This window comes from Leisingera sp. ANG-S5 (assembly GCF_000813925.1).
GTDB lineage: Bacteria > Pseudomonadota > Alphaproteobacteria > Rhodobacterales > Rhodobacteraceae > Leisingera.
This window is the reverse complement of the sequence record NZ_JWLH01000027.1, coordinates 1-55120: the sequence shown is the minus strand read 5'-3', so window position 1 is coordinate 55120 and position 55120 is coordinate 1. Positions and strand designations below refer to the sequence as shown.

Annotated in this window: 62 protein-coding genes (1 of these 62 cut by a window edge); 30 read left to right on the top strand and 32 right to left on the bottom strand. The window is 62.7% G+C overall.

Annotated features, from left to right (window positions below):
- The 5 genes from RA25_RS21465 to RA25_RS21445 form a co-directional block, all read right to left on the bottom strand.
- Positions 1 to 47: the start of a Tm-1-like ATP-binding domain-containing protein gene (locus tag RA25_RS21465; RefSeq protein WP_039174916.1), read on the bottom strand. Its footprint begins 1186 nt before the window's first position; the window shows 47 of its 1233 coding nt (coding positions 1–47); the start codon lies at positions 45 to 47; its stop codon lies beyond the left edge, outside the window.
- A gap of 118 nt (positions 48 to 165) precedes the next feature.
- Positions 166 to 1608: an aldehyde dehydrogenase gene (locus tag RA25_RS21460; protein ID WP_082023127.1), complete on the bottom strand. Its 1443-nt coding sequence runs from the start codon at positions 1606 to 1608 to the stop codon at positions 166 to 168.
- Complete coding sequence (locus RA25_RS21455) at positions 1515 to 3134, bottom strand: tripartite tricarboxylate transporter permease (RefSeq protein ID WP_039174887.1); 1620 nt, start codon at positions 3132 to 3134, stop codon at positions 1515 to 1517. Before RA25_RS21455 ends, RA25_RS21460 begins: the two co-directional genes overlap by 94 nt.
- Positions 3135 to 3143: 9 nt before the next feature.
- Positions 3144 to 3674, bottom strand: a complete 531-nt coding sequence (locus RA25_RS21450; RefSeq protein ID WP_039174885.1) for a tripartite tricarboxylate transporter TctB family protein — start codon at positions 3672 to 3674, stop codon at positions 3144 to 3146.
- Between the two features lie 71 nt (positions 3675 to 3745).
- Entirely contained in the window at positions 3746 to 4693 is a 948-nt protein-coding gene (locus tag RA25_RS21445) for a tripartite tricarboxylate transporter substrate-binding protein (RefSeq protein WP_039174883.1), read from the bottom strand.
- A gap of 161 nt (positions 4694 to 4854) precedes the next feature.
- On the opposite strand from RA25_RS21445, the gene RA25_RS21440 reads away from it, so the two are divergent.
- Positions 4855 to 5634 carry an IclR family transcriptional regulator gene (locus RA25_RS21440; protein ID WP_039174881.1) on the top strand — a complete coding sequence of 260 codons (780 nt, stop codon included), beginning with the start codon at positions 4855 to 4857 and terminating at the stop codon, positions 5632 to 5634.
- A gap of 43 nt (positions 5635 to 5677) precedes the next feature.
- The gene (locus RA25_RS21435) at positions 5678 to 7033 is read left to right on the top strand and encodes an aspartate aminotransferase family protein (RefSeq protein WP_039174879.1); all 1356 of its coding nucleotides are present in this window, start codon (positions 5678 to 5680) and stop codon (positions 7031 to 7033) included.
- 171 nt (positions 7034 to 7204) lie between these two features.
- Here the strand turns inward: RA25_RS21435 and RA25_RS21430 are convergent, their stop codons facing one another.
- The 3 genes from RA25_RS21430 to RA25_RS21420 all read right to left on the bottom strand — a co-directional run bounded on the left by RA25_RS21430 (position 7205) and on the right by RA25_RS21420 (position 10194).
- Positions 7205 to 7516, bottom strand: a complete 312-nt coding sequence (locus RA25_RS21430; protein WP_052254337.1) for a 2Fe-2S iron-sulfur cluster-binding protein — start codon at positions 7514 to 7516, stop codon at positions 7205 to 7207.
- 20 nt (positions 7517 to 7536) lie between these two features.
- Positions 7537 to 8826, bottom strand: coding sequence for a glutamine synthetase family protein (locus RA25_RS21425; protein WP_019297016.1), 1290 nt, complete (start codon positions 8824 to 8826; stop codon positions 7537 to 7539).
- Positions 8827 to 8934: 108 nt separating this feature from the next.
- Entirely contained in the window at positions 8935 to 10194 is a 1260-nt protein-coding gene (locus tag RA25_RS21420) for a cytochrome P450 (protein ID WP_019297017.1), read from the bottom strand.
- A gap of 81 nt (positions 10195 to 10275) precedes the next feature.
- Here RA25_RS21420 and RA25_RS21415 point away from each other — a divergent pair, with 81 nt between their 5' ends.
- Positions 10276 to 10986 (top strand): type 1 glutamine amidotransferase, encoded by a 711-nt coding sequence (locus RA25_RS21415; protein ID WP_039174878.1) that lies wholly within the window; start codon positions 10276 to 10278, stop codon positions 10984 to 10986.
- A 72-nt stretch (positions 10987 to 11058) separates the two neighbouring features.
- Here RA25_RS21415 and RA25_RS21410 read toward each other — a convergent pair whose 3' ends face one another.
- Together RA25_RS21410 and RA25_RS21405 are read right to left on the bottom strand one after the other, a co-directional pair.
- Positions 11059 to 11709, bottom strand: a complete 651-nt coding sequence (locus RA25_RS21410) for a GntR family transcriptional regulator (protein ID WP_039174876.1) — start codon at positions 11707 to 11709, stop codon at positions 11059 to 11061.
- Between the two features lie 131 nt (positions 11710 to 11840).
- Complete coding sequence (locus RA25_RS21405) at positions 11841 to 13466, bottom strand: sulfatase-like hydrolase/transferase (RefSeq protein WP_039174874.1); 1626 nt, start codon at positions 13464 to 13466, stop codon at positions 11841 to 11843.
- 117 nt (positions 13467 to 13583) lie between these two features.
- Between RA25_RS21405 and RA25_RS21400 the strand changes: the two genes are divergently transcribed.
- The 23 genes from RA25_RS21400 (at position 13584) to RA25_RS21290 (ending at position 33141) form a co-directional block, all read left to right on the top strand.
- Positions 13584 to 14123 (top strand): GNAT family N-acetyltransferase, encoded by a 540-nt coding sequence (locus tag RA25_RS21400; protein ID WP_082023128.1) that lies wholly within the window; start codon positions 13584 to 13586, stop codon positions 14121 to 14123.
- Between the two features lie 355 nt (positions 14124 to 14478).
- A complete protein-coding gene (gene pcaF / locus RA25_RS21395) occupies positions 14479 to 15681 on the top strand; it encodes a 3-oxoadipyl-CoA thiolase (RefSeq protein ID WP_039174872.1) in 1203 nt (400 codons plus the stop codon).
- Positions 15682 to 15705: 24 nt separating this feature from the next.
- Positions 15706 to 16683, top strand: coding sequence for a 1,2-phenylacetyl-CoA epoxidase subunit PaaA (gene paaA, locus RA25_RS21390; protein ID WP_039174871.1), 978 nt, complete (start codon positions 15706 to 15708; stop codon positions 16681 to 16683).
- Between the two features lie 63 nt (positions 16684 to 16746).
- On the top strand, positions 16747 to 17031 hold the full coding sequence (paaB, locus tag RA25_RS21385; RefSeq protein WP_008557866.1) for a 1,2-phenylacetyl-CoA epoxidase subunit PaaB: 285 nt from the start codon (positions 16747 to 16749) through the stop codon (positions 17029 to 17031).
- Positions 17031 to 17792 (top strand): 1,2-phenylacetyl-CoA epoxidase subunit PaaC, encoded by a 762-nt coding sequence (gene paaC / locus RA25_RS21380; RefSeq protein WP_039174869.1) that lies wholly within the window; start codon positions 17031 to 17033, stop codon positions 17790 to 17792. Before paaB ends, paaC begins: the two co-directional genes overlap by 1 nt.
- Before the next feature lie 98 nt (positions 17793 to 17890).
- Complete coding sequence (paaD, locus tag RA25_RS21375) at positions 17891 to 18364, top strand: 1,2-phenylacetyl-CoA epoxidase subunit PaaD (RefSeq protein WP_039174868.1); 474 nt, start codon at positions 17891 to 17893, stop codon at positions 18362 to 18364.
- A 10-nt stretch (positions 18365 to 18374) separates the two neighbouring features.
- A complete protein-coding gene (paaE, locus tag RA25_RS21370; RefSeq protein ID WP_039174866.1) occupies positions 18375 to 19448 on the top strand; it encodes a 1,2-phenylacetyl-CoA epoxidase subunit PaaE in 1074 nt (357 codons plus the stop codon).
- Positions 19449 to 19472: 24 nt separating this feature from the next.
- Positions 19473 to 20234 carry a Phenylacetic acid catabolic protein gene (locus tag RA25_RS21365; protein WP_039149224.1) on the top strand — a complete coding sequence of 254 codons (762 nt, stop codon included), beginning with the start codon at positions 19473 to 19475 and terminating at the stop codon, positions 20232 to 20234.
- A 200-nt stretch (positions 20235 to 20434) separates the two neighbouring features.
- On the top strand, positions 20435 to 20929 hold the full coding sequence (locus tag RA25_RS21360) for a VOC family protein (protein WP_039174909.1): 495 nt from the start codon (positions 20435 to 20437) through the stop codon (positions 20927 to 20929).
- Positions 20930 to 21153: 224 nt separating this feature from the next.
- Positions 21154 to 22017 (top strand): branched-chain amino acid aminotransferase, encoded by an 864-nt coding sequence (locus tag RA25_RS21355; protein ID WP_039174864.1) that lies wholly within the window; start codon positions 21154 to 21156, stop codon positions 22015 to 22017.
- Between the two features lie 143 nt (positions 22018 to 22160).
- Positions 22161 to 22616: a universal stress protein gene (locus tag RA25_RS21350; protein ID WP_019297030.1), complete on the top strand. Its 456-nt coding sequence runs from the start codon at positions 22161 to 22163 to the stop codon at positions 22614 to 22616.
- Between the two features lie 21 nt (positions 22617 to 22637).
- The gene (locus tag RA25_RS21345; protein ID WP_039174863.1) at positions 22638 to 23237 is read left to right on the top strand and encodes a 2-hydroxychromene-2-carboxylate isomerase; all 600 of its coding nucleotides are present in this window, start codon (positions 22638 to 22640) and stop codon (positions 23235 to 23237) included.
- A gap of 69 nt (positions 23238 to 23306) precedes the next feature.
- The gene (locus RA25_RS21340) at positions 23307 to 23873 is read left to right on the top strand and encodes a NifU family protein (RefSeq protein WP_039174861.1); all 567 of its coding nucleotides are present in this window, start codon (positions 23307 to 23309) and stop codon (positions 23871 to 23873) included.
- A 21-nt stretch (positions 23874 to 23894) separates the two neighbouring features.
- Positions 23895 to 24491 (top strand): tRNA (adenosine(37)-N6)-threonylcarbamoyltransferase complex dimerization subunit type 1 TsaB, encoded by a 597-nt coding sequence (gene tsaB, locus RA25_RS21335; RefSeq protein ID WP_019297033.1) that lies wholly within the window; start codon positions 23895 to 23897, stop codon positions 24489 to 24491.
- A complete protein-coding gene (locus RA25_RS21330) occupies positions 24484 to 24909 on the top strand; it encodes a GNAT family N-acetyltransferase (protein WP_019297034.1) in 426 nt (141 codons plus the stop codon). Before tsaB ends, RA25_RS21330 begins: the two co-directional genes overlap by 8 nt.
- 156 nt (positions 24910 to 25065) lie before the next feature.
- A complete protein-coding gene (locus tag RA25_RS21325; protein ID WP_029204892.1) occupies positions 25066 to 26061 on the top strand; it encodes a BMP family lipoprotein in 996 nt (331 codons plus the stop codon).
- Positions 26062 to 26078: 17 nt separating this feature from the next.
- Positions 26079 to 26432: a nuclear transport factor 2 family protein gene (locus RA25_RS21320; protein WP_019297036.1), complete on the top strand. Its 354-nt coding sequence runs from the start codon at positions 26079 to 26081 to the stop codon at positions 26430 to 26432.
- Positions 26429 to 27958, top strand: a complete 1530-nt coding sequence (locus RA25_RS21315; RefSeq protein ID WP_039174860.1) for an ABC transporter ATP-binding protein — start codon at positions 26429 to 26431, stop codon at positions 27956 to 27958. Before RA25_RS21320 ends, RA25_RS21315 begins: the two co-directional genes overlap by 4 nt.
- Positions 27959 to 29053, top strand: coding sequence for an ABC transporter permease (locus RA25_RS21310; protein WP_039174859.1), 1095 nt, complete (start codon positions 27959 to 27961; stop codon positions 29051 to 29053).
- Positions 29053 to 30018 carry an ABC transporter permease gene (locus tag RA25_RS21305; protein ID WP_039174858.1) on the top strand — a complete coding sequence of 322 codons (966 nt, stop codon included), beginning with the start codon at positions 29053 to 29055 and terminating at the stop codon, positions 30016 to 30018. The genes RA25_RS21310 and RA25_RS21305 overlap by 1 nt, the downstream gene beginning before the upstream one ends.
- Positions 30019 to 30396: 378 nt before the next feature.
- Positions 30397 to 31320 (top strand): sulfite exporter TauE/SafE family protein, encoded by a 924-nt coding sequence (locus RA25_RS21300; RefSeq protein ID WP_039174857.1) that lies wholly within the window; start codon positions 30397 to 30399, stop codon positions 31318 to 31320.
- Between the two features lie 110 nt (positions 31321 to 31430).
- Positions 31431 to 32354: a sulfite exporter TauE/SafE family protein gene (locus RA25_RS21295; protein WP_019297041.1), complete on the top strand. Its 924-nt coding sequence runs from the start codon at positions 31431 to 31433 to the stop codon at positions 32352 to 32354.
- 1 nt (position 32355) lies between these two features.
- The gene (locus RA25_RS21290) at positions 32356 to 33141 is read left to right on the top strand and encodes a TIGR02186 family protein (RefSeq protein ID WP_039174856.1); all 786 of its coding nucleotides are present in this window, start codon (positions 32356 to 32358) and stop codon (positions 33139 to 33141) included.
- A gap of 81 nt (positions 33142 to 33222) precedes the next feature.
- On the opposite strand, the gene RA25_RS21285 is transcribed toward RA25_RS21290, so the two are convergent.
- The 6 genes from RA25_RS21285 to RA25_RS21260 form a co-directional block, all read right to left on the bottom strand.
- Positions 33223 to 33960: an SDR family oxidoreductase gene (locus RA25_RS21285; RefSeq protein WP_039174855.1), complete on the bottom strand. Its 738-nt coding sequence runs from the start codon at positions 33958 to 33960 to the stop codon at positions 33223 to 33225.
- Complete coding sequence (locus RA25_RS21280; RefSeq protein WP_039174854.1) at positions 33957 to 35495, bottom strand: ATP-dependent DNA helicase; 1539 nt, start codon at positions 35493 to 35495, stop codon at positions 33957 to 33959. The genes RA25_RS21285 and RA25_RS21280 overlap by 4 nt, the downstream gene beginning before the upstream one ends.
- 63 nt (positions 35496 to 35558) lie before the next feature.
- Positions 35559 to 36200: an acyl-homoserine-lactone synthase gene (locus tag RA25_RS21275; protein WP_019297045.1), complete on the bottom strand. Its 642-nt coding sequence runs from the start codon at positions 36198 to 36200 to the stop codon at positions 35559 to 35561.
- Positions 36201 to 36293: 93 nt separating this feature from the next.
- A complete protein-coding gene (locus RA25_RS21270; RefSeq protein WP_029204893.1) occupies positions 36294 to 37013 on the bottom strand; it encodes a helix-turn-helix transcriptional regulator in 720 nt (239 codons plus the stop codon).
- A 353-nt stretch (positions 37014 to 37366) separates the two neighbouring features.
- Positions 37367 to 38647: a crotonyl-CoA carboxylase/reductase gene (gene ccrA / locus RA25_RS21265; RefSeq protein WP_039149654.1), complete on the bottom strand. Its 1281-nt coding sequence runs from the start codon at positions 38645 to 38647 to the stop codon at positions 37367 to 37369.
- 112 nt (positions 38648 to 38759) lie between these two features.
- A complete protein-coding gene (locus RA25_RS21260) occupies positions 38760 to 40190 on the bottom strand; it encodes a 1-acyl-sn-glycerol-3-phosphate acyltransferase (protein ID WP_039174907.1) in 1431 nt (476 codons plus the stop codon).
- A gap of 169 nt (positions 40191 to 40359) precedes the next feature.
- Between RA25_RS21260 and RA25_RS21255 the strand changes: the two genes are divergently transcribed.
- The 3 genes from RA25_RS21255 (at position 40360) to deoD (ending at position 43490) form a co-directional block, all read left to right on the top strand.
- Positions 40360 to 42327 (top strand): protein meaA, encoded by a 1968-nt coding sequence (locus RA25_RS21255; RefSeq protein ID WP_019297049.1) that lies wholly within the window; start codon positions 40360 to 40362, stop codon positions 42325 to 42327.
- Between the two features lie 120 nt (positions 42328 to 42447).
- Positions 42448 to 42765 carry an H-NS histone family protein gene (locus tag RA25_RS21250; RefSeq protein ID WP_019297050.1) on the top strand — a complete coding sequence of 106 codons (318 nt, stop codon included), beginning with the start codon at positions 42448 to 42450 and terminating at the stop codon, positions 42763 to 42765.
- A 20-nt stretch (positions 42766 to 42785) separates the two neighbouring features.
- Positions 42786 to 43490: a purine-nucleoside phosphorylase gene (gene deoD, locus RA25_RS21245; protein WP_039174853.1), complete on the top strand. Its 705-nt coding sequence runs from the start codon at positions 42786 to 42788 to the stop codon at positions 43488 to 43490.
- 152 nt (positions 43491 to 43642) lie between these two features.
- On the opposite strand, the gene RA25_RS21240 is transcribed toward deoD, so the two are convergent.
- The 16 genes from RA25_RS21240 to RA25_RS21170 form a co-directional block, all read right to left on the bottom strand.
- Entirely contained in the window at positions 43643 to 44500 is an 858-nt protein-coding gene (locus tag RA25_RS21240; protein ID WP_039174852.1) for an urea carboxylase-associated family protein, read from the bottom strand.
- Between the two features lie 419 nt (positions 44501 to 44919).
- Positions 44920 to 45081 carry a hypothetical protein gene (locus RA25_RS23075; protein WP_019297053.1) on the bottom strand — a complete coding sequence of 54 codons (162 nt, stop codon included), beginning with the start codon at positions 45079 to 45081 and terminating at the stop codon, positions 44920 to 44922.
- Positions 45082 to 45210: 129 nt separating this feature from the next.
- Positions 45211 to 45921, bottom strand: a complete 711-nt coding sequence (locus tag RA25_RS21235; RefSeq protein ID WP_039174851.1) for a ZIP family metal transporter — start codon at positions 45919 to 45921, stop codon at positions 45211 to 45213.
- Between the two features lie 45 nt (positions 45922 to 45966).
- Positions 45967 to 46236, bottom strand: a complete 270-nt coding sequence (locus RA25_RS21230) for a hypothetical protein (protein WP_039174850.1) — start codon at positions 46234 to 46236, stop codon at positions 45967 to 45969.
- A gap of 136 nt (positions 46237 to 46372) precedes the next feature.
- Positions 46373 to 46633 carry a hypothetical protein gene (locus tag RA25_RS21225; RefSeq protein ID WP_052254336.1) on the bottom strand — a complete coding sequence of 87 codons (261 nt, stop codon included), beginning with the start codon at positions 46631 to 46633 and terminating at the stop codon, positions 46373 to 46375.
- 92 nt (positions 46634 to 46725) lie between these two features.
- Positions 46726 to 47505: a succinate dehydrogenase iron-sulfur subunit gene (locus RA25_RS21220; protein WP_039174849.1), complete on the bottom strand. Its 780-nt coding sequence runs from the start codon at positions 47503 to 47505 to the stop codon at positions 46726 to 46728.
- Positions 47506 to 47516: 11 nt separating this feature from the next.
- Positions 47517 to 49322 (bottom strand): succinate dehydrogenase flavoprotein subunit, encoded by a 1806-nt coding sequence (gene sdhA, locus RA25_RS21215; protein WP_019297057.1) that lies wholly within the window; start codon positions 49320 to 49322, stop codon positions 47517 to 47519.
- 19 nt (positions 49323 to 49341) lie between these two features.
- A complete protein-coding gene (gene sdhD, locus RA25_RS21210; RefSeq protein ID WP_039174848.1) occupies positions 49342 to 49713 on the bottom strand; it encodes a succinate dehydrogenase, hydrophobic membrane anchor protein in 372 nt (123 codons plus the stop codon).
- Positions 49714 to 49731: 18 nt separating this feature from the next.
- A complete protein-coding gene (gene sdhC, locus RA25_RS21205; protein ID WP_019297059.1) occupies positions 49732 to 50115 on the bottom strand; it encodes a succinate dehydrogenase, cytochrome b556 subunit in 384 nt (127 codons plus the stop codon).
- A 194-nt stretch (positions 50116 to 50309) separates the two neighbouring features.
- The gene (locus RA25_RS21200) at positions 50310 to 51011 is read right to left on the bottom strand and encodes a DUF1194 domain-containing protein (protein ID WP_039174847.1); all 702 of its coding nucleotides are present in this window, start codon (positions 51009 to 51011) and stop codon (positions 50310 to 50312) included.
- A gap of 112 nt (positions 51012 to 51123) precedes the next feature.
- A complete protein-coding gene (locus RA25_RS21195) occupies positions 51124 to 51363 on the bottom strand; it encodes a TM2 domain-containing protein (RefSeq protein ID WP_206539716.1) in 240 nt (79 codons plus the stop codon).
- A gap of 12 nt (positions 51364 to 51375) precedes the next feature.
- Positions 51376 to 51657, bottom strand: a complete 282-nt coding sequence (locus RA25_RS21190) for an NINE protein (RefSeq protein WP_039174846.1) — start codon at positions 51655 to 51657, stop codon at positions 51376 to 51378.
- Positions 51658 to 51800: 143 nt separating this feature from the next.
- The gene (locus RA25_RS21185; protein WP_039174845.1) at positions 51801 to 52832 is read right to left on the bottom strand and encodes a MaoC family dehydratase; all 1032 of its coding nucleotides are present in this window, start codon (positions 52830 to 52832) and stop codon (positions 51801 to 51803) included.
- On the bottom strand, positions 52832 to 53035 hold the full coding sequence (locus tag RA25_RS21180) for a DUF1737 domain-containing protein (RefSeq protein WP_019297062.1): 204 nt from the start codon (positions 53033 to 53035) through the stop codon (positions 52832 to 52834). Before RA25_RS21180 ends, RA25_RS21185 begins: the two co-directional genes overlap by 1 nt.
- Positions 53036 to 53058: 23 nt before the next feature.
- Positions 53059 to 53607 carry an NnrU family protein gene (locus RA25_RS21175; RefSeq protein WP_019297063.1) on the bottom strand — a complete coding sequence of 183 codons (549 nt, stop codon included), beginning with the start codon at positions 53605 to 53607 and terminating at the stop codon, positions 53059 to 53061.
- Between the two features lie 34 nt (positions 53608 to 53641).
- Complete coding sequence (locus RA25_RS21170; protein ID WP_039174844.1) at positions 53642 to 54496, bottom strand: HpcH/HpaI aldolase/citrate lyase family protein; 855 nt, start codon at positions 54494 to 54496, stop codon at positions 53642 to 53644.
- Between the two features lie 350 nt (positions 54497 to 54846).
- Between RA25_RS21170 and RA25_RS21165 the strand changes: the two genes are divergently transcribed.
- A partial coding sequence (locus RA25_RS21165; protein WP_039174843.1) for a hypothetical protein occupies positions 54847 to 55120 on the top strand: 274 nt, incomplete at its 3' end.

Here is a 55120-nt window from a genome sequence, read left to right as displayed (position 1 = left end):
TCCTTGGTGTCATAGGTTCCGGCAACCAGAATGGTCTTGTCTGCCACAGGCTTTGTCTCCCGTTTAATCAGCGCCTGGACGGCGGTCACCGGCACGCCCAAGCTTTTCATCTTACCAAAAATACGCCCGCCGGAGGCCGCAGATTTTGCTCTCGCGAAGCCTGCTTCAGAGCTGGATCCAAGCGGTTTTTAGATCGGTGTATTTGTCCAGCGCGTGCAGCGACTTGTCATGCCCGTTGCCCGACTGTCCGACGCCCCCTAACGGAACGGTATTATCCGAACCGCCGTAGGTGTTCACATGCACGACACCGGCACGAACGCCAGCGACCATCCGGTGCGCGCGTGACAGGTTTTCGGTCCAAACCGCGGCGGCCAATCCGAAGTCGGTACCATTGGCCAAACTCAACGCTTCTTGTTCGGTCTCGAACTTGGTTACTGCCAGAACCGGCCCGAAAACCTCGCGCTGGAACAGCGCATGATCCCGGGTCACATGGGTCACGATGGCCGGCGACATATAGTTGCCGCCTGTGTCTTCCAGAATGCGCGTGCCACCGGTCACCACCTGCCCGCCTTCGGACCGCGCCATGTCCATGAACGACAAGTTGCGGCGAAGCTGCTCCTCAGAGTTCACAGCGCCGACCTGCGTGCTCAGTTCGAGCGGGTCGCCCACCAGCAGTGCCTCCGCCTCAGCTTTCAGCGTCTCAACAAACTCGTCGTGAATCGAAGCCTCGACCAGCAGGCGGGAACCGGCAATGCAGACCTGTCCGGAGTTCCGGAAGATGCCCGCCGCAGAGACTTTTGCGGCCTTGCCCAGATCCGGCGCATCCGCAAAGACAATGTTGGGAGACTTGCCGCCCAGCTCCAGGTAACAACGCTTGAGGTTAGACCGCGCCGAAGCTTCCAAAAGCTTGCGCCCCGTAGCGCCTGAGCCGGTGAAGGCCAGCACATCCACATCCATTGAAGCGGCCAGCGCCGCGCCGGTTTCAGCACCGGAGCCGGTCACCACGTTCAGCACCCCGTCCGGCAGCCCGCATTCGGAACAGATTTCGGCCAGCCGGAGCAAGGAGAGCGAAGCGGTTTCGGCAGGCTTCAGCACCACCGAATTGCCCATCGCCAGCGCCGGCGCCAGCTTCCAGGCACCGATCATCAGCGGAAAATTCCAGGGAACAATTGCCCCCACCACACCCACCGGCATCCGGTGCACCAGCCCCAGCACGTCGGGTGCGGTCGGTGCGACTTCACCCGCCACCTTGTCCAGCGCCTCAGCATAATAGCGGAAAGTTCCCGCTGCCGATCCCGGCTCTGCCTTCAGAGCCATATTGAACTCGGTGCCATTATCGCGCACGCCCAGAACCGCCAGCTCAACCGCCTCGGCAGCGATCCGGTCCGCAATCCTGTGCAGCACCTGCTTGCGCGCGGCGGGGCTCAGTCCGGCCCAGCGGCGATCCTCATATGCCCGCCGCGCCGAAGCCACAGCCTTTTCGACATCGGTTGCAGAGGCGCCCGCCAGCGTCGTCAGAACAGATCCGTCAACCGGCGAAGCAACTTCGAGTGTCTGGCCCGAACCTTCTTTCCATGATCCTTCAAGAAAGAGTTTCTGCGGCGCCACATCAAGCTGCCGAAGCTTGTCGATGCGCGATTGGTCTGCCATTCGGCCTCCTTCAGTTCCTTCCGGTCCTTCAGCACCCGCAGGATATGGACCGCCAGAACGATGATGATGATGCAAAACAGGATGAACGCCACCGGGCGGTCAATGAAATCAAAGGGTTCCTTCACCCGCGCCATGCCCGCGCGCAGCTTCACCTCCATGATGCCGCCCAGGACCATGCCCAGGATGATCGGCACCGACGGCAGCGACAGGCGCTTCAGGATATAGCCGAGGATGCCAAACGCTGCCGCCATCACACAGTCGGTGGCGGAGTTGCGCAGGGAATAAACCCCGACGAAGCTGAGCGTCAGGATGCAGACGCCGAGAAACCGGTTGGGGATGCGCACCACCTGGATCAGCGACCGGGTGGCAAACAGCAGGAACAGCAGCACCAGCACATTCAGCACCAGCAGTGCGAGATACAGTGCGACGACAAAGTCCATGTCGTTCTGGAAAAGCCCCGGCCCCGGCACCACGTTGTGCACATAGAACACCGACAGCATCATTGCCGTCAGCGCCTCACCCGGAATGCCCAGCGCCAGAAGCGGCACCATGGCAGCAGCAGGCACCGCGTTGTTGGCGGTTTCTGCAGCAATCAGACCTTCGGTGGAGCCATTGCCGAAATCCTGCGGCCGTTTCGATGTCTTTTGCGCATAGGTGTAGGACATGAACTGCGCGGTGAACTCGCCCACACCGGGGATCATCCCCATCAAGACGCCAAAGGTGGCAGAGACCCCCGCTACGCGCGGATGGCGTACCAGCTCGCGCAGCCCCTGGAACATGCCGCCGCGCAGGCGGGTCATCTGGACTTTCTCGTCTTCGTCGGTCAGCAGGACAAACGCCTGCGAGATCGCAAACAGCCCCAGAACCACAACGATAAGGTTGATCCCGCCGCCCAGGAAATCCTGCCCGAAGGTGTAGCGCTGGGTGTATTTCACCGGCTCCAGCCCGATGGTCTGAAGGAAGATCCCGAAGCAGGCCAGCGTCCCGGCAATCAACGCCTGGCCGCGGTGCGCGACCACCACCAGGATGAGGCCCAGCAGCGCCGCCATGAAAATCTCGCGCGAACCGAACATCGGCGCAATCTTTGCCAGCACCGGCGCAAACAGGATCAGACAGATGACCGAGAAGATGCCGCCGAAGAAGCTGGCCGAATAAGCCAGGCTCAAGGCGCGGCGCGGCTCGCCCCGCGCGGTCATCGGATAGCCGTCATAGGTGGTCAGCGCATTGACCGCGGTGCCGGGCGTGTTGATCAGGATCGCCGGGATCGCACCGCCGTACATGGAGGAGCCGTAGATCCCCAGCAGCACCGTCAGCCCGACAATCGGGTCCATCGAGAAGGTCGCGGGCAGCAGGATCGCAATTGCCACTGCCGGGCCAACACCGGGAATGGCGCCAATCAGCACGCCGCCGACTGAACCCGCCAGCAGCGCCAGCGCCACGTCCCAGCGCATCAGGATGTCTATTGCAGAGAGGATCAGGTCCATGACGGGCACTCAGAGATAGAGAATGAAGAAACTGCGCAGCGATCCCGGCAGGTACTCATAGATGAGCGCGCCAGGGATCTTGACTGACAGCAAGGCCTTGAACAGCACCACCACGGCCACGGCAAAACCCGCGCTGGTCCACAGCATGAGCGGGCTGCGGTAGCCCATCCGCCAGCTCAACAGCGGAACGAAAACCAGCGTCACCGGGAGGTAACCGATTATGGGAACCAGCAGGACATAACCCATGAACCAGCCGGCGAATTCAAACACCTGCCCCCAGCGCTTGACCTCCCACAGGTCATAACGGCTGACCCGCCGCCAGGGCAGCTTGTAGAGGTGCAGCCCGCCCAAGAGCACCATGCCGCCGATGGCGACAGCAGGCCAGAACCGGGGTTGGGCAAACAGTTTCGTCTTCTGCACCCAAGTGGTCTGCTCCGTAATCAGGACCAGCAGCAGCAATGCGACGCCCACCATGACCAGGGCAAAGACAAGCTGACCGCGCCGCGGTCCTACAAAGCGGCGTTCACGTTCCGATGGCATCTGAGGAGCTCTTTGTCCGCGCGAAGGGAAAGGGCACCGGGACCCCGCAAGGCCCCGATGCAGGGGGAGGATTATTCCGACAGCAAGCCGCCGATGCGGGCCATGGTATCGATGTCATTGGCCACGCGGGCTGCGCTGTCGTCCGCGCTCTGCCAGTAAACCAGTGCTCCGGTTTCCTTGGCGATATTCTGGGCGCGCTCGCTCATCACCGTTTTCTCGGCAACAGCTACAATCTTGTCGCGCACGTCCTGCGGAGTATCCTTGGTCACGAACAGCCCGTTCCACAGGGCGATATTCAGGCTTTCGTCCAGCTCGCCTATGGTCGGCGCATCTGGGACCAGCGGGATACGCCCGTCAGTGATAGAGACCAGCACCTTGACCTGATCCAGACAGGGCAGCACCAGCTGCAGCGTGGTGTTGATCACATCCGCATCGCCGGAGGCCAGCGTGTTGCAGTCCAGCGCATCAAATGCCGCATCCGAGCCCCATTCAAAGCCGGCGTTCTTGGCATAGGCCTTGGTCACCTGCGTCGGGGTCAGAACATCGCCGAAATGACCCAGCGCCACGTCGTTATCCTTGGCATAGGCCGCCAGCTCTTCCATCGTGCTGTAGGGCGCATCGCCTGAGGTGGCGATCACAAAGGGATAGGTCAGGAAGATACCCAGCGGGTCGAACTTGGCCGGTGTCAGCGGCGGGATGTCGATTTGGTGGCCCATCACCGGCACACCGATCACGAAAGAGCCGATGGTGTAGCCGTCGCTCGGCGCATTCGCGACCTCGATTGCCCCCGGGAAGGGCCCGCCGCCGCCGCCCGGTTTATTCACCACAGCTGCAGCAACGCCGTATTCGTTTTGGAAATCCTCGGCGATCATCCGCGTCAGCACATCCTCCAAGTCACCCGGCGGCCACGGCACGATGAAGTTAACCGGTTTTTCCGGATACTCGGCCTGCGCCGCAACCGCGCTCAGCCCCAGCGCCGCCGCTGCGACCGCCCCTTTCATGAGGGTTTTGAGTTTCATGGCTTTCCTCCCAGTTTGGCCATTCGGTTCACTATTCGAACCATTGGTTTGAATTTAGATTGACAGGCGCCCCCGTTATCTGTCAACAAAATTGCATCAAAGGTGCGTCTTTTTGCGCAGACGGCACCTGGCAAGACCTAACAGGGAGCATCGGCAAGAGCATGGGAACCGTGTCCAAAGCCTTGTCATTACTGACTTATTTTAACCATGGCCGGACTGAGATCGGGCTCAGCGACCTCACGCGCTTGTCGAGCATGAACAAGGCAACGGTCTACCGGCTGATGAGCGAACTGCAGGAATCAGGCTTTGTCGAACAGGCCGGCAGCGATCGTTCCTACCGGCTCGGCCCGCAGGTCTTGCGCCTCGCAGCCCTGCGCGAGGCAGCGGTTCCGATTCTTTCTGTTTCGCGCCGGGTGCTGCGTGACCTCAGCGACGAGACCGGTGAGACCACCCACCTGTCGCTGCTTCAGGGCAGCCAGCTGAATTCACTGTCGCACGCCTATTCCCCGCGCAATGCCACAAAGGTCATGATGGAGGACGCCGAGGTTCTGACCTTCCACGGCACCAGTTCCGGCATGGCGGTTCTGGCTTATGCCGACCCCGGATTTGCCGAGGAGGTGCTGTCGCAGCCGCTTGAGGCACGCACCTCCGAAACCATCACCGACCCTCAGGAAATCCGCGCCCAGCTGGACGAGGTCCGCAGCACCGGCATTGCCCAGTCCATCGGCGGATTTGAGGCGGATGTGCATTCCCACGCGGTTCCCATCTTTGGCCCGGACCGCAAAGTGATCGGCGCATTGGCCGTGGCCGCGCCAGTCTCCCGGATGACCGCAGAACAAAAAAATCTGATCCCGGCGGCCCTGCGCCGCGCGGGCGCCACTCTCACCCATCGCATCGGCGGCTCTGCCCCTTCGGACTATCCGCAGGAAGAAACCGCCTGAACCTCTCACCGGCCCGGACCGGGCCGCATCCAGGAGCTGCCCCATGAAAGACTCCAACTTTCTGAAAGAACACAATGCCAAATCCCTCTGGCACCCGATGGCGCATCCCGGCGACAGCCTGGCCAACCCGCCCGCCATCATCACCTCGGCCCAAGGGGTGAAGATCACCGACATCGACGGGCATGAGGTGGTCGATGCTGTCGGCGGCCTGTGGAACGTGAACCTCGGCTTTTCCTGCCAGGTGGTAAAGGACGCCATCGCCGCGCAGCTGGACGTCCTGCCCTACTACTCCACCTTCCGCGGCACCACCAACGACCAGGTGATCCAGCTGGCAGAGGAGCTGCGCAAGTTTTTTGCACCCGACGGGCTCACCCGCGCCTTCTTCACCTCCGGCGGCTCGGATTCGGTGGAAAGCGCCCTGCGGCTTGCCCGCCAGTACCACAAGATCCGCGGCGAAGAAGGCCGCACCAAGTTCCTGAGCCTGAAGAAGGGCTACCACGGCACCCACATGGGCGGCGCCTCGGTGAATGGCAATGCCAACTTCCGCACCCAGTACGAACCGCTGCTGCCCGGCTGTTTCCAGATCCCTGCCCCCTACACCTACCGCAACCCGTTCAACGAAACCGACCCGGAACGCCTCGCCCAGCTCTGCCTGCAGGCGCTGGAGGACGAAATCGCCTTCCAGGGCGCAGGCACCATTGCCGCCTTCATCATGGAGCCGATCCTCGGCGCGGGCGGGGTGATACCGCCGCATTCCAGCTTCATGCCCGGCGTGCGGGATATCTGCACCAAACACGGCATCCTGCTGCTCGCCGACGAGGTGATCACCGCCTTCGGCCGCAGCGGATCATGGAGCGGCTCGCGCCACTGGGGCGTGCAGCCCGACATGATGGCGACGGCCAAGGCCATCACCAACGGCTACTTCCCATTCGGCGCGGTGATGATTGCGGACCATATGACAGAGACCTTCGAGAAAGACACCACTGGCAAGGCAGCGATCGGCCACGGCTACACCTACTCAGGCCACCCGGTCGGCGCCGCCGCCGCCCTCGCCTGCCTCGAAGAAACGCTTCGCCTGAACGTGCCGGAAAACGCCGCCGTCCGCGGAACCCAGATCCACCAGGGACTGCTGGCGCTGCAGCAGAAGTACGAATTGATCGGCGATGTCCGCGGCGGCCATGGCCTGATGTGCGCGCTGGAGCTGGTCTCCGACCGAAGCACCAAGGCAGCCGTGAACAAGAAAACCATCGGCAAATTGCAGGAGGTTGCTTATGAGGCAGGCGCAATGGTGCGGGTCTCTGGCCCCAACATCATTCTGTCGCCGCCGCTGGTGCTGAGCGAGGCAGAGGCGGAGACCATCCTGTCCGCCCTCGACGCAGGTTTCGCGGCTGTGAGCTAACTCTGGCGGACAACGCAACCCGCGCCCGGACCGTCAGGTTCGAGCGCCGCCAGATGCCATGACGGGCCCGAAGCAGATGCTTCGGGCCCGCACATTCGGTGGCGCGATACGGACACAGACTCAGCTATCGCAGCCGCGCCTGAGAACATTTTCTCGAAAAAGCCGCCAGCCTCAGCCCTCCGGCACTTCAAGCACCAAGCCATCCAGATCCGGATGCGTCTCGATCTGGCAGCTCAGTCGGCTGGTCTCCCGTCGGCGCTCCGCCAGATTCAGCATGGCGTCTTCGAACTCCCCTGCCTCACCGCATTTTGCGGCCCATTCCGGATCCACATACACATGGCAGGTGGCGCAAGCGAGGCTGCCGCCGCACTCCCCCACCACACCCGGCACATCCTGCGCCAGCGCTGCTTCCATAAGGCTCTGACCATAGTCCACCGTTGCCGTGACAGCCCCGCCGCCCGGCAGTTTCCAGGTTAGTTGCATCGGTATTCTCCTACGGAGGATCAGATGAAATGCACGTAGAAATCGCGCATCCCGTCACCTTCCAGGTCGCGGGTCTTGCGCACTTCCTTGCGTTTCATGAAGACGTGGTTTGCAACCAGCTCCGGCCCGACTGCCGCGGCCAGCACGCGATCCCCTTCCAGATCGCCAACAGCGCCCTTCAGGTCCACCGCCGTGCCTTCCCGCGCATCGGTACGGTCAAACCCGTCGCCGGTCTCCATCGGCGGCAACTGGTGGCCGTTCTCAACCCCCAGCCGCGCCGCTTGCAGGACTGCCGCCACCGCGGTGTAAGGATTGGCCGAGGCATCCGCCATCCGGTGCTCCAGCCGCGCCTTGGCACCGCCCTCAGAGCTGATGCGCGTTGTCACATTGCGATGGTCGCCGCCCCAGTTCTGCCAGTACCCGGACAAAGACCCCGGCTGCAGCCGCATATAGCTGTTGGCAGTCGGCGCGATCAGCCCTGCAAGCCCCTTATGATGATGCAAAAGCCCCGCCAGGCAGCCGCGTGCCAGATCGTTCATATGCTCCGGCCCGCCCCGCGGCCCTGACGACAGCGCATTGCCGCCCGCCTCGTCCACGAATGAAAAGTTGATATGCATGCCAGAGCCGCCGGCCTCGGCAATCGGTTTCGGCATGAACGTCAGGACAATGCCGTATTCCAGCGCCACTTCCCGCGCCATCAGGCGGAACAGCACGATGTCATCCACCGCCTTCACCGCATCATCAAAGGTCAGCGTGTATTCGAACTGCGGGCTGTCGAACTCGGCGGTGATCATGTCCAGCGAGAAGCCCATGTCATCTGCCATCGCCCAGATCCGGTCATTGAACCGCAAGGGGTCGGCAAACGGCCCGGTGCCATAGACCACCCCGCCCGGCGCATCATAGGGCATGAGCCGCCCGCTGTCGTCCGCCTGCAGGGCAAAGGCCTCCAGCTCGATCCCGACTTTTGGCGTCACCCCGTGCTTCTGCCAGTCCGCAACCGCACGCTTCAGCGCCCAGCGCGGGCACAGCGCCAGCGGCCGCCCCTCATCGTCATAGAGATCGCCCAGCACCACCTGGGTCGAGGCATGCCAGCTGTCGCGGATATCGTCATGCAGCCATTTCAGCTCCATATCCGGAAGACCCTGTTTCACCATCGATCCCGGCGCGTCCAGCAGATCCTTATCGTAATGGGTGCCAAAAACCGATCGGCAAAACCGCGTCGAGCCGTCACCAATCTTGGAATTCGGCAGATACTTCCCCCGCATGATGCTGAGGTGGTCGCAGAACATCGCGCGCAAGCGGGTCTTCATGGCTCCAGGTCCTTCCCTGTTGGACAGTCTTCGGCATCTTTTTCCCGTGCCTTGTTACTTAACATATTTAGCGGTTTTCGCAGAGTCTTTCCTGCAAGAGCGCAATCCTCAAGCGGCCTCAACCCGCACCGGCAGTGACTTGATGCCGCCGACAAAATTTGACCGCAGGAACTTATGAGGTCCCGCAGCCTCGATATGCTGGATCCGCTTGGCCAGCTCCTGGAACAGCACCGTGACTTCCAGCCGCGCCAACCACATGCCCAGGCAGACATGCGGGCCGAACTGGCCGAACGACAGATGCCGGTTCGGGCTGCGGTGCAGATTCACGTGAAATGGATCATCAAACTGCTTTTCGTCGCGGTTGGCCGAGACAAACCAATAGAGCAGCTTGTCGCCCTCCCGGATGGTCTTGCCGTGCATCTCCACATCCCGGGTCGCCGTGCGGCGGAAGTAGAGCGCGGGCGTCGCCCAGCGGATGATCTCATCCGCTGCCGTCTCCCAGACGTCTCCACCCTCTTGCATCTGCGCCAGCAGCTCCGGCTGGTGGCACATCGCCTGAATGCCCGCGGCAATCGAATAGCGCGTGGTGTCATTGCCCGCTGCCACCAAGAGGCAAAAAAAGTTGCGGAACTCGGTTTCAGTGATGACCGAGCCATCCTTGGCCGGTTCCAGGATCAGGTTCAGCACGCCCAAGGTGTCGCCCTTGCGCGCTTTCTCCTCCATCAGATCCTTGGCATAGACATACAGCTCCGCCCCGGCGGGGGAATTGAAGGGCATCATCCGGAACTCATCCGTCTGCATCTTATCGAGCACATGCGATGTGAAATCCGGATCGGTATTGGCGATCAGCGCATCCCCCTTTTCCACCAGCCAAGGCAAGTCCGCCTCCGGCAGGCCCACCACCCGGCCCAGCATCCGCATCGGCAGCTGGCGGGCAATCTCTTTGGTGGCGTCGAACTCCCCCTTGGCCAGCGCCTGATCCAGAATATCCGCGCAAAGGTCCCGGATGTCCTGCTCGTACTGCGCCATCGTAGTCTTGGAAAACGCCTTCAGGAGTTTCATCCGCACCTTGGAATGCTCCGGCGGGTCAGTCTCCTGAAAGGTGCGCCGCGCCAGGTATTCCTCGTAGGACTGATCCTCCATCCGGATCCCACGGGCAGAGGAGAACACCTCAGTGTTCTTGTTCATCACCGTGATGTCCTCATAGCGGGTCACCGACCAGAAATTCCTGCCGCCGTCGTATTCGGTCCAATGCAACGGATCCTCCTGCCGCAGCCGGGCAAAGGTGTTGTGCGGCGCGCCATTGGCAAAGGTGTCATGGCTGCTCAGATCCGCATAGCCGTCGTCGGTGGGGGTCCAAACTGTCATTGCGGGCTTTCCTAACTTACTTGCATTATGTATATTAATAGAGCCTGTAATTATGTAAATGAAAATCTTGCGAGCGTTCCCATGCACTTGGCCATTCTGATGACCAACACAGACGAAAGCGAATTTGCCCAAAGGCACCCCAAGGACGGTGAGAAGTTCACCGACCTGATCCGGATGGCCAGGCCGGGCTGGCGCACATCCGTCTTTGCCGTGAAGGACGCAGAGTTCCCGCAGGATCTGTTTGCGTTTGATGGCGCGATGATCACTGGAAGCCCAGCCTCTGTCCGCTCCGGTGCGCCTTGGGTCACACAGCTGCTAACGCTGATCCGCACATCCCATGCCCGGAAATTCCCGCTGTTCGGCGCCTGCTTCGGGCATCAGGCCATTGCACAGGCCCTTGGCGGCAGTCTTGACCGCAACCCGGACGGCTGGGTCCATGGGCTGACCCGCAATCATCTGCTGCACCACCCGGATTGGGCCATCCCGCTGCCTGATGAGGTCAAACTCTACGGCTCCCATTGCGAATGCGTCAGCACCCTGCCGGGCGGCGCTTCACCGCTTAGCGAAAGCGGCGGCATGAACACGGGCTTCACCCTTGGCCGCCACATCTTCACCACACAGCATCATCCGGAGATGACCCACAGCTTCATCCTCGCGCTAAGCGACGAAATGCGGGACACACTTGGCCCGGCCGGTTTTGCCCGTGCCCTGGAAAGCCTGGCGGAACAGTCAGATCAGCAAGCCTTTGCGGAAACCCTCGCCCGTTTCTTCGAGCAAGCTGCGCAGCCCTGACCCTGCGGCTTCTTTCTGGTCAAAATACCCGCGCCGCAGGCAGGGGCCGCCAGGCCCCCCTTCCCTTCCGCTTCAGCCCAGAGCGGCCAGCAAGTCCATCACTGTCACCTGATCGAACTGCACATGCGCGGTCATTGCAGCTTCAGCCGCCTCCCGGTCATGGGCAAGGATCAGCGCGGCAATCTCCCGGTGCTCCTTGGCCGACTGCGCTATGACGCCGGGATACCGGTAACGCGCCCGGTAATAGGCCATTAGCTTGCGCGCGTTGGTTTTGATCATCTCAACAAGAAACGGATTGCCGGACCCTTCTGCCACGCAGGCATGAAACCGCAGGTTCAGCTGGTAATAGCCAGCCGGATCGCCGTCACCCTTCTCTGCTGCGTGTTTCTCGCAGGCGGCCACCGCCGCTTCCAGTTCTCCGGCCTGCGCCGGAGACAAACGCCGCGCGGCCAGCGCCGCTGCCTGCCCTTCCAGCCGGGCATGAACCTCAAGGATCGCCAGGAACTCCTCAAGCGTCGGCTTGAACAGAACCGCCCCCTTGCGCGGCAAACGCTTGATCAATCCAATGGCTTCCAGCTGAATGAAAGCCTCCCGTACCGGCGTGCGCGACACCCCGTGGCGCTGCACCAGCTCGCTCTCCTCCAGTGGCGCGCCGGGCGCCAGCCGTCCGGCCTCGATATCCTCAAGGATTGCGTTCAGAACCTGTTCCGTCTGCCCTGCCATTCTGCCGCCTCTGATGCGTTTCCGGTCAATTTATGCGCCCCTCTGCAGCTTGGCAACGCGGGTAAGGGGCGCTGCCCCCGCCCTTACGGGCTCCCCCGAAGTACTTGCGCAAAGGTGAATAGGCAGGACAGCTACTGCGGCACGGGACCGCGGTATTTCTCCGTTAGCTCGGGTGCGACCTCGTCAGCTTCATAGACCCCAAGCAGAATCCCCTTGCGCCCAGACTTGCCGCGGCGCGCCTTGATCTGCGTGTCCGACAGGGTGATCCGCTGCGACATCCTGAGCCCCCATTCCAGCAAGCGGTCATACATCAGATCGATGATCTCCCGATGACCATCGCCCTTTGCCAGGTCCACCAGCTCCTGCGGATCATTCTCCATGTCGAACAGCATCGGCCGCAGCCCGCCTTCCGCATGCATGAACTTCCATCGCTTATCGGTGACCATGAACAGTCGTGCATCCTTCGGCTCCAGCCCCAGTTTTTCGCACAGCGGCATGGTGGAAAAGTCGAACTCTGCAATCGCATACTCGCGCCAGTCCGGGCTTTCGCCGCGCAGCAAGGGCATCAGCGAGCGCCCCTCCAGGATGTGCGGCGCAGGTTCACCGCCCGCTGACTCCAAGAAGGTGGGCAGCAGGTCGATCGCCTCCACCAGTTCGTCGCAGGTGGTGCCGCGGGTGGCGTCGGCCTCCGCGCGCGGGTCATAGATGATCAGCGGCACCTTGATTGACGGCTCGTGAAACAGGTTCTTTTCCCCCAGCCAGTGATCACCCAGGTAATCGCCATGGTCCGAGGTCACCACGATCATCGTGTCCTGCATCCGCCCGGTTTCCTCCAGCCAGGCAAACAGCCGCCCCATCTGGTCATCGGCCTGCTTGATCAGCCCCATATAGGCCGGGATCACCTTCTCGCGCACCTCATCGCGGCTGAAGGTCTTGCCGATCTGGTTGTTCATCATTCCGTCAAAGACCGGATGCGCATCCTCGCGCTCCGCCTCCGACCGCACCACCGGCAGCACGTGCTCCGGCCCGTACATGTCGTGATAGGGCGCAGGCACGATATAGGGCCAATGCGGCTTGATGTAGCTGAGATGCGCGCACCAGGGACCTTCTGCCTGCGCGATAAACTCCATCGCCTGAGTGGTCAGCCAAGGTGTTTCGCTGTCTTCCTCCGCGATATTGGCGGGTTTGCCCGCATTGACCATGAACCAGCCGGAAGCAATGTCATTGCCCTCTATCCCGGCGTTGGCAAAGTCGTTCCACGGGTTCTCCCCCGGGTAGCCCCTTTCCTTCAGGTACTCATTATATGGGCTGCGCTTGCTGTCATAGAACCCGTCCGGCCCCTCCGCCCACAGCCCGTCATCGCGCACCCACGGATCGAACCCGCATTCCGACTGGCGCACCCCGATCACGCTGTCCGGCGCCAGCCCCAGCCGCTGCATGCCGTCAGCATCCGCTACCATATGGGTCTTGCCGATCAGGTGGCAGCCCATCCCTGCCTTGCGCAGATGGTCGCCCATCGTCCACTCGCCGACCCGTAGCGGGTAGCTGTTGAACTGCACGCCGTGGCTGGAGGGGTAGCGCCCCGTATAGCTCGACATCCGCGATGATCCGCAGGTCGGCGACTGCACATAGGCGCGGGTAAAGCGCACGCCCCTGGAGGCCAGCCCGTCGATATGCGGCGTCTGCAGATGCGGGTGGCCGGCGCAGCTCAGATAGTCGAACCGCAGCTGGTCGAACATGATATAGAGAATGTTCATCGGCGCCTCCCGAGTTGCGTTGCCACATTAATAAACAAGTGAAGCAATTTTGGCGAGGGGATCTTCTTGACCTCGGCGCCCGCTGCCCGACTATGGCGTGTGTTTTTCTTATTCCCAATGGCTTTCATGACCGGAAATTCAGACCACACAGTTATCCGCCCCGCCACAACAGAGGACTGCTCCAGCCTCGCCGCCCTTTCGATTGAAGTCTGGCTAGGCACCTACCTGCGCAACGGGATCAGCGGGCATTTCGCTGATTATGTGCTTAGCCAATATACCACTGCGCATTTTGCTGAGGCATTGGACAGCACAGCCGAACGTTTGCTGGTTTCGCAGAACCGTGACGGCATAGACGGCTACATCCGGGTATCAAATGGGCGGCCCAGCCCGGCAGGCGGGCCGTCTAGGACCGAAATCTCCACGCTCTATGTCCAGCCCCGGCATCACGGCCGTGGCAACGGCGCTCGCCTTCTGCAAGCCGGACTGAAGCTCTGCCGCAGCAACAGCTGGGATGCGCCCTGGCTCACCAGCAATTCAGAGAACGCCCGCGCCCGCAGGTTCTACCTTCGAAACGGATTTGAGCATGCGGGGCTGACCCGCTTCAGGATCGGACAGGAGAACTACCCTAACGACATCCTGCAATACTCTGCACTCTGACTGCAGCAGCGGACCACGTCCGGCCGCCTGCCTCTCCCGCCGGCCGTCAGCCTTTCTGGCGAAAGACCTCCATCCGTTGGGCCCGGCACCGCGCAGCGCGCGGTGCCGGGCCCAACCGCTACGGTGCATTTCCAATGCTCCGGCAGCGGGCGGGGGAACCCGCTTAAGGCATCCTGCCGCTTAATACACGCCCCGCCAGGAGTCTCACAGCCGGTTGCCGAACCCTAAAGCGTTACAAAAATTAACACCAACCACTTTTTGCGTTACATTTTATCTTGCCGCGAATCATCTTCCGTCGTAATACCGACCCAACGGTCGGCTTTTCCTGCCGCCGCCACAGGAGACGCGAACACCCATGGATGCTTTCATCTGCGATGCCACCCGCACCCCGATCGGCCGCTACGGCGGCGCGCTGAGCCAGGTGCGTACCGACGACTTGGCCTCTTTGCCGATTGCGGCGCTGGTCGAACGGAACCCGGATGTGGACTGGGGCTCTTTGGATGACGTGATCCTTGGCGATGCCAACCAGGCGGGTGAAAGCAACCGCAATGTGGCCCGCATGGCCGCCCTGCTGGCAGGCCTGCCAACAACAGTGCCCGGCACCACCATCAACCGCCTCTGCGCCTCCGGCATGGATGCCGTCGGCATGGCGTCGCGCGGGATCAAGGCCGGCGACTATGATATGGCCATCGCAGGCGGCGTCGAAAGCATGAGCCGCGCGCCCTTCGTGATGCCCAAGGCCACCAGCGCCTTCACCCGCGCCAATGCGGTTTATGACACCACCATCGGCTGGCGCTTCGTGAACAAGAAGATGCACGACATGTACGGCACCGACTCCATGCCGCAGACCGCCGACAACGTGGCCGAGGATTACGGCGTCTCCCGCGCGGACCAGGACGCCTTTGCCGCCCGCAGCCAGGCCCGCTGGGCCGCCGCGCATGAGGCGGGCATCTTCCAGGACGAAATCACCCCGGTCACCATCCCGCAGCGCAAGGGCGATGACCTGGTGGTGGATACCGACGAACACCCCCGCCCAGGCACCTCGGCCGAAAAGCTTTCGAGCCTCAAGGGCGTCAACGGCCCGGACAAATCCGTGACCGCAGGCAATGCCTCCGGCGTCAACGACGGCGCCGCAGCGATCCTGATGGCAAATGAGGCCGCGGCTGCGAAGAACGGCCTGAAGCCAATGGCCCGCATCGTCGGCATGGCCGCTGCGGGGGTTGAGCCGCGCATCATGGGCATCGGCCCGGTGCCTGCCACCCGCAAGGTGCTGGCCCGAACCGGCCTGACCATCGAACAGATGGACGTCATCGAACTTAACGAGGCCTTTGCGTCCCAGGGCCTCGCCACCCTGCGCGAGCTTGGCGTTGCGGACGATGCCCCCCATGTTAATCCCAACGGCGGTGCGATTGCGCTTGGCCACCCGCTCGGCATGTCCGGTGCGCGGCTGGTGCTGACCGCCGCCTACCAATTGCAGCGCACTGGCGGGCGGTATGCCCTCTGCACCATGTGCGTCGGCGTCGGACAGGGCACCGCCCTGATCCTGGAACGCGTGTAAGAACACACTGAGGAGGTCCCAGACATGTATGCTCAGATGATCAAATCCGAGGCGACCCAGGACGATCCGGAAAAGCTGGCCGCCTTTCAGGCGCGCATCGACGCGGGCGAGAAAATCGAGCCCAAGGACTGGATGCCCGAAGGCTACCGCAAGACGCTGATCCGCCAGATCGGCCAGCACGCCCATTCCGAAATCGTTGGCCAGCTGCCCGAGGGCAACTGGATCACTCGCGCGCCGACACTGGAGCGCAAGGCGATCCTGCTGGCCAAGGTGCAGGATGAGGCAGGCCATGGCCTCTACCTCTACTGCGCGGCAGAGACCTTGGGGGTGTCGCGCGACGAAATCACTGAAATGCTGCTCGATGGCCGCATGAAATATTCCTCGATCTTTAACTACCCCACCCTGAACTGGGCCGACATCGGCGCGGTGGGCTGGCTGGTGGACGGCGCAGCGATCATGAACCAGGTGCCGCTGCAGCGGACCTCCTTCGGCCCCTATTCCCGCGCGATGATCCGCATCTGCAAGGAAGAGAGCTTCCACCAGCGCCAGGGCTATGACGCGATCCGCAAGATGGCCGAAGGCACGCCGGAGCAGAAGAAGATGGCCCAGGATGCGCTGAACCGCCTCTGGTACCCGTCGCTGATGATGTTCGGCCCGTCTGACAAGGACTCAGTCCATTCCGCCCAGTCAATGGCCTGGAAGATCAAGATGAACACCAACGACGAGCTGCGTCAGAAGTTCGTCGACCAGACCGTGCCGCAGGCCGAATACCTTGGCCTCACCATCCCCGATCCGGACCTGAAATGGAACGAGGAGCGTGGCCACTACGATTACACCGACCCGGACTGGAGCGAGTTCTTCGAGGTGATCAAGGGCAACGGCCCCTGCAACACAGACCGGCTCGCGGCCCGCAACAAGGCCTGGGACGACGGCGCCTGGGTCCGCGACGGCCTGCTTGCTCACGCCAAGAAAAAAGCCGCGCGCCAGCACGCCGCCGAGTAACCCCAAGCATTCCGGCGCTCCGCCCTGCTGCGCAGCGCCCCCTCAGCCAGGAGGATTTGAGACATGAAAAACGAATGGCCCCTCTGGGAAATCTTCATCCGCGGCCAGCACGGCATGAGCCACCGCCACGTCGGCTCCCTGCACGCACCGGACGCCGAAATGGCGATCAAGAACGCCCGTGACGTCTATACCCGCCGCAACGAAGGCGTGTCGATCTGGGTGGTTGAGGCGAACCACATCGCGGCTTCCTCGCCCAGCGACAAGGGCCCGCTCTATGAGCCGTCGGAAAGTAAGGTCTACCGCCATCCGACCTTCTTCGACATCCCCGAAGAAGTGGGGGCCATGTAATGACCCGCGACGACGCATTTTTTCAATTCCTGCTGCGGATGGGGGACAACACCCTGATCCTCGGCCACCGGGTCAGCGAATGGTGCGGCCATGCACCGGTGCTGGAAGAGGACATCGCGCTGGCCAACACCGCGCTGGACCTGATCGGCCAGACCCAGATGTGGCTCGGCCTCGCCGCTGAAGTGAAGGGCGACGGCAAATCCGCCGACGGCCTCGCCTTCCTGCGCGACGCCTGGGATTTCCGCAATGTGCTTCTTTGCGAGGTGCCGAACGGCGACTTCGGACGCACCCTGATGCGCCAGTTCCTGTTTGATGCCTGGCATTCGATCCAGCTGGGTCGGCTGATGAAGTCCTCGGACGAGCGGGTCGCCGCGATCGCCGAGAAGGCCTCGAAAGAGGTGGCCTATCACCTGGAGCGTTCCGCCGACACCGTGGTGGGCCTGGGCGACGGCACCGAGGAAAGCCACCGCCGGATGCAGGAAGCCTTGGACTATCTTTGGCCCTATGTGGGCGAGATGTTCCAGTCCGACGATGTCGACGCCGAGATGGTGAAGGCTGGCATCGCCCCTGATCCGGTGGCCCTGCGCGAAGAATATGACGCGCTGGTCTACCGCATCCTAAGCGACGCAACGCTGACCATTCCGGAGAGCCGCTTTGCCCACAAGGGCGGGCGCACCGGTGCAATGCACACAGAGCATCTGGGCCACCTGCTGACCCAGATGCAATGGCTGCAGCGCGCCTATCCCGGCGCCAAGTGGTAAGACCACGGCCAAAGAACTGACTGCACCCCGGCTTCATGCGGGGGTGAGGCCCGCTTCCGCGAGGGAGGCCGGGCGGACCAGCCAATGAAGGTAACCGCATGAGCCAAGTGACGACTCAGCCAAGCACCACCCGGGTCTGGGAGTGGCTCGACGCCGTGCCCGATCCGGAGATCCCGGTGATCTCGCTGGTGGATCTCGGCATCATCCGCGATGTGGCCTGGGAAGGTACGACCCTGGTGGTCACCGTCACCCCGACCTACTCCGGCTGCCCGGCCACGTCTGTGATCGCGATGGACATCGAAACCGCCCTGCGGGACCGCGGCATCACCGATCTGAAGCTGAAGACCCAGATCTCCCCCGCCTGGACCACCGACTGGCTGACGGAGAAGGGCCGCACCAAACTGGAGGCATACGGCATCGCCCCGCCTCAGCCCGCAGGCGGCCCGGAAAAATGCCCGCATTGCGGCAGCCCGCATGTCACCAAGGTCAGCCAGTTCGGCTCGACCCCTTGCAAGGCCCACTGGCGCTGCCAGGACTGCCTCGAACCCTTTGATTATTTCAAGTGCATCTGAGGAGACCCTGATGGCGCGCTTTCACGACCTAGAAGTCACCGACGTCCGCAAGACCATCCGCGATGCGGTGGTTGTTACCCTGAAGCCCGTGAACGGCGCGGCTGAGGAGTTCGATTTCACCCAAGGCCAGTACCTGACCTTCCGCCGCGACTTTGAAGGCGAGGAGCTGCGCCGCAGCTACTCGATCTGCGCCGGCAAGGATGAGGGTATCCTGCAGGTCGGCATCAAGCGCGTCGACGGCGGCGCGTTCTCGACCTGGGCCAACACCGAGCTGAAGGCCGGCGACACCCTGCAAGCGATGGCGCCGATGGGCACCTTCTTCACGTCGCTCGATGCAGGCGCAGAGAAGAACTACCTGGGCTTTGCCGGCGGCTCCGGCATCACCCCGGTGCTGTCGATCCTGAAAACCACGCTGGCGGCGGAGCCCAACTCCTCCTTCACGCTGGTTTACGCCAACAAGGGCGTGAACACGATCATGTTCCGCGAGGAGCTGGAGGATCTCAAGAACCTCTACATGGGCCGCTTCAACGTGATCCATGTGCTGGAGTCCGACGCTCAGGAAATCGACCTTTTCACCGGCCTGGTCACCGAAGAGAAATGCGCCCAGCTGTTCGAGCACTGGATCGACATCCAGTCGGTCGACACCGCCTTCATCTGCGGCCCCGAACCGATGATGCTGGGCATCGCCAGCGCCCTGCGCACCGCGGGCCTCGATGACGGCCAGATCAAGTTCGAACTGTTCGCCTCTGCCCAGCCGGGCCGCGCCAAGCGCAAGGCCACCGCAACGGATACGGCCAGCAGCGCCAACCAGACCAAGGCCGCCATCACCCTGGACGGCGCCACCCAGACCATCGAGATGGGCAAGGACATGACCCTGCTGGACGCGGCGCTGGAAAACGCCATGGACGCGCCCTATGCCTGCAAGGCCGGGGTCTGCTCCACCTGCCGCTGCAAGGTGCTGGAAGGCGAGGTCGAGATGGTCGCTAACCATGCGCTGGAAGATTACGAGGTCGAAAAGGGCTATGTGCTCTCGTGCCAGGCCTATCCGGTGACCGATAACGTCGTGGTCGATTACGACCAGTAATACCTGCCCGAGGGAGGAAAGATCATGACTGACGAAATGAGTATTAGCAGCTATCTGGCCCAGGGCGGCGTGCTGTCCAACCCATCCAACGTGCCGCCGCGCTACCGCGCCGAGCTGATGAAGATGATGGCGACCTTTGTCGACAGCGAGCTGGCGGGTGCCGCAGGCTTTGCCGACATCATCAACGAAGGGCCAGGCATCAAGGCGCGCATCGCCGCCGCAAAAATCGTGCTGGAGAAATCCGACAGCGCCGAGAAGGTGCTGCATATCATGGGCGACTTCGGTGCTGACACAGAGCGCTATGCCGACCACCACCCCTGGACCACCCGGCTGGAACGGGATGCCGACATCGGCCAGACCCGCAGCAAGCACGACATGCGGCTGGCCGTGTTCAACTACCCGCTGGAAGGCTGGGCCGACGCGGTGGTGATGAACCTGCTGATGGGCAGCGCGGTTGCTGTGCAACTGGAGGAGCTGAGCCATGTCTCCTACCAGCCGCTGGCCGAAGCTTTCCGCACCATCCAGCCGATCGAGGCGCATCACGCCGAGTTGGCCGAGGAAGGCCTGATGGTGCTGGTGGAAGCACAAGGGACAGAGGCCCTGCAGGAACTGGTCAGCTACTGGTGGCCGCGGGTCGCAGCCAGCTTCGGCTCTGAGACCTCACAGAAGTTCGAAGGGCTGAAGGCGATGGGCCTGCGTCGCACTCCGAATGCAGAGCTGAAGGCACGCTGGGAACAAACCGCCTCTGCCGTTCTGGCCAAGGCCGGTCTGAAACCCGCCGCCTGATCTCCAGTGGAAGCTCTCCCGCCCGGGCTGCCGTGCATCACAGATGTGCAGGTCCGGCTGGGTCCGGCGCGCCTGATGGCGCGCTGAAGATGCCGCGCCGTCAGGCTGTGCATATCCACAGGGAAATGGTGCAGCCTTGCGGAATGGAACCAGCGCCGCGCCGCCTCCATATTGCAGAAAACAAGCAATTGGAGACTGTCATGAGCACCGGAACTGCCCCCCTGCCCCCAGGCACCCGCATCGGCCATGTCCACCTCAAGGTTGCCGACCTTGAACGGGCAATCGGGTTTTACAGCGGCGTGCTGGGTTTTATCGTAACCCAGCAGCTGGGCAGTTCCGCCGCCTTCCTGTCGGCCGGCGGTTACCACCACCACATCGGGCTCAACACCTGGCAGTCGCGCGGCGGCCCGGCACCGGCACCGAACATGACCGGCCTCTACCACACCGCCATCCTGCTGCCGGACCGCAAGAGCCTGGCCGCGGTGCTGCGCCGGGTGCTGGAGTCGGGCATCGCGCTCGAAGGCGCAGCCGACCACGGCGTCTCCGAGGCCATCTACCTGCGCGACCCGGACGGCAACGGGGTGGAACTCTACCGCGACCGGCCCGAACAGGACTGGCCGCGCGGGGCGGATGGCAGCCTGCAGATGGTCACTGACCCGTTGGATTTGCAAGATTTGCTCGCAGAGGTTGAGTAGGTCAGAACTGCTGCCCGAATGTTTCGCGCGCGAAACAATTGGTCAGTCACGCTGACCTATATTTCGCTGCGTCAGATTTCGCTCCAGAACGCCAGCCAACCAACTGAAACAAAACAATTAACAGCCTTCTCGCCCCTCCTTGCCTGTATCCGGCGAGGCCTAGAAAGGTCTGGACCCCTGACCTTTCTGGGCCTACCCTTGCGGCAAGCAGAGGGAGCGAGACGATGGCTGTGGGCAGAACTATCCGCACTTATTTCAACGGCAGCTGGCAGGACGGCAACGCGGCGGTGATGCGGGCTGCAGACCATGCGATGTGGCTGGGCTCCTCCGTGTTTGACGGCGCGCGTTTCTTTGACGGGCTGACCCCGGATTTGGACCTGCACTGCGCCCGCACCAATGCCTCTGCGGAGGCGCTGCTGATGACGCCAACCCATTCCGTGGAGCAGATGGTGGAGGTCATCCGCGAAGGACTGGAGGGGTTCGCCCCTAGCTCCGCGGTCTATATCCGGCCAATGTACTGGGCGGCTGATGGCGACGAGACGCTGATCGCCCCGAAGGCGGAGAGCACCCAATTCGCCGTCAGCCTGGAGGAAATCCCGATGGCGGCCCCCGATGCCGCCGCCACGCTGACCCGCACCCGCTTCCGCCGCCCGGTGCTGGAAAGCGCGGTGGTGAATGCCAAGGCGGGCTGCCTCTACCCCAACAACGCCCGGATGCTGAGGGAGGCGCGCAGCAAGGGGTTCAGCAACGCACTGGTGCTGGATGCCATGGGCAATGTGGCTGAAACCGCCACCACCAATGTGTTCATGGTGCGCGACGGCGAGGTCTTCACCCCAATCCCCAACGGCACCTTCCTGGCCGGCATCACCCGCGCCCGGCACATCAGAAACCTGCGCGCCGACGGTATCACCGTGCATGAATGCGTGCTGGGCCATCAGGATTTCGAGGAAGCCGACGAGATCTTTCTGTCGGGCAACATGAGCAAGGTGACCCCGGTCACCGCCTTTGACGAGAACCGCTATCAGGCCGGCCCTGTCGCCAAACGTGTGCGGGAGCTCTATTGGGACTGGGCCGCCAGCCAGCCGTAACTTCATCATTGCCATCGGTGCAGGCAAGCCTGGCTGGCGCGCCAGTCTAGGGCCAGAAAACGCCACGTTGACGGCTCTTTGGCTCTATTGCCTGATCGCCCCGCATGCGCCATGATCCGCGGTGCAACAACGAGAGAGCGAAGATGCGCAAATTCCTTGTGGTCCTGGACGACAGCCGCGAATGCCTGAACGCCATGCGCTTTGCCGCGATGCGGGCGGCGCATACCGGCGCGGGCGTCACTATCCTGTCGGTCATTCCCCCGGATGAGTTCAACCACTGGATCGGCGTCGGTGAAGTGATGCGCGAGGAAGCGCGCGAGCGCATCCATGCCCATTTCGAAGTTTTCGCCAAATGGATGCGCGACCGCCAGAATGTGGACCCGGAACTGGTGATCCGCGAAGGCGAACCGGTGCCGGAAATCCTCGACTTTATCGAGGGCGATCCGGAAATCGGCGTTCTGGTGCTGGGTGCGGGCACCGGCCGCAAGGGCCCCGGGCCGCTGGTCACCCAGCTCACCAAGAACTCCGGCGCCCTGCCGGTGCCGATCACCATCGTGCCCGGCGACCTTAGCAAGGAAAAGCTGGAAGCAATCACCTGACCAGAAGGGACTGCAGAGGCGATGACCGGCGGGATCACATTCTGGTTCGAATTCGCCTCCACCTACTCCTATCTCAGCGTGATGCGCATCGGCGAACTGGCTGCCGCCCGCGGCGTTGCCGTTACCTGGAAGCCGTTTCTGCTGGGGCCAATCTTTGCCGCTCAAGGCTGGGACACCTCGCCTTTCAACATCTATCCAGCCAAGGGCCGCTACATGTGGCGCGACATGGAACGGATTTGTGCGGCTCGCGGCCTGCCCTTTAGCCGCCCTGCGGTGTTCCCGCAGAACGGGCTGATGGCGGCGCGGCTAGCTTTAGCTGCGGCGGAACAGGACCGCATTGAGCCTTTCACCACGGCCGCGTTCCAGGCGCAGTTTGGTACGGGCAAAGATATCGCGGATGAAACTGTCTTGCAGCGTTGCCTGAGCACGGCGGGCCTTGACCGCAATCTGATGCAGCGGGTACAGGCGCCGGATATCAAATCGGCACTCAGGGCGAAGACCGATGAGGCCATTGCGGCGGGTATTTTCGGCGCGCCCAGCTTCACCAGCGGTGCGGAACTGTTCTGGGGCGATGACCGGCTGGAACAGGCGCTGGAGCATGCCGCGGGCGGCGCAATTTAGAATCGTTCCAAATCTTGACTTGGCGGGCCGCAGGGCGCATATCGGGGGCACGCTTAACGGAGACCCGACATGTTCATTCAGACTGAATCCACGCCCAACCCGGCGACGCTGAAATTCCTGCCGGGCCAGACCGTTCTTGAGGTCGGCACCGCCGACTTCCCCAGCGCAGACGCTGCCGGAAAATCGCCGCTGGCCTCCCGCATCTTTGCGGTTGAGGGCGTGACAGGCGTGTTCTTCGGCAATGACTTCGTGACAGTGACCAAGGCGGACGCTGTCGAATGGGACCACATCAAACCCGCCATCCTGGGTGCAGTGATGGAACACTATCAGTCCGGCCAGCCGGTGATGGCAGATGGTTCCGAAAGCCCGGCCTCCGGCCATGCCGAGCATTCCGGCGAGGACGCGGAGATCGTCAACCAGATCAAGGAACTGCTGGACAGCCGGGTGCGCCCGGCAGTGGCCCAGGACGGCGGCGACATCACCTTCCACGGCTTTGACCGCGGCGTGGTCTATCTGCATATGCAGGGTGCCTGCGCCGGCTGCCCATCCTCGACCCTGACCCTGAAGATGGGCATCGAGAACCTGCTGCGCCACTACATCCCGGAAGTCACCGAGGTGCGCCCGGTTGCCGTCTGACCGCGCGCGAAAGGACATCTGATGGCTTCCGAACCGCTGGTTCTGGGTTTTGACACATCGGCCGCGCATTGCGCGGCCGCTTTGCTGCGCGGGGAGACCCTGCTGGCCTCCCGGCTGGAGGAAATGACCCGCGGCCAGGCCGAACGGCTGATGCCGCTTCTGGAAGAGGTGCTGGCTGACGGCGGTGCCGCATGGCAGGATCTTGACGCCATCGGCGTCGGCATCGGTCCCGGCAACTTCACCGGCATCCGCATTGCGGTCTCCGCCGCCCGCGGGCTGGCTCTGGGGCTGGAAGTGCCAGCCGTGGGCGTGGACGGGTTTGAGGCCCGCGCCGCCGAGGGCACCTTGCCCGCCGTGCCCGCGCCGCGCAATCAGGTTTATGCCGCCCTGCCCGGGGAGGCACCGCGTCTGATGCCGCGCCAGGAGGCCGAGGACGCCGCCCGCGGTGCCGGGCTAGCGTTTGCGCCTGAGGCAAGCCCGGCAGGGATCGCCGAAGCGATTGCGCGCATCGCAGCTGCGCGGTTTGAAACCGTGACCGAGCCGCCTGCACCGCTGTACCTGCGTGCAGCCGATGCAGCGCCGTCCAGCGACGTGCCGCCTGCGCTGATTGATGAGTGATCCCCTGACACCGGCGCAGATGGCCGCCACCCATGCCGCGGGTTTCACCCAGTCGCGGCCGTGGTCTGCACTGGAGTTCGCTGCCCTTCTGGACAGCCCGCTGATCTTTGCCGCCGGGGATGCCCGCTGTTTCGCGCTGGTGCGGGTGATCGCGGATGAAGCTGAACTGCTGACCATCGCCACCGATCCCGCCCATCAGCGGCAAGGGCTGGCCCGCGCCTGCATGGCGGAATGGGAATCACTGGCCTGCGCCCGCGGCGCCGCAGAGCTGTTTCTGGAAGTGGCCGAAGACAACGCACCCGCAAAGGCGCTGTACCGCGTCTGCGGATTCGCGGCATGCGGGCGCCGGGCGGGATATTACCGCCGCAAAGATACCAATCCGGCGGACGCAATCCTGATGAGAAAGTCTTTACGCTAGGCCAGTTGCGCGGATTTCGCACCAAATGGTCAAAAAGCGGTTGACCCCCTCCCTGCCCTGCAGGCTAAATTGCCGCACCCTCTAAGGCCTGAACGGGGCCGGGCAGCGGAAATGACCCGCTGCATCCAACAAATAATGACAGTGGGAGTTAACCTGATGACCCTGATGAAACCGCTGATGGGCGCAGCCGCGACGCTGGCCCTGACCGCAGGTGCCGCACTGGCGGAACCGGCCCTGATCTTTGATCTGGGCGGCAAGTTCGACAAGAGCTTCAATGAGGCCGCACACGGCGGCGCCCAGCGCTGGACCGAAGAGACCGGTGGAACCTACCGCGAGATCGAACTGCAGTCCGAAGCCCAGCGCGAGCAGGCGCTGCGCCGCTTTGCCGAGGCCGGCGCCAACCCGATCGTGATGGTCGGCTTCGCCTTTGCTGATGCCCTGGGCCAGGTGGCTGCTGACTATCCGGACACCAAATTCACCATCATCGACATGGTGGTTGAAGGCGACAACGTGCGCTCGGTTGTCTTTAACGAACACGAAGGCTCCTACCTCGTGGGCATGATGGCGGCCATGGCGTCCAAATCGAACACCGTCGGTTTCATCGGCGGCATGGACATCCCGCTGATCCGCAAATTCGCCTGCGGCTATGCAGAAGGCGTCAAGGCAGCTAACCCGGATGCCACCGTAATCGCCAACATGACCGGCACCACCCCGGCGGCCTGGAACGACCCGGTCAAGGGTTCCGAACTGACCAAGGCACAGATCAGCCAGGGCGCGGACGTGGTCTATGCCGCGGCTGGCGGCACCGGTGTGGGCGTGCTGCAGACCGCAGCCGACGAAGGCATCCTGTCGATTGGTGTGGACAGCAACCAGAACCACCTGCACCCGGGCAAGGTGCTGACCTCGATGACCAAGAAGGTCGGCAACGCCGTGTTTGAGGCCTTCAGCGATGGCGCCGACATGGAAACCGGCTTCTCTGTCATGGGTCTGGCCAACGGCGGTGTCGGCTATGCCATGGATGAGCACAACGCGTCGCTGGTTTCGGCTGAGATGCAGGCCGCTGTGGACGACGCTGCCGCCAAGATCGCCTCGGGCGAAATTAAGGTGCATGACTACATGTCCGATGACAGCTGCCCTGTGCTGAGCTTCTAAGAAGAAAGCCCCAGGCCATGACGGATTCACTTCATATTCTGTTTGAAGCCTGGGGCGACCCATCGCCCGAAGCCCGCGCCGAAAAGACGGACGCAGCCATCGGGTCCGAATTCTATTACTCCGATCCCAACACCCCTGCCCCCATAACCACCCGCGATGCTTACCTGGAGTACATTGCGCAGTTCAGCGCGATGATGCCGGGCGCCGCGGCCAAAGTGGTTGCCGTCTCTGAACACCACGGCCACGCACGCGCCACGGTGGATTTCGAGAAGGACGGCCAGCGCATGGTGCGCGGACAGTATTTTGCCGATCTGAAGGACGGCAAGGTGGTACGGCTGATCGGATTTACAGGCATGGGAGAGCCCGATTGACCGCCCCCGCCATCGAACTCAAAGGCATTTCCAAAGCCTTTGGCCCGGTCCAGGCAAACAAGGACATTTCCATCAGCGTTGCCCCCGGCACCATTCACGGCATCATCGGTGAAAACGGTGCGGGCAAATCGACGCTGATGTCGATCCTCTATGGCTTCTACAAGGCCGACAAAGGCGAAGTCTGGATCAAGGGCAAACGCACCGCGATCCCGGACAGCCAGGCAGCCATTGCCGCAGGCATCGGCATGGTGTTCCAGCACTTTAAACTGGTGGAGAATTTCACCGTGCTGGAAAACATCGTGCTGGGGGCTGAGGACAGCGGCATGCTAATGCCCTCGCTGCGCCGCGCCCGCAAGGAGCTGAAGGCGCTGGAAGAGGAATATGAGCTGTTCGTGGACCCGGACGCCCGCATCGACGAGATCGGCGTTGGCATGCAGCAGCGTGTTGAAATCCTCAAGGCGCTTTACCGCAAGGCTGAGATCCTGATCCTGGATGAGCCGACCGGCGTGCTGACGCCCTCTGAGGCTGACCAGCTGTTCCGCATCCTCGACCGGCTGCGCGCCGAAGGGAAGACCATCATCCTGATCACCCACAAGCTGCGGGAGATCATGGAGTATACCGACACGGTGTCCGTCATGCGCCGCGGCCAGATGACTGCCACCGTCAAGACGGCAGAGACCAGCCCGGAGCATCTGGCCGAGCTGATGGTGGGCCGCAAGGTTCTGCTGCGCGTTGACAAGGTGCCCGCCCAGCCCGGTGCCCCGATCCTGGAGATCGAGAACCTGAGGGTGGTGGACAGTGCCGGCGTCGAGCGCGTCAAGGGCATCGACCTGACCGTGCGTGCGGGCGAGATCGTCGGCATTGCAGGCGTCGCCGGCAACGGCCAGTCGGAGTTGTTGGAAGTTCTGGGCGGTATGCGCCCCGGCACCGGCAGCATCAAGCTGCATGGCAGTCCTCTGCCCCTGCAGGGACTGGGCTCGGACGCCGCCGCGCGGCGCAGCGCCCATATCGGCCATGTGCCGGAGGACCGCCAGCGCGAAGGCCTGATCATGGACTTCCACGCCTGGGAAAACGTCGCATTCGGCTACCACCGGGACCCGGCCTACAAGAATGGTGTGCTGATGAACAACGCAGCCCTGCGCGCCGATACCGAGGCCAAGATGGAGAAATTCGACGTGCGCCCGCCCGATCCCTGGCTGGCGGCCAAGAACTTCTCCGGCGGCAACCAGCAGAAAATCGTCGTGGCGCGCGAGATAGAGCGCAACCCCGACCTGTTGCTGGTCGGCCAGCCGACCCGCGGCGTCGACATCGGCGCCATTGAATTCATTCACAAGCAGATCGTCGAGTTGCGCGACCAGGGCAAGGCGATCCTGCTGGTCTCGGTCGAGCTGGAGGAGATCCTGTCGCTCGCGGACCGGGTTGCTGTGATGTTTGACGGCATGATCATGGGCGAACGCCCGGCGGACCAAACCGATGAGAAAGAACTCGGCCTGATGATGGCCGGTGTCGCGGGGGAGGCCGCGTAAATGGACAAGATGCCGAAATGGGCCGATGTGGTCCTGATCCCGCTGATCAGCCTTTTCCTGGCCGCGATCCTGTCGGCCCTGGTGATCCTCGGGATCGGCGAAGACCCGGTCGCCGCGGTCAAGCTGATGGTCGATGGCGCTCTAGGCTCATCCTATGGCTGGGGCTACACGCTCTACTACGCCACCAATTTCATGTTCACCGGCCTTGCGGTGGCGATTGCCGCCCACGCGGGCCTGTTCAACATCGGCGGCGAGGGCCAGGCGATGCTGGGCGGGCTTGGCGTGGCGCTGGTCTGCCTGCTGATCCCTTGGCCGCATTGGACGCTGGCGCTGATCTTTGCAGCGCTTGGCGCGGGCCTCTTCGGTGCTGCCTGGGCCGCAATCCCTGCCTATCTGCAGGCCAAGCGCGGCAGCCACATTGTGATCACCACCATCATGTTCAACTTCATCGCCGCCGCGGTGCTGAACTATGTGCTGGTGAACCTGCTGCGTCCCGAAGGCTCGATGGATCCGGCCACCGAACGCTTCCCCGAGGCGGTGCACCTGCCGTCTTTGCATGAGCTGCTGGCGCCGATCGGGATCGAGTTTTCGAAATCCGCACCGGCCAATGTCAGCCTGCTGGTGGCCGTCGGCGCCTGCCTGTTTGTCTGGCTGCTGATCTGGCGCACGCCGCTGGGGTATGAAATCCGCTCCCTCGGCAAGTCCGAGCCGGGCGCGCGCTATGCCGGTATCTCCTCGGTCCGCACCATCATGATCGCGATGCTGATCTCCGGCGCGCTGGCGGGCATGATGGCCGTCAACAACGTGATGGGAGAGGCAGAGCGGTTGGTTCTGAACGCCACCGAAGGCGCCGGCTTCATCGGCATCGCGGTGGCGCTGATGGGGCGCAACCACCCGTTCGGCGTGTTCCTGGCGGCGATCCTCTTTGGCTTCCTCTACCAGGGCGGCGCTGAACTGGCGCTGTGGACCTCGATCCCGCGGGAACTGATCGTGGTGATCCAGGCCCTGGTGATCCTGTTCACCGGCGCGCTCGACAACATGGTGCGGATGCCGCTTGAGCGGATCTTCCTGGCGATGCGGAAGGGGCAGAACTGATGGATTTCCTGACGATCATCCAGCTGCTGGACTCCACTGTCCGCCTGGCCACGCCGCTGCTTCTGGCCTGCCTGGCGGGCCTGTTCTCCGAGCGCGCGGGCATCTTCGACATCGGCCTTGAGGGCAAGATGCTGATGGCCGCCTTCTTCTCTGCCGCCGTCGCCGCCGTCACCGGCAATGTCTGGCTGGGGCTGCTGGCCGGCATCGGCTCCTCGCTGGTGCTGGCGGGGCTGCACGGGGTGGCCTCGATCACCTTCCGCGGCAACCAGCTGATCTCCGGGGTGGCGATCAATTTCCTGGCCGCTGGCATGACGGTGCTGATTGCCCAGGACTGGTTTCAGCAAGGCGGCCGCACACCGTCGCTGATCGGCGGCGGGCGGTTCACCCCGATCAACCTCCCCTTTGCCGAAAGCCTCTCTGGTGTGCCGGTGCTGGGTCCGGTCTATGCTGAGCTGCTCTCTGGCCATTCGATCCTGGTCTACATTGCCTTCCTAGCGGTGCCTGCGACCTGGTGGGTGCTGTTCCGCACCCGCTTTGGCCTGCGCCTGCGTGCTGTGGGGGAAAACCCGGCCGCAGTGGATACCGCCGGCGTTTCGGTTGTCGGCTTGCGCTATGCGGCGGTGCTGATCTGCGGCCTGCTGTGCGGCATTGCCGGCGCCTATCTGGCCACCGCGCTGCAGGCGGGGTTCGTCAAGGACATGACCGCGGGCCGCGGCTTCATCGCGCTGGCCGCGCTGATCTTTGCCAAGTGGCGGCCCTGGCATGCCATGGGTGCCTGCCTGCTGTTTGGCCTCTTGCAGGCGATTGCGCTGCGGTTCCAGAACATTGAGCTGGGCGGCATCACCATCCCGGTGCAGGCAATGGACGCGCTGCCCTACGTGCTGACGGTGGTGATCCTGGCCGGTTTCGTCGGCAAGGCGATCCCGCCCCGCGCCGGCGGCGAGCCCTACGTCAAGGAACGCTAAACGCCATTCCAGAACCAACGAAACGCCCGGCCAAAGTGCCGGGCCTTTCTTTTTTCCCTCCTTCGTCTTTTCCGGGTCAGGGGCCTCGCAGCGGCGGCGCGGAGGCGCCGTTCACCCTTGACGCGGCAAAGACGCTAACACACTCGACCAGGCCACTGAAGGGCAGTCCTGCCCCTCAGTGGCTTCTCAGCAGAACCCCTTCGCGCCGCTCGCGGAGCGGCGCCCGGCCCAAGGCTGCCGAGGCGAAGGGCTCCGCCCATCACCTGCAGGCGCGGGAGCCTCCGCCTTTAAGTCCAGATCATGCTCCGCTGTCGGTCCTGTCTGCCGCAGTGCCGCCCGGCCGGTTGACCACGCGCACCGCAGTTGCTGTAAGACCTCATGCACATCTTCCTCCCCATCGCCGAGGTTTCGGTCAACTTTCTGCTGCTCTTGGGCATTGGCGGCGCCGTGGGGGTACTCTCGGGCATGTTCGGGGTCGGCGGCGGCTTCCTGATTACGCCGCTCTTGTTCCTGATCGGCATCCCGCCGGGGGTTGCGGTGGCCACCTCCGCCAATCAGGTGGTGGCCTCTTCCGTATCTGGCCTGATGGCGCATTTCCGGCGCCGCACCGTGGATCTGAAGATGGGCTATGTACTGCTGGGCGGCGGCCTCATGGGGGCTGCGCTGGGAATGGCCGTTTTCAACTGGCTCAAGCAGCTGGGCCAGGTCGATCTGGCGGTGCAGCTGTGCTATGTGCTGTTCCTCGGCGTGATCGGCGCGCTGATGTTTATCGAAAGCGTCAATGCAATCCGCAGGGCCCGCCAGGCTGGCGGCGCCCCCGCCTACAAACGGCGCCAGCGGTCCTGGGTGCATGCCCTGCCCTACAAGATGCGGTTCAAAGCCTCTGGTCTCTATATCTCCGTGATCCCGCCCGCGCTGGTCGGCTTTGGCGTCGGCATCCTGTCGGCAATCATGGGCGTCGGCGGCGGCTTCATCATGGTGCCTGCGATGATCTACATCCTCGGCATGCCGACCAAGGTCGTGATCGGCACCTCGCTGTTCCAGATCATCTTTGTCGCCGGGTTTACCACGGTAATGCACGCAACCACCAATTACACCGTCGACGTGGTGCTGGCGCTGTTCCTGCTGATCGGCGGCGTTGCGGGCGCCCAGCTTGGCACCGTGATCGGCGCCAAGCTGAAGGCGGAACAGCTGCGGGTGCTGCTGGCGCTGCTGGTGCTGTCAGTCTCAATCAAGATCGGCTTTGAGCTGCTGCTGGAACCCGCCGACCTGTTTTCCCTAACCGTGCTGAACTTGCCGTGACCCGCAGGATCGGCAGCAATAAGTCCAGTTTGCAACGGCAAATCAGTCCTGCACGCTGCAGAGCGGCATAGATCATTGATTTTTGATATGACTGCGGTCTAACAAAGAACATGCAGATATACCTTCCCATAGCTGAGGTCTCGGTCAATGCCTTCCTTCTCCTGGGCCTTGGGGGAATGGTCGGGGTTCTCTCGGGCATGTTCGGAGTTGGCGGCGGCTTCCTGATGACGCCGCTTTTGTTTTTCATCGGCATCCCGCCTGCGGTGGCGGTGGCGACAGAGGCGAACCAGATTGTCGCCTCCTCCTTCTCCGGCGTGCTGGCGCATTTCCGAAGGCGGACGGTCGATATCAAGATGGGGCTGGTGCTGCAGGCCGGCGGTCTGATGGGCGCGGCCCTGGGGGTTGTGGTGTTCAACTACCTCAAGGCGCTCGGCCAGGTCGACCTGCTGGTCAAGCTTTGCTACGTCGTCTTCCTGGGCGTGGTCGGCGGGCTGATGTTCATCGAAAGCCTGAATGCGATCCGCAAGTCCAAGAAAGCAGGCGGCGCTGCCCCTGCCCCGCGCCGCCAGCGCGGCTGGGTACATGCGCTGCCGTTCAAGATGCGGTTCCGCACCTCCGGCCTCTACATCTCGGTGATCCCGCCCGTTCTGGTCGGCGTCTGCGTTGGTATCCTAGCCGCGATCATGGGTGTCGGCGGCGGTTTCATCATGGTGCCTGCGATGATTTATATCCTCGGCATGCCGACCAAGGTGGTTGTCGGCACCTCGCTGTTCCAGATCATCCTGGTCACTGGCTTCACCACCATGCTGCATGCCACCACCAACTATACCGTGGACATCGTGCTGGCGGTTCTGCTGCTGGTCGGCGGCGTGATCGGCGCCCAGATCGGCACCCGTATCGGTGTCTACCTCAAGGCCGAACAGCTGCGCATCCTGCTGGCGCTGATGGTTATCGCGGTCTGCGCAAAATTGGGCCTCGACCTCTTGCTGCAACCGGCTGAGCTGTTCTCGCTCGGCGACGCAGGAGGCCACTGATATGCGCAAACTTCTGCTCTCAGCACTTACAGCCGCCGCGCTGGCGTTGCTGCCCCAATCCGCAGCCCAGGCCGCCAAGGAAGAGGTCGTTCTGGGCCTCAGCCAGGACCGGGTGGCGATCACCGCCACCTTTGACGGCTCTGAAATCCTGATCTTCGGCGCGGTCAAGCGCGAGGCTCCAATCCCCACCGACGAGCCGCTGGAGGTCATTGTCGCAGTTTCCGGCCCGGCGCCCTCCGTGATGGTGCGGCGCAAGGAGAAAAAGCTGGGCATCTGGGTCAACGTCGACAGCGTTCTGGTCGACTCGGCTCCTGCGTTCTACGCGGTTGCCACCAGCGCTCCATTTGCCCAGGTGCTGAGCGACACCGAAGACCTGCGCTACCGGGTGTCGATCCGGCGCGCGATCCGCTCGGTGGGTGCTGCCATGCACATCCGCGGCGCCCAGGCCTTTGCCGATGCGGTAATGCGGATCCGCGAAAGGAACGGGCTCTACTCCCTGCGTGAAAACACCGTTGCGGTCGATCAGCAAACCTTGTTTCGCACCGCGATCGAGATGCCCGCAGACTTGACCGAAGGCGACTACCAGACCCGTATCTTTCTGACCCGCGGCGGCGAGGTGGTGTCGAGTTACGAAACCACCATCGACGTGCGTAAGGTCGGGCTGGAGCGGTTCCTGTTCTCGCTGTCACGCGAGCAGCCGTTTCTATACGGCCTGATGTCGCTGGCGATTGCGATTGCGGCCGGCTGGGGCGCCTCGGCTGCATTCAGCCTGCTCAGGAACCGGTAAAGAGGCGCGCTGCGCGCCAGCGCAGCGCCACGCCCAACGGGAGCGGTGCATCCTGGATGCACCAGCGACGGGCGGGAGCGCTCAGCCGCGGCCGATATAGGGCATCTTGGTCGCCATCACCGTCATGAACTGCACATTGGCCTCCAGCGGAAGATTGGCCATGTGCAGCACGGATTTCGCCGCGTCCTCCACTGCAAATGTATGCATCGGCTCAGCGCCGGGGTTGGCCTCGGCGTGACGCTGGCTCAGGTCCTCAACCATCGGGGTGCGGGTGTTGCCGATGTCGATCTGGCCGCAGGCGATATCAAAGGGGCGACCATCCAGCGACAGGCTTTTGGTGAGGCCGGTAATGGCCGCCTTGGTCGCTGCATAAGGCGCCGAATGGGGCCGCGGCACGTAAGCAGCGATGGAGCCGTTATTGATGATCCGCCCGCCTTGCGGCGCCTGGTGGCGCATCTGGCGGAAGGCGGCGCGGGCAGTCAGGTACATGCCGGTGAGGTTCACGTTCACAGAGGCGAACCAGTCCTCCAGCGGGATCTCGTCGATGGTGCCAGGCGGGGTGAAGATACCCGCATTGTTGAACAGCACATCAAGCCGGCCCGCAGCCATGGCAAAGCTGTTCACCGCATGATCGACCGCCGCAGGATCAGTTACATCGGCGGGCAGGACATGAGCGTTCGTGTGGCCCATCGCCACGTCTTCCAGCTTCTCTGCCCGGCGTGCTGTCAGGCCGACCTGCCAGCCCTCGGCCAGGAATAGTTCTGCAACAGCCCGGCCGATTCCGGAGCTGGCGCCGGTGATCAGGATTGATTTGCTCATGCCGGGGTCTCCTCCTGTGCTTCCAGCGTCAGCGCCGCGGCCGGCACCGCCCTGAGGTCATCCACCTGCAGCGGGCCGGAGGGTTTGGCCAGGCGGTTTCTGACCACCCAGATCAGCCGCTCCTGCGCCCGGGTGATCGCCACATAGGCCAGCCGTTTCCATAGGGGCTGGCCCGCCTCCACCCGGCCCATGCGGGCGGCGGCATAGATGTCGGGTGCAAAGACCTGGGTGGTATCCCATTGCGAGCCTTGCGCCTTGTGGATGGTCACCGCCGCGCCGTGCAGGAACGTGGCCCCCATGCGCGCAGCAAAGGGAATGAAGGGCTCTTCCTCGTCCGGTTTCTCAATTTTCACGATTGAGGCGGCAGAGACCTGCGGGTCCTCTGCGCCCATCACATGCAGGCGTGAAAACCCGGGCTTGCGGCCTGCCCCGAGGTAGATCACCTGCGCGCCCTTGATCAGCCCGCGGGCCTCCAGGTCCAGCCGCTTCTTGCGGTGTTTCATGGGCAGTTCGATACCGTCGCAGATCAGCGGCTCGCCGGCGATCAGCTGATCCTCCGGCGCACCATAGACGGTGCGGAAGGCGTTGATCAGCCGGATGCGGGTGTTGTTGCGCCAGACCAGCACCGGCGAGCGCGCCATCAGATCGACCTCTACCCGCTGGCCCCAGACCACACGCTCATCGCGGCGCGCCGTATCCTCGATCATCCGCTCGAAATCCTCGAACCCCAGCTGCGGGTCGGCCAGCGCATGTGCCAGATCCAGGATCGGGTTGCCGGCCTCCTGCCGGTGGATGCGGTTCAGGATCAGCCGGCGCGGCTCCGGCAGCGCATCAAACACCATTGACCCTGACTGGTTCACCGGCGCCAGCTGGGCCGGATCGCCGAACAGGATCAGGTTCGGGAAAATCTCCTTCAGGTCTTCGAACTGTCGGTCGTCGAGCATCGAGGCTTCATCGACAAAACCGATGTCCAGCGGCTCCTCGCGCCGTTTCCAGCCGGTGATGAAGTCTGAGCCTCGCAAACCCGCGGCGGCCAGTGCGCCGGGAATGGATTTGTTTTTCTCGTAAAAGGCCGCCGCGCGGGCCAGCGCCTCCTCGGTCAGCCCCTCGATCTCGGGCTGGTCGCCCTGCCCCGCCAGCCATTCGGCGATCTTCTCGAACTCCGGATCATAGACCGGAGTATAGAGAATTCGGTGGATGGTGGTGGCCGGCACCCCGCGCAGGCGCAGCACGCTGGCGGCCTTGTTGGTTGGCGCCAGGATGGCCAGAGTGCGGCGGTCGTCGCCTTTCTTGCGGCTTTCGTAGTCGCCGGAGACCACCTCGACCCCCGACTGCTCCAGCGCCTTGTAAAGCTCTGCCAGAAGCAGGGTCTTGCCCGATCCTGCCTTGCCGATCACCGCCATCACCCCGGCGTCGCCGCGGGGCGGGTGCAACAGCCCGTCGTCAAGGTCCACCCCCGCCTGGCGCAGGAGCTCGGTCACGCTGTCATAAGCAGTGGCCTGGTCATCGGAAAACTGTACGGGCAGAGCTGTCATGGCGCGACCCTACAGCCGCGGGGCCGGGTCCGCCAGAGGCTCCGGCCCCGGAGATCGTATCTGTCAGGCGGTAAGCGCCAAGGGCTCAGCCGCCCGCGCCCCGCCGAACGAACGGTCGAACCAGAGCTGCGAAAGCTCCGGCGCGATGCCTGCTTTAGCGGCCACGTTCAGGTAGACCTCAGGCGCGTATTCCCAAAGCCCCAGGCAGATGCGCTCCCGCCCCTCTCCCTGGGTGCCGATCACCTCAGGGCTGAAGCCCAGGCTGCGGTAGATCCGCACCATGCGGCGGTCAAAGACACCGGCGAAATGCGCCACCGAGAAGTTGCGCATGATCTCCACCCCGCCCAGGGTCAGCGCCCCGGCCACGTTGCGGCCCGCCTCGCGCGACAGGCAGAACCGGGTGCATTCCCAGATCAGCGGGCTGCAAATCGGCACCCCTCCTGCCAAGTCCAGAAACACATCATTGACCATCACCGGGCCGGTGGTCGGCAGAAACCGCATGGAGCCGCCATGGCTGCCATCAGGCATTTCCCAGATCACATAAAGCGGGTCCAGCGCGTCATACTGGTCACGCTCCTCACCGTTGCAGTCAACCTGCACCTCCCAGCCCAGCCGGGTCCTGAACTGGTCTGCCCTGTCCCTGAACATCGAATGCGCCAGAAAAGCGTGGTTGTGAAGATCGCGGCCATAGACATAACGAAGCATGATTTAGTCCCCTTCTGGTTGAACAGTGAGGACAGGGTACGGCTATTAGGCACAATCTCAGAGTGTATTTGCGGTAGCTTTTTCGCCCTACCGTTAAATCACAATCAAACCGAGCGACATCGCCCGGGCAATTGCATGGGTGGTATTGATTGCGCCCAGCTTGAACCGGGCGCTTTCGATGTAGACGCGCAGCGTGTGCTCGGAGATCGACAGGGTCTTTGCCACCTGCGCACGGCTGTATCCGATCGCCAGAAAGGTCAGCGCGTCCACTTCCCTGGGCGACAGAGGCTGGGCCTGTTCCGGGGTACGCTCAGGTTCGAACTCCAGCGCTTTACGATTGAAGTAATGCGCCATCAGGATCATGTCACGGCTGTAGCGCTCAGTCAGCCTTTCCCAGGCCTCGTCATCGCAGTTGTGGCTTACGGTGAACACCGCGAATTGCCCGTTGGGGCCCCGGATCGGAATTGAGTAGCCCTGATTGCCGACCCCGTGCTCCAGCGCGTCTTTCAGAAACTCGCGCGCCGGTTTCGGCGACCAGTCCAGCCGCTTCCAGTCCACCGGGTGAAAGCGCTGGTAGCAGCCTGCGACGACCGGATCGACGCGGACATAGGCCTTTTCCTGATACCGCTCGACCCAAGTCTGCGGATAGGTGCCGAAGTAGTAGTGGTCGCCGGCGCTGTCGACCCAATGGTACATGGCATGGTCGACACCGAAGACGGTGCAGACCTGATCAATGATCTGCTGGAGACCATCCAGGGTATCTGTGGCGTCCAGCGCCTCCAGGATACGGTCCAGTTCTGCTTTGCCTGCCATGGGTCGCTTGCCGCCGTTGTTCGCTGCCTTGGTTCGGATATCTGCAATACCTGTAGCTTCAGGCATGACATATTTGCAGGGTTTTTGCAGCGCCTGCTTCCCCGAGGTCAATGGAAGCTTTTGACTTTCAGGTCAAAAAACGGATCCACGCCTGCCCGAAAGGCGCAATAACTTGCGTAAATGACGGAAATGACGCCTTTAATCTGCAGCCGGCAGCACCCCTCCCCCAAAATAGCGAGTACGCTGCAACTAAGCCGCTGAAATAGATAAATTTATAAATAAAATTTCCCGCGAATAGCCGGAGCGATTCGCGGGACCACTGTTTCATTTCAGCCGGCTGAGCCGGTCCGCCCTCAAGCGTCGAGCACATCCTGCAGGGTGCGCAGGCCGGTCTTCGGTGCCTGCACCAGCACTGACATGTTGCCAGGCAGGTGCTCGTTGCGCAGCATCTTCATGTGCGCTTCGGGCAGGTCGGCCCAGGTGAACACCTCGGACATGCAGGGGTCCAGGCGGCGCTCAACCATCAGCTTGTTGGCAGCCGCGGCCTGCTTGAGGTGGGCAAAGTGCGAGCCCTGCAGGCGCTTCTGGTGCATCCACATGTAGCGCACGTCGAAGGTCAGGTTATAGCCGGTGGTGCCGGCGCAGATCACAACCATGCCGCCCTTCTTCACCACGAAGGTGGAGACGGGGAAAGTGCTTTCGCCCGGATGCTCGAACACCATGTCGACGTTGTTGCCCTTGCCGGTGATATCCCAGATCGCCTTGCCGAACTTGCGGGCCTCCTTGAACCACTCGGCATATTCCGGGGTGTTGACCGTGGGCAGCTGACCCCAGCAGTTAAAGTCCTTGCGGTTCAGCACGCCCTTGGCGCCGAGGCCCATGACAAAGTCGCGCTTGCTTTCGTCGGAGATCACACCGATGGCATTGGCGCCGGCGGTATTGATCAGCTGGATCGCATAAGAGCCGAGGCCGCCCGAGGCGCCCCAGACCAGCACGTTCTGACCCGGCTTCAGGTCGTGCGGCTCGTGGCCGAACAGCATCCGGTAGGCAGTGGCCAGCGTCAGCGTGTAGCAGGCGCTTTCTTCCCAGGTCAGGTGCTTGGGGCGCGGCATCAGCTGCTGGGCCTGCACGTTGGTGAACTGGGCAAAGGAGCCGTCCGGGGTCTCGTAGCCCCAGATGCGCTGGCTGGGGGAGTACATCGGGTCGCCGCCGTTGCATTCCTCGTCGTCGCCATCGTCCTGGTTGCAGTGGATGACCACCTCGTCGCCGACCTTCCAGCGGGTGACCTTGGAGCCCACCGCCCAGACGATGCCCGAAGCATCGGACCCGGCAATGTGATAAGGCGCCTTGTGGCCGTCAAACGGCGAGATCGGCTTGCCCAGCGAAGCCCAGACGCCATTGTAGTTGACGCCCGCCGCCATCACCAGGACCAGCACCTCGTTGCTGTCCAGCTCCGGCACATCGACCACTTCCTGCTGCATCGCGGTGTTCGGCTCGCCGTGGCGCTCCTTGCGGATGGCCCATGCGTACATCTTCTTGGGCACAAAGCCCATCGGAGGAATTTCCCCCAGCTCATAGAGATCTTTCTCGGGCGCCTCGTACGACATGACGTCAGTCTGGGTATCCAATGCCATGATGGCCTCCTTTGCATCCTGTTCTTTGCCGCGGTGCAGAATCGCAGCGGTTACCTGATGGATAGGATCGGGAAAGTAATATTGCAACCACTTTTGCGGCGTTTGGGTAATTTTATGACCCAGCGGATGCAGCATTGCCTTTAGCAGGTGCAGAAAAATCACTGCTTCCACCAGGCAGATCACTGTCCTCTGGCAGCAGATGACGGATCGAATTGGCGTAAAACGCCAGCAAATCCTGGCGGTCTGCTGCGGGCGCAATCTGTCCCCCGGTTTCGATGATCAGGCCCCGCCTCTGCAAAATATTCAGCGCCATGCCAGCCGCATAAGACAGGTTATCCTTGGGGAGATGAACATGCGCCAGCGGTACCGCCGCGATCAGATCTTCCAGCCGGTGCTCAATTGCTGCGCGGCTGAGGGGACCGTGCCGCAATAGAACAGCAGCAATCATCGGCACCGGCAGCACCGGGACAATCGCACTGATCCGTTGCATCAGCTCCCGCGCCAGCGGCTTGGTGATGTCGCCCTGCCGCCCGGCGCCAAACCCGGCGAGGCTGAGAGGCCGGCCAAAGTTCACCGCCGCATAGCCCGCCCGGCGGTAGCGGCCGGTCATCCACAGCCACAACTGCCGCAAGAGCCGCAGCGCCACCAGCCCGATCCGGGCCTTGAACCGCCGATCGCCTGCCTTGGCAGCAGAGGTCAGAATGCGGTCTTCCAGCACCCGGTCGTAATTCAGCGCCACCGGCACAAAGACCACATCACGCCGGTCCGGATCATAGCCCTCAACAATGTATTTCAGCAGCCCGAGCCGCGGCGCAGCCAGGGCGCCGTCCAAGCTAAGGCCGCCCTCTGGGAACATCGCCTGCGTGGACCCGCCGAGGGTGGCCAGACGCACATAGGCTGCCAGCACTTTGCGGTAGAGGTCGTTGCGCGAACGCCGCCGGATGAAGTAAGCGCCCATCGCCCGGATCAGGCGGCTAAGCGGCCAAACACGCGCCCACTCCCCTACCGCGTAAGACAGGGCTGAGCGTTCCGCCGCCAGGTAGGTGACCAGCACGTAATCCATGTTGGACCGGTGGTTCATCACAAAGACCACAGTGGCATTGGGATCGATGGCGCGCAGCGCTTCCTCGTCCTGGTGGCCCAGCCGCACCCGGTAGACCGCATTGGACAGGAACCGCGCCGCCCGGATCGCCAGGCTGAAATAGGCAAAGGCGGAAAACCCCGGCACGATCTCTCGCGCATAGCGGCGCACCTGCTCAAACGCCACGTTCTCCGGGATGCCCTCAGCCGCTGCGTGATCCGCCGCCGCCTGCGCGACCTGCGGATCATGGATCAGCCGCTGGATCATGTCATGGCGCCGCGCCAGCTTGAACGGCTCTATCGGGCGTTCCAGCCGTTTGTTCAGCCGTGCCACTGCCCGTTCCAGCCGCCGCCGGAAGAACCAGCGCACCGAGGGGAACAGAAAATGCGACGCAAAGGTCACCGCGGCAAAACCCACGATCAGCACAAAGAGCCACAGCGGCAGTTCCACGGTTTGCGTCATGAGAGAACAGTTGCGCATGGCAACCGCCTTGACAAGCACCAAGCCACCCGGGCTTCCCGCCGCAGAAGCGGAATTGCCGCAACGCAGCGAATTGACATGGGTCGAAAATTGCAGTTTACATCTGCGTGACGAAATAAAATTACCGCCACACTGACTCGCGAGGCCCGACATGCCGCAGATGCAAAAAGACCGCCCCTGGCTGATCCGCACCTATGCCGGCCATTCCACGGCATCGGCATCCAATGCGCTTTACCGCGCTAACCTGGCGAAGGGGCAGACCGGCCTGTCCGTCGCCTTCGACCTGCCGACCCAGACCGGCTATGACAGCGACCATGTGCTGGCCCGCGGCGAAGTGGGCAAGGTTGGCGTGCCTGTCTGCCACCTGGGCGATATGCGGGCGCTGTTCGATCAGATCCCGCTGGAGCAGATGAACACCTCGATGACCATCAATGCGACCGCACCCTGGCTGCTGTCGCTGTATATCGCGGTGGCAGAGGAACAAGGCGCTGATGTGTCGAAACTGCAGGGCACGGTGCAGAACGACCTGATCAAGGAATACCTCTCGCGCGGCACCTATGTTTGCCCGCCCAAGCCCAGCCTCAAGATGATCGCGGATGTGGCGGAGTACTGCTACACCAACGTGCCCAAGTGGAACCCGATGAACGTCTGCTCCTACCACCTGCAGGAGGCTGGCGCGACGCCGGAGCAGGAGCTGGCCTTTGCCCTGGCGACCGCGCAGGCGGTGCTGGACGAGCTGAAACCGCGCATCGCGCCGGAAGACTTCCCGGCCATGGTCGGCCGCATCTCCTTCTTTGTGAATGCGGGCATCCGGTTCGTCACTGAAATGTGCAAGATGCGCGCCTTTGTCGACCTGTGGGACGAGATTTGCGAGAAACGCTATGGCGTCGCCGACCCCAAGTTCCGCCGCTTCCGCTATGGCGTGCAGGTGAACTCGCTGGGGCTGACAGAGCAGCAGCCGGAAAACAACGTCTACCGGATCCTGATCGAGATGCTGGCGGTGACGCTATCCAAGAAGGCCCGTGCCCGCGCGGTGCAACTGCCCGCCTGGAACGAGGCGCTTGGCCTGCCCCGCCCCTGGGACCAGCAGTGGTCGATGCGGATGCAGCAGATACTGGCGTATGAAACCGACCTTCTGGAATATGGCGACCTGTTTGACGGCAACCCTGCAGTTGATGCCAAGGTGGAGGAGCTGAAGGACGGCGCCCGCGCCGAACTGGCCAACCTGGAATCGATGGGCGGTGCCGTCGCCTCCATCGAATACATGAAGGGCCGCCTAGTCGATTCCAACGCCGAACGGCTGAACCGGATCGAAAAGAACGAGACCGTGGTGGTCGGCGTCAATAAGTGGACCGAGGGCGAACCCTCGCCGCTGCAGACCGAAGACGGCGGCATCATGGTGGTCGACCCGGCGGTGGAGCAGGAACAGATCAGCCGCCTGAACGACTGGCGCGGCGAGCGTGACAATGACGCGGTGCAGTCGGCGCTGGCCGCCCTGCGCGCCGCAGCGCAAAGCGGCGCGAATATCATGGAACCCTCGATTGCTGCCGCCAAGGCCGGCGTCACCACCGGTGAATGGGCTGAAGAAATGCGCAAGGTCCACGGCACCTACCGCGGTCCGACCGGCGTATCAGCATCGGTGTCGAACAAGACCGAAGGCCTTGACGACCTGCGCGATGCGGTCAACGCCGTCAGCGATGTCTTGGGCCGCCGCATCAAATTCGTGGTCGGCAAGCCGGGGCTGGACGGCCACTCCAACGGCGCCGAGCAGATCGCCTTCCGCGCCCGCGATTGCGGCATGGACATCACCTATGACGGCATCCGCATGACGCCCGCCGAACTGGTGGAGGCGGCGCAAACGGACGACGCCCATGTGGTTGGTCTGTCGATCCTGTCCGGCAGCCACCTGCCGCTGGTCGAGGAGATGATGCAGCGCATGCGTGACGCCGGGCTGGCTCATATTCCTGTGGTCGTGGGCGGCATCATCCCGGACGAGGACGCGCAAAAGCTGAAATCAATGGGGGTCGCACGCGTCTACACCCCCAAGGATTTTGAGCTGAATTCAATTATGAGCGATATTGTCGACCTGGCAAAACCACCGGAACTTGCAGTGAATTGATATTATTTGGGCAGTTTTCTGCAAACCTCAAAAAAAGATGCTGAAATGCGTCTGGCATTCGGTCCATAAGAAATGACATACCGGCATTTCCGGTGTGTCATTTTATAAATGGAGTTCAGAATGACCTTCGATCTTTCGGCAATGAGCAGAAAAGAGCTTCTCCAGCTGCAAAGCGATGTTGATAAAGCATTGCAGGAAGCAGAACTGCGCGAGCGTCAGGAAGCCCTGAAAGCCGCCGAAGAAGCCGCTGCCAAATACGGTTTTTCGCTGGATGAAATCGCCAATGCATCGCGTCAGGGCGCCAAGAAGACCAAGGCAGCCCCGAAATACCGCAACCCGAACAATCCCGAAGAAACCTGGACCGGCCGGGGCCGGAAGCCGCATTGGGTGCATGCCGCGCTGACCGCCGGCATGGACATTTCCGACCTGGAAATCTGAGGCGGCAGCGGAGCAAGGCCATGACCATTCATATTGGCGCCGCACCGGGCGATATTGCCGAAACCGTACTGATGCCCGGCGACCCCTACCGGGCAAAATGGGCAGCTGAAACCTTTTTACAGGATGCCAAGCTGGTCAACGAAGTGCGGGGGATGCTGGGCTATACCGGCACTTGGAACGGCCATCGCGTCACCATCCAGGGCAGCGGCATGGGCATGCCCTCGCTGTCGATCTACGCCAATGAGCTGATCCGCGACTACGGCGCAAAAACCCTGATCCGCATCGGCTCCTGCGGCGGCATGCAGGACAAGGTCAAGGTGCGCGATGTGATCCTGGCGATGACGGCCAGCACCGTGAACAGCCCCTCCAGCGGCATTTTCCGAGAGCTGAACTTTGCCCCCTGCGCCGATTGGGGCCTGCTGCAGGCGGCAGCAGCAGCGGCAGCCAAACGCGGCTCCGCAACCCATATCGGCGGCATTTACTCCTCGGACGTGTTTTACGACGAACGCCCGGACCTGAACGAGCAGATGGTCCGCCACGGCATCCTCGGCGTTGAGATGGAAGCCGCAGAGCTCTACACGCTTGCGGCCCGTCACGGCTGCCGGGCGCTGGCGGTGCTGACGGTCTCCGACCATCTGGGCACCGGCGAAGCCCTGCCCTCCGATCAGCGGGAGCGCAGCTTTGGCGACATGGTGGAAATTGCCTTGGAGGCAGCGTTCAGCTGACGCCACGTAATTTCGATTTACGGCTTTCCCAAGGACAGCGGTTATTCCGCTGTCCTTTTCTTTTTGGGAGCTCGGGAAATTCACAAGGTGCGATTGTTCACGCCGCCCTGAATTTCAGCAAGACCTCTGGCCAAAATAACTTTTGACCGGTTTCACTTGCACCCGTGGCTGCGGTCATACCCATTTGGAGGCGGGCTTTTCCAATCGCCAAGCGCGCCCTCTGCCGGGGCAAAAACTTCGACCAGCATCGGGTAACAGGCGGCGGTATCGCTGGAATGCTCTGCTGAACAATCCCCGCCCGGACAGGCGCTAAGGCAGCCCAAAAGGTCGATCTCGGCAAAAAACTCCAGATAGTCGCCGGGCCGCACCGGGCTGGCCTTCATGAAATACTGGCCGGTATCGCGGGTGAAGCCGGTGCACATGAAGACATTCAGGACGTCATGCACATGCGGCTCCGCCTCTGCCGGGGAGATGCCCAGATGATCTGCCAGGGCGCGGGTCAGGTTGGAATGGCAGCAGTAGTGGTACTGGCTGCCAGCCAGCAGGTTACCGGTATAAGGATCGCAGCGGGTGCCGATCACGTCATGCACCGAACCGCCGAACTCATCAATGCCGTACCAGCCCAGCGCGTCCTCAACGATGGTTGCCATCGGCCGCAGATGCGGGAAGCTGGTCCACATCCGTTCGCCGGTGGTGATATGGGTGCCGTGCAGGGCGCGGGTCTTGCCGGAATAGAAGCGTTCGCTCAGGTCATGCCTGTTCCACAGGTTCAAATCGCCCACCTGCGGCCCCTCTATTGAGGTGATGCGGAAGAAATGCCCGGCCGGCACCTCGAAACAGGCGGCATCGCGGGGCGGCACCCGTACCTCGCGGGTCTTTACCGCCCCTTCCCGCGCCTGCCTGTAGAGCGCCAGATCAGGCACCGGCAGTGTCTCGTTCGGGTAGCAGATCACTGGCTTGACGGCGCGGCGGGCATCTGCGTCGGCGGGGTCAGCGGGTGTGCTGGGCATTGGGGCAAACCTTCCTGTTCGTTTGCCCCATCAAGACCGCATCGCTGACTTGGCGCAAGCCCCTCTTGGCGCAGGTGCGGAATTGGGCCGTTTCATCCGGAACTGAACAGCCAAATCCACGGCGCAGCCGGTGCGCCTGCAGGCGCGGGAGTCCCGCTTAGCCTCGACGCTGCGGATTACGGCAAATGCGGGGGGCGGCGTCACCCGGTTCAACGGCCCCGCAAGAGATACAGCGCCACTGCCCCTCGGACTTCATCTGCCGCCAGCGGCAATTGCGGGTTAGATCCATCGCGCGGTGGCGCCACAGGAAGTAGCAAAAGACTCCAACAGCAAGGACGGCAACAAGTATCATTGGGCCTGTCTAGCCCTGTCCTGCCGCCCCTTCAAACGCAAAACCCGGCACTGCAGGGCACCCCGGATCAAGCCGCCTGATAGTATTCGAACAGCTGGTCCTGACGCCATTCCTGCACTGCTGCCACCGGCGGTTCAGGGATGTAATAGGCATAGGCCTGCTCCAGCGCTTCCAGTGCAGCGCGGGCGGCCTTTGCTTGCTGCTCTTCCAGGGTTTCAACGGGTTTCATCGGGCGGTCTCCTTACTTGCGGCACCATCCTCCCTTAGGTGGCAGGGTATCCGCTGGCGCCGCCCGGCGCACCGGATGTTTTTGCAGGCTTGCCATGCAGCTGATGCAATCCGCTGCGCTGTCCGCGGCTCAGCCGATCAGCAAGTGCCCGGCCAGCCCCAGCGCAAACCCCGCGACCGCCCCCAGCGCCGGTGCGCTGCTGCGGCTGCTGTGCGCCTTGGGGGCGATGTCCTGAAACAGCAGGTAAAGGATGCCGCCCGCGGCAAAGATCATAATCCCGCCAAGCACCGCATGAGCTTCCGCCAGCCAGAAAAGCCCCGCAAGCGCGCAGGCAGGCCCCAAGGCAGCCAGCCCCAGAAACAGTAGCAGCACATGCCAGGCCGGGCTGTCACCGCTCCAGACTTCGCGGAAGGCGGCAAAGCCCTCTGGCAGGTTCTGCAGGAAGATCATCAGCGCCAGAAGCTTGGCAGTCGCGGCCTCCGCCACCAGCATCGCCCCCAGCGCCATCGCCTCCGGCAGGTAATCCAGCAGCATTGCTAGCAGCAGGGCGCCGCTGCCGCCATGCCGCTGAAGCTGCGTATCAACAAGATAGAAAACCAAACCGCCCGCAGCAAACAGGCCAACCGCCCAGGCGGCTGGCAGTGCCCCGGCCGCTTCCGGCACCAGAACCAGCGCCACGGCTGAGGCCAGCGCGCCGCCGCCAAAGGCCGCAATAGTGTGCAGCACCCGGTTGCGCAGCACCGGGTTGCTGATGTGCTCGCACCAAGCCAGAAGCCCGCCCAGCGGCATCGAAAGCCCGGCAATACCGGCAAGCAGAATGGCATAAAAATGCGGTTGCATTGCGGCAGCTTAGGGCGGCAACTGCCGCCGCTCAACCAATTAGGGTCAGGTATTGATGCAGGAGGTCGCCTGCGCCGCCTGCGCCTCTGTCACATTTGGCCCCGGCTGCACGTTTCGCAGCACCGTTGCGCCCGCACCATGGCCCAGGAACTCAGTACTGACGCGCACCTCCCCGGTGATGCCCGCAGCCTCGACACAGCCCGGAATCCGCGCATCGGTTAACGCCAGCTGGCCGCCGATCCGGTCGTGGTCCGTTGCCGTCATGCAGCCCGCCAGGAGGGTCAGCGCGCCCGCGGCACATCCAAGAAGTCTCATACCCGAAATCCGTCACCTGACAAAACTTCCCCCGGTTTCGCAGGAATACCGGGGGTTTTCAATTCTGCTGCCGCGGAGATGGCATAGCTTCGCCGACATTACAGCGCTTAGCCTTGGGGTGCAGCCCAAACGGCTATCAGGCTTTCATGCAAGCATTCGCTTTCGCCGCCTGCGCTTCGCTTACGCCCGGACCCGGCTCAAACACCTGCACGACCGATCCCCCGTAGTATTCAGTGGCAACCGAATAAGGTCCGGTGATACCCGCAGCCTTTGCACATTGCGGCCGCTTGCTGTTCAGCGCTTTCCATTCAGAATTAACACTGCTGCTCTCGCCGGAGGACACACAGGCCGTCAGGGCGCTTGTGACCAATCCCATGGCAAAAAACTTAAACGTCATAACTCTTCTCCCATTCAATTTTTTCCATTTAAAACAACGCACCCCGCAAGCCTCGCGGCTACGGGGTGTGCTCAGTTCATCCGGTGTTCGGGTCAAACAGTGCGCTCAACCATCATCTTCTTGATATGCGCAATCGCCTTGGCCGGGTTCAGGCCCTTGGGACAGGTCTTGGCGCAGTTCATAATTGTGTGGCAGCGGTAGAGCTTGAACGGATCCTCCAACTGGTCCAGGCGCTCCGGCGTGGCCTCGTCCCGGCTGTCGATGATCCAGCGGTAGGCGTGCAACAGCGCGGCCGGCCCTAGGTAACGGTCACCGTTCCACCAGTAGCTTGGGCAAGAGGTCGAACAGGAGGCACACATCACGCATTCATAGAGGCCATCCAGTTTCTTGCGGTCCTCGATGGACTGTTTCCACTCCTTTGCCGGGCGGTTGGTCTTGGTTTCCAGCCACGGCATGATCGAGGCGTGCTGGGCATAGAAATGCGTCAGATCCGGGATCAGGTCCTTGACCACCGGCATATGCGGCAGCGGGTAGATGGCCACATCGCCCTTGATCTCATCCATGCCGTAGATACAGGCCAGCGTGTTGATACCGTCGATGTTCATCGCACAGGACCCGCAGATCCCCTCGCGGCAGGAGCGGCGGAAGGTCAGGGTCGGGTCGATCTCGTTCTTGATCTTGATCAGCGCGTCCAGGACCATCGGGCCGCAGCTGTCCATGTCGACGAAATAGGTGTCGACCTGCGGGTTTTTCCCGTCATCGGGGTTCCAGCGGTAGATCTTGAACTTGCGCACATTGCTGGCGCCCTCCGGCTTGGGCCAGGTCTTGCCGGTGGTGATCTTGGAGTTCTTGGGGAGGCTGAATTGAACCATGGTCTGTCTCCTTAGAACGTCCGCGCCTTGGGCGCGATTTTCTTGAGGCTGATGCCGCCTTCGTCTTCGGTGGTCAGCGGATCCACGATCACCGGGCGGTAGGACAGATCAACCTTGTTGCCCTCCACGCGCGACACGGTGTGGACCCGCCAGTTCTCGTCGTCGCGGGTGGCGTAATCCTCATGCGCATGCGCGCCGCGGCTTTCCTTGCGCGCTTCGGCGCCAACGATGGTGGCCAGCGCGTTCGGCATCAGGTTGGTCAGCTCCAGCGTCTCCATCAGGTCGGAGTTCCAGACCAGCGAGCGGTCGGTCACCTGCAGATCGTCGAGCTTGGCCGCAATCGCGGTCATCTTCTCAACGCCTTCCTTCAGGGTCTTGTCGGTGCGGAACACTGCCGCGTCCGCCTGCATAGTGCGCTGCATCTCCAGCCGCAGATCGGCGGTCGGGATACCGCCCTTGGCGTTGCGCAGGGTATCAAAGCGGTCGAACGCCTTGTCGACAGAGGCCTGGTTCAGCACCGGGTTCGCCGCATCGGCGTCCACAACCTTGCCCGCGCGAATGGCGGAGGCACGGCCAAAGACCACCAGGTCAATCAGCGAGTTGGAGCCCAGCCGGTTGGCGCCATGCACCGAGGCGCAGCCCGCCTCGCCCACGGCCATCAGGCCCGGCACCACGGCGGTCGGATCCTCGGCGGTCGGGTTCAGCACCTCGCCCCAGTAGTTGGTCGGAATACCGCCCATGTTGTAGTGCACGGTAGGCAGAACCGGGATCGGCTCCTTGGTCACGTCCACACCGGCAAAGATCTTGGCGCTCTCGGAAATACCCGGCAGCCGCTCCGCCAGCGCCTCGGCTGGCAGGTGGGAGAGGTTCAGGTGGATATGGTCGCCCTCGGCGCCCACGCCGCGGCCTTCGCGGATTTCCATGGTCATCGAGCGGCTGACATAGTCGCGCGGCGCCAGGTCCTTGTACTGGGGCGCATAGCGCTCCATGAAGCGTTCGCCTTCGGAGTTGGTGAGGTAGCCGCCCTCGCCCCGCGCGCCCTCGGTGATCAGGCAGCCGGATCCGTAGATGCCGGTCGGGTGGAACTGCACAAATTCCATGTCCTGCAGCGCCAGGCCAGCGCGCGCCACCATGCCGCCGCCGTCGCCGGTGCAGGTATGCGCCGAGGTGGCGGAGAAATAGGCGCGGCCATAGCCGCCGGTCGCCAGCACCACCATCTTGGCGTTGAACACATGCATGGTGCCGTCATCCAGCTTCCAGCAGACAACGCCCTGGCACTGCCCGTCCTCGGACATGATCAAGTCGATGGCGAAATACTCGATATAGAACTCGGCATTGTTCTTAAGAGACTGACCATACAGCGTGTGCAGGATCGCGTGGCCGGTCCGGTCAGCCGCCGCACAGGTGCGCTGCACCGCGGGGCCTTCGCCGTATTCGGTGGTGTGGCCGCCGAAGGGGCGCTGGTAGATCTTGCCTTCCTCGGTGCGCGAGAACGGCACGCCGTAATGCTCCAGCTCGTAGACCGCCTTGGGGGCCTCACGTGCCAGATATTCCATCGCGTCGGTGTCGCCCAGCCAATCAGAGCCCTTGACGGTGTCATACATATGCCACTGCCAGCTGTCCGGCCCCATGTTGCCCAAGCTGGCGGCAATGCCGCCCTGCGCCGCCACAGTGTGGGAGCGGGTCGGGAACACTTTGGTCACACAGGCCGTGCGCAGCCCCTGCTCCGCCATGCCCAGCGTCGCGCGGAGACCGGCCCCGCCGGCGCCAACCACGACCACGTCATATTCATGTGTTTCGTATTCGTAAGCAGCCATTGAAAGAGACCTCGGGGAGTTACAGGGCCAGGCGGATCAGCGCGTAAACGCTGGTCGCGGCGACTGCATAGGACAGGCAATTGACCAGGATGATCGTCAGGCGGCCTTTCAGCCCATGGACGTAATCCTCAATCATGATCTGGGCGCCGGATTTGAAGTGCATCATGCCGACCCACATGGTCAGCGCCGCCACGATCGCCGGGAAAGGGCGGGAATAATAGGCGGTGATCTCTTCATAGGTGCCGCCCAGCGCAGAACCGTAGGTGAAGACGAACAGCGGCACCAGGATCAAGAGAGCGATTGAGCTCACCTGCATCGACCAGTGATGTTCTGTTCCGGATTTTGCAGCGCCCATGCCAACGGCGCGCTTGCGGTCAGTCAGATATCGCATTGCGTGTGCCTCCCGGGCTTAGACGATGATGATGGTCAGGACGGTCAGAACGGCAGAGCCGATCACCACGAACCAGCCCAGTTTCTCGGCCTGCTCCAGGTCCAGCATCATGCCGTTGTCCCAGATCAGGTGCCGGATGCCCGCCAGCGTGTGATACCACAGGCCCAGCGCCGACAGTGTCATCACCAGATCACCGAACCAGCTGGTCAGCAGGCCGTTGGCAATGGCGAAATACTCGGGCGAGGTTGCGGCAGCCAGGAACCACCAGGCGATCAGCAGCGCCGAGACGATCAGCGCGTTGCCGGTGATCCGTGTCAGGATCGAAGTCACGGAGGTCAGCTGCGGCCGGTAGACCTGCAAATGCGGCGAAAGCGGGCGGTTGCCCCGATTGACATCGGCCATGTTGGCTCCTTTTCAGGTTGGCTGACGACGTTTTAGCCGATTTTTACGGCGTGTCACCCGAAGGAACGGTTAAAAACGGCAGGTTTCTCGCCTGTTGGCGCTAAAACGCCACGGCTTGTGATCACAGCAAATAATTAGTGATCACAAATCCGCCGATTGAAAATTTTTTGCAGAATCAGGGCCCCTTCTGCAAATCACTGCAAAGACGCAACTGCCCTCCCCGTGCCTTCCGGCAGTGCAGCGGTCTGCCGTGCGACCTCCCTGACCAGCTTCTTGCGGATGCGCGACGGGTAGTCAGCAAAGCTCGCGGCAGAGACCACAAAGGCCCCCTCACCGCGGATCACGTTTTCAAAGAAATAGGCGGTCAGGTCCGGCTCGCTCTGCTCAATGGCGATGGCATTCACCGTCACACCCGCCGCCGCCAGCGCGCCATGCGCCTCGCGCGGCTCGATCCCTTCGTTGGAGAACCCGTCGCCGGAGACATCAATCACCCGGCGCTTGCACTGCTCCACCGCTGGAAACTGATCCAGCGCCAGAAACAGCGCCTCCCCCACCGCGGTGGAGTAGTTGCGCCAGGGCCGCGGCGCCTGCTCGATCTGCTGCGCCAGCGCTTCCACATCCCCGAACGTCCGGATCTCGACCCAGGGCAACGTCACCTCCTGACGCGACTCGCCCGACCATTGCAGCAGCAGCACCTGGGCGCGCGCCTTGACCAGCGCCTCAGAGACCACCCCGTCGCGCAGGCCTGCCGCCAGCCCGTCCATCTGAATGCGGTATTCCTCGGCATCAACAGAGCCGGAGACATCCACCGCCAGCACCAATGCCAGATCGCAGGCCGCTGCTTTCAGCGGCCCAAGGGAGAGCATGGAGAAAACCAGAAGCTGCAAAACCCGCATGCCGCCAGCTTAAGCTGATTGCCGCTTTCAGGGCTATCACTTTTGCGCGGGGAGTTTCCCCGCGCCCAGGTCCCGACACCTGCCGCAGCCAATGGGCCGCAGTTGGCAAGCCTCAGCGGCGCAGCGGCAGGCCGTCCCGGTCGCCCATGGAGCCGATAATCAGACGGACAAAGTCAATAATTGTCCAGATCCCCAGGCCGCCAAGGGTAATCAGCATGAGAATGCCTGTGCCGATCTTGCCGAGATAGAAGCGGTGTGCACCCAGCGACCCCAGAAAGAAGCACAGCAGCACAGCGGGAACAAAGCCCTTTTCGCTAACGTCGCCGGCACCTGCGTGATCCATATTTGCCATATTTTTTTGCCCTTATTTCAATTTGACCAAACGGCCCGATCCGTCCCGGGCCTTTTCCGCAATCAACAGATAAAAAACGATTATTGAGTGCACGATATCAACGAGCAGCACAAGGTAACCCAGCAAGGGCTGGTTACCCGCCAAAAGAACGACAAAAAGAATGAACAACCCCAAGTCAATCATTCCATGCACGTAGTTCCGCAAGTAGAAATGGTGCACGCCAATCACACCGAACAGACCGCACAGAATGACAGCTGTCCCGTAACTGGCCGATGACTTTTCTTCGTCAATCATATTGTTTCCACCCTGAGTAGCGCCGCTAGGTTTAGCGGCACACCCAAGGATTGCAAGACAGGAATTAACCCGGTTCTTCTTTCTGGCAAGCAATGCGCGGGGAGCAGGCAACGGTTCAGAAGAGGCCGCCCTTCCCTGCCCGGTCACTTCGGCATCAGCGCCCAGTAATCCAGATCCAGCAGCACATCCGGCAGGTACTTGCCGTCCTCGCCCTTCAGCTGGAACGGCTCGCCGCCTTTGGTTGCCACCAGCCGCAGCCGGATCGCACCGACGCCGGGTGCTGCGGTGTCGGCCTTGTCCAGCACCTCGGACCAGGCCCGCACGGTCAGCCCCGACAGGCAGGGGTTAGCATGGGCGCCGCCATTGAGGCCGACAATCATCTGCGCGTTGGCGAGGCCGTTGAACGACAGCGTGCGCGCCATCGAGATCACATGGCCGCCATAGATCAGACGGGTCCCATCGGGCCGCGCGGTATTGTCGAAATGCACCTTGGCGGTGTTCTGCCACAGCCGGGTCGCCATCATGTGCTCGGCTTCCTCGATGGTGACACCATCCACATGGTCGATGGTCTCGCCCACCTCATAGTCGCCCCAGCGGTGCGGCTCGCCTGCCAGGGTGAAATCGTAGCTGGAGAAATCCAGCCCCGCCGGGATCACCAGCTGATCCGCCGGGATCACCTTGTTCAGTTCGGGGATCACCGTCTCCGGCGCCGGGGCATCCAGGTCGCGTTTGCGCACCATCACCCAGCGCACGTACTCCATCACGCATTCATCGCGCTGGTTCAGCCCGCGGGTGCGCACATAGACCACGCCGGATTTGCCATTGGAGTTCTGCTTGAGGCCGATGACCTCGGACTCCGAGCGCAGCGTGTCGCCGGGATAAACCGGCAGCAGCCAGCGCCCCTCGGCATAGCCGAGGTTCGCCAGCGCATTCAGCGAGATATCCGGCACCGTCTTGCCGAACACTACGTGGAAGGCCGCCAAATCGTCCAGCGGCGCCGAGGGCAGACCAGAGGCCCGGGCAAATTCATCCGAAGAATAGAGCGCATGGCGCGCCGGGTAGAGCGCATGGTACAACGCCCGCTCGCCGCCAGACACCGTGCGCGGCACCGCATGGCGGATCACTTCCCCAACGGTATAGTCTTCGAAAAAGCGGCCCGGATTGGTCTTGGCCATCAGTGTTCTCCCAGTTTGGTCTCAGGGGTGTAGGTTCCGTCCACCTCCTTCACCACCGCCTGACCGCAGCGCATGATCCCCTTGACGGGATCAAAGGCCTGGGTCGGGCTGCCGTGCAGCTCCCAGCCCTTGTTCAGCGCATCGGTCACCTTGTGGCAAAAGGCAGAGGTGTCGTCTTCGGACAAAAATCGGTAAAGCTTCATGGTTTCCTATCCTGGCTAAGGGCCTAGCCGCCGAACGGCGACGGGCCGACGATGCCGTGGACGTAGCCGATCACCCCCATCAGGACAATCGAGGCGGCAAGGAACATCCCGTCCTTGGCAATCGCGCCCTTCGGCCCCGGCTGCCAGCCCGGCTCTGCCCGGTTGATCACCACTTTCTCGGTGATGGACCATGCCCACAGGCCGCCGAACAGGACAAACGACGCCGGATCCCAGTTCACCAGCAGATGCGCCAGCGCCCACAGGCCAAAGCCCGTCAGCATCGGGTGGCGCATCTTGTAGAACAGCGCGCCCTTATGCGGGCCAGGGCTCATGAAATAGATCGCAACCAGCACCAGCAGGTTGTTGATATGCTTCAGGAACGGCGGCACCAGCGCCAAATCGAAACTCTCGGCTGAGCGGTAGCCGATCACCATCAGCGCAACGCCCGCGACCAGCACCAGCGCCACCACGCCGCGCCCGCCATTGCCCATGGAGGCACGCATATCCGGTGCCAGCCGTTTGAACAGGTGGCCGCCCCACCACAGCAGAAGTCCCAGGATCAACAGTGCCATATCAGCCCCTCTTAGATGTTAAGCTGATTAACACCTACGCGGAAACCGCAGCGATTGCATCCGCTTTTGCCAGAATTTCTCGCGCCGTTACAACATGCAGGTTCTCGACTATCTTGCCATCAACCACGGCAACACCCTGCCCTGCGGCCCGGGCCTCATCAAATGCGGCAATCTGGCGGCGGGAGGTGTCGATCTCGCGCTCAGTCGGGGCAAAGGCGGCATTGGCCACCTCTACCTGCGCCGGGTGGATCAAGGTCTTGCCGTCAAAGCCCATGTCGCGGCCTTGCGCGCATTCCGCGGCCAGCCCCTCCACGTCCTTGAAGGCGTTATAGACGCCGTCGACAATCACCAGCCCCTCGGCCTTGGCCGCCAGCAGGCACAGGCCCAGACCTGCCATCATTGGCATCCGGTCGGGGCGGTAGCGGGTCTGCAGTTCCTTGGCCAGGTCATTGGTGCCCATCACCATGCCCTGCAGCTTGGGGTGCGCTGCAATTGCGGCGGCATTCAGCATGCCGCGCGGGGTTTCCATCATCGCCCACAACGGGATATCGCCGGTAATTTCCGCCAGCGCGTCCAAATCCTCCGGCGCATTCACCTTGGGCAGCAGAATCGCATCCGGGTTCATCCGCGCCGCCGCCGCCGCATCACCACGGCCCCATTCGGTATCCAGCCCGTTGATCCGCACGATTTTCATCCGCGCGCCATAGCCGCCACCCTTCAGCGCCTGGGCCAAGGTCTCGCGGGCATTGGTTTTTTCATCGGCTGAAACCGCATCCTCCAGGTCAAAGATCACCGCGTCCACCGGCAGGGTTTTGGCCTTCTCCAGCGCACGCGCGTTGGAGCCGGGGATATACAAAACCGAGCGGTAGGGGCGCGTGCGCGGGTCCATGAGGCCTCTCCATAAGTTATTTTGTTGCGTAAAGCGGTACAGATTCGATTGTATACTTTCAAGTACAATTCCGCCGCAGCGCAGCGTAACCTTTCGCGCATTTGCAGCAAGCGCTTGAAAAACTGTGTGAATTTTCGGCGCACGCCTGGTTAACCACTTATCAGCACCTGACCGGCACACTGAGGGGCACCAAGGCACAGGACCACTGCCGCCGCCACAGGCCGCACCTGCTGCCCGCAGGCATGGGGCCTGCATTTCGAATTGCGTCACACACCGGCCCGAACAGGGACACCGGGGGCTGCCGTCAGGCACCCTTCCCTGTCCGGCCGTTCCGGAAAGGGTAAAACGAGATGAAAAACTCAATCTTCGCACTGCCGCTGGCGCTGGCCGCGGTGACCATGGCCGCCGCACCCGCCGCTGCCCAAAGCCGCAACTGCGCCCCGCGCGATGCGGTGATCAAAAGGCTAGCCGAAAAATACGGCGAAAGCCGCCAAAGCATCGGCATGGGCCAGCAGGGCATGGTGATGGAAACCTTTGCCTCTGCCGACACCGGCAGCTGGACCATTACGGTGACCACCCCCAACGGCATGACCTGCCTGGTCGCCTCCGGCCAGTCCTACGAAG

Bases quoted from the DNA above. Each gene is read 5' to 3' on its own strand.
- RA25_RS21440 (WP_039174881.1), top strand. From the start codon at position 4,855: ATGGGAACCGTGTCCAAAGCCTTGTCATTACTGACTTATTTTAACCAT.
- RA25_RS21320 (WP_019297036.1), top strand. From the start codon at position 26,079: ATGACGGATTCACTTCATATTCTGTTTGAAGCCTGGGGCGACCCATCG.
- RA25_RS21355 (WP_039174864.1), top strand. From the start codon at position 21,154: ATGGCTGTGGGCAGAACTATCCGCACTTATTTCAACGGCAGCTGGCAG.
- paaD (WP_039174868.1), top strand. From the start codon at position 17,891: ATGAGCCAAGTGACGACTCAGCCAAGCACCACCCGGGTCTGGGAGTGG.
- paaB (WP_008557866.1), top strand. From the start codon at position 16,747: ATGAAAAACGAATGGCCCCTCTGGGAAATCTTCATCCGCGGCCAGCAC.
- RA25_RS21445 (WP_039174883.1), bottom strand. From the start codon at position 4,693: ATGAAACTCAAAACCCTCATGAAAGGGGCGGTCGCAGCGGCGGCGCTG.
- RA25_RS21235 (WP_039174851.1), bottom strand. From the start codon at position 45,921: ATGCAACCGCATTTTTATGCCATTCTGCTTGCCGGTATTGCCGGGCTT.
- RA25_RS21450 (WP_039174885.1), bottom strand. From the start codon at position 3,674: ATGCCATCGGAACGTGAACGCCGCTTTGTAGGACCGCGGCGCGGTCAG.
- RA25_RS21330 (WP_019297034.1), top strand. From the start codon at position 24,484: ATGAGTGATCCCCTGACACCGGCGCAGATGGCCGCCACCCATGCCGCG.
- RA25_RS21180 (WP_019297062.1), bottom strand. From the start codon at position 53,035: ATGAAGCTTTACCGATTTTTGTCCGAAGACGACACCTCTGCCTTTTGC.
- paaE (WP_039174866.1), top strand. From the start codon at position 18,375: ATGGCGCGCTTTCACGACCTAGAAGTCACCGACGTCCGCAAGACCATC.
- RA25_RS21255 (WP_019297049.1), top strand. From the start codon at position 40,360: ATGCCGCAGATGCAAAAAGACCGCCCCTGGCTGATCCGCACCTATGCC.
- RA25_RS21230 (WP_039174850.1), bottom strand. From the start codon at position 46,236: ATGAGACTTCTTGGATGTGCCGCGGGCGCGCTGACCCTCCTGGCGGGC.
- RA25_RS21430 (WP_052254337.1), bottom strand. From the start codon at position 7,516: ATGCAACTAACCTGGAAACTGCCGGGCGGCGGGGCTGTCACGGCAACG.
- RA25_RS21220 (WP_039174849.1), bottom strand. From the start codon at position 47,505: ATGGTTCAATTCAGCCTCCCCAAGAACTCCAAGATCACCACCGGCAAG.
- RA25_RS21325 (WP_029204892.1), top strand. From the start codon at position 25,066: ATGACCCTGATGAAACCGCTGATGGGCGCAGCCGCGACGCTGGCCCTG.
- RA25_RS21410 (WP_039174876.1), bottom strand. From the start codon at position 11,709: ATGGCAGGGCAGACGGAACAGGTTCTGAACGCAATCCTTGAGGATATC.
- RA25_RS21400 (WP_082023128.1), top strand. From the start codon at position 13,584: ATGGCTTTCATGACCGGAAATTCAGACCACACAGTTATCCGCCCCGCC.
- RA25_RS21340 (WP_039174861.1), top strand. From the start codon at position 23,307: ATGTTCATTCAGACTGAATCCACGCCCAACCCGGCGACGCTGAAATTC.
- RA25_RS23075 (WP_019297053.1), bottom strand. From the start codon at position 45,081: ATGAAACCCGTTGAAACCCTGGAAGAGCAGCAAGCAAAGGCCGCCCGC.
- RA25_RS21415 (WP_039174878.1), top strand. From the start codon at position 10,276: ATGCACTTGGCCATTCTGATGACCAACACAGACGAAAGCGAATTTGCC.
- ccrA (WP_039149654.1), bottom strand. From the start codon at position 38,647: ATGGCATTGGATACCCAGACTGACGTCATGTCGTACGAGGCGCCCGAG.
- RA25_RS21345 (WP_039174863.1), top strand. From the start codon at position 22,638: ATGACCGGCGGGATCACATTCTGGTTCGAATTCGCCTCCACCTACTCC.
- RA25_RS21285 (WP_039174855.1), bottom strand. From the start codon at position 33,960: ATGAGCAAATCAATCCTGATCACCGGCGCCAGCTCCGGAATCGGCCGG.
- RA25_RS21435 (WP_039174879.1), top strand. From the start codon at position 5,678: ATGAAAGACTCCAACTTTCTGAAAGAACACAATGCCAAATCCCTCTGG.
- RA25_RS21425 (WP_019297016.1), bottom strand. From the start codon at position 8,826: ATGAAGACCCGCTTGCGCGCGATGTTCTGCGACCACCTCAGCATCATG.
- RA25_RS21360 (WP_039174909.1), top strand. From the start codon at position 20,435: ATGAGCACCGGAACTGCCCCCCTGCCCCCAGGCACCCGCATCGGCCAT.
- RA25_RS21280 (WP_039174854.1), bottom strand. From the start codon at position 35,495: ATGACAGCTCTGCCCGTACAGTTTTCCGATGACCAGGCCACTGCTTAT.
- sdhA (WP_019297057.1), bottom strand. From the start codon at position 49,322: ATGGCTGCTTACGAATACGAAACACATGAATATGACGTGGTCGTGGTT.
- sdhC (WP_019297059.1), bottom strand. From the start codon at position 50,115: ATGGCCGATGTCAATCGGGGCAACCGCCCGCTTTCGCCGCATTTGCAG.
- RA25_RS21365 (WP_039149224.1), top strand. From the start codon at position 19,473: ATGACTGACGAAATGAGTATTAGCAGCTATCTGGCCCAGGGCGGCGTG.
- RA25_RS21270 (WP_029204893.1), bottom strand. From the start codon at position 37,013: ATGGCAGGCAAAGCAGAACTGGACCGTATCCTGGAGGCGCTGGACGCC.
- RA25_RS21420 (WP_019297017.1), bottom strand. From the start codon at position 10,194: ATGACAGTTTGGACCCCCACCGACGACGGCTATGCGGATCTGAGCAGC.
- sdhD (WP_039174848.1), bottom strand. From the start codon at position 49,713: ATGCGATATCTGACTGACCGCAAGCGCGCCGTTGGCATGGGCGCTGCA.
- RA25_RS21260 (WP_039174907.1), bottom strand. From the start codon at position 40,190: ATGACGCAAACCGTGGAACTGCCGCTGTGGCTCTTTGTGCTGATCGTG.
- deoD (WP_039174853.1), top strand. From the start codon at position 42,786: ATGACCATTCATATTGGCGCCGCACCGGGCGATATTGCCGAAACCGTA.
- RA25_RS21300 (WP_039174857.1), top strand. From the start codon at position 30,397: ATGCACATCTTCCTCCCCATCGCCGAGGTTTCGGTCAACTTTCTGCTG.
- RA25_RS21455 (WP_039174887.1), bottom strand. From the start codon at position 3,134: ATGGACCTGATCCTCTCTGCAATAGACATCCTGATGCGCTGGGACGTG.
- paaA (WP_039174871.1), top strand. From the start codon at position 15,706: ATGTATGCTCAGATGATCAAATCCGAGGCGACCCAGGACGATCCGGAA.
- RA25_RS21405 (WP_039174874.1), bottom strand. From the start codon at position 13,466: ATGAACATTCTCTATATCATGTTCGACCAGCTGCGGTTCGACTATCTG.
- RA25_RS21305 (WP_039174858.1), top strand. From the start codon at position 29,053: ATGGATTTCCTGACGATCATCCAGCTGCTGGACTCCACTGTCCGCCTG.
- RA25_RS21350 (WP_019297030.1), top strand. From the start codon at position 22,161: ATGCGCAAATTCCTTGTGGTCCTGGACGACAGCCGCGAATGCCTGAAC.
- RA25_RS21240 (WP_039174852.1), bottom strand. From the start codon at position 44,500: ATGCCCAGCACACCCGCTGACCCCGCCGACGCAGATGCCCGCCGCGCC.
- RA25_RS21290 (WP_039174856.1), top strand. From the start codon at position 32,356: ATGCGCAAACTTCTGCTCTCAGCACTTACAGCCGCCGCGCTGGCGTTG.
- paaC (WP_039174869.1), top strand. From the start codon at position 17,031: ATGACCCGCGACGACGCATTTTTTCAATTCCTGCTGCGGATGGGGGAC.
- RA25_RS21200 (WP_039174847.1), bottom strand. From the start codon at position 51,011: ATGCGGGTTTTGCAGCTTCTGGTTTTCTCCATGCTCTCCCTTGGGCCG.
- RA25_RS21170 (WP_039174844.1), bottom strand. From the start codon at position 54,496: ATGGACCCGCGCACGCGCCCCTACCGCTCGGTTTTGTATATCCCCGGC.
- RA25_RS21310 (WP_039174859.1), top strand. From the start codon at position 27,959: ATGGACAAGATGCCGAAATGGGCCGATGTGGTCCTGATCCCGCTGATC.
- RA25_RS21190 (WP_039174846.1), bottom strand. From the start codon at position 51,657: ATGATTGACGAAGAAAAGTCATCGGCCAGTTACGGGACAGCTGTCATT.
- tsaB (WP_019297033.1), top strand. From the start codon at position 23,895: ATGGCTTCCGAACCGCTGGTTCTGGGTTTTGACACATCGGCCGCGCAT.
- RA25_RS21185 (WP_039174845.1), bottom strand. From the start codon at position 52,832: ATGGCCAAGACCAATCCGGGCCGCTTTTTCGAAGACTATACCGTTGGG.
- RA25_RS21275 (WP_019297045.1), bottom strand. From the start codon at position 36,200: ATGCTTCGTTATGTCTATGGCCGCGATCTTCACAACCACGCTTTTCTG.
- RA25_RS21295 (WP_019297041.1), top strand. From the start codon at position 31,431: ATGCAGATATACCTTCCCATAGCTGAGGTCTCGGTCAATGCCTTCCTT.
- RA25_RS21250 (WP_019297050.1), top strand. From the start codon at position 42,448: ATGACCTTCGATCTTTCGGCAATGAGCAGAAAAGAGCTTCTCCAGCTG.
- RA25_RS21225 (WP_052254336.1), bottom strand. From the start codon at position 46,633: ATGACGTTTAAGTTTTTTGCCATGGGATTGGTCACAAGCGCCCTGACG.
- RA25_RS21195 (WP_206539716.1), bottom strand. From the start codon at position 51,363: ATGGCAAATATGGATCACGCAGGTGCCGGCGACGTTAGCGAAAAGGGC.
- pcaF (WP_039174872.1), top strand. From the start codon at position 14,479: ATGGATGCTTTCATCTGCGATGCCACCCGCACCCCGATCGGCCGCTAC.
- RA25_RS21175 (WP_019297063.1), bottom strand. From the start codon at position 53,607: ATGGCACTGTTGATCCTGGGACTTCTGCTGTGGTGGGGCGGCCACCTG.